Source organism: Methylophaga sp. OBS1 (genome assembly GCF_026319365.1).
In genome coordinates, this window is record NZ_JAPDMS010000004.1 from 57,672 (window position 1) to 115,342 (window position 57,671).

At 51.1% G+C, this 57,671-nt stretch carries 50 protein-coding genes (2 of these 50 cut by a window edge); 10 read left to right on the plus strand and 40 right to left on the minus strand.

The window, feature by feature from the left end:
• Both OMQ46_RS11680 and speA read right to left on the minus strand, forming a co-directional pair.
• Positions 1–1,025, minus strand: the 5' portion of a protein-coding gene (locus tag OMQ46_RS11680; RefSeq protein ID WP_266237131.1) for a saccharopine dehydrogenase family protein. 172 nt of this gene lie to the left of the window's left edge; only the first 1,025 of its 1,197 coding nucleotides appear in the window; its start codon is at positions 1,023–1,025; its stop codon lies off the left edge, out of view.
• 48 nt (positions 1,026–1,073) lie between these two features.
• Positions 1,074–3,020 carry a biosynthetic arginine decarboxylase gene (gene speA, locus OMQ46_RS11685; protein ID WP_266237133.1) on the minus strand — a complete coding sequence of 649 codons (1,947 nt, stop codon included), beginning with the start codon at positions 3,018–3,020 and terminating at the stop codon, positions 1,074–1,076.
• Between the two features lie 393 nt (positions 3,021–3,413).
• Between speA and OMQ46_RS11690 the strand changes: the two genes are divergently transcribed.
• Genes OMQ46_RS11690 through OMQ46_RS11705 form a run of 4 tightly spaced genes read left to right on the plus strand, consistent with a single transcriptional unit; the run spans position 3,414 to position 8,443 of the window.
• Entirely contained in the window at positions 3,414–4,061 is a 648-nt protein-coding gene (locus OMQ46_RS11690) for a LuxR C-terminal-related transcriptional regulator (RefSeq protein WP_266237134.1), read from the plus strand.
• A 10-nt stretch (positions 4,062–4,071) separates the two neighbouring features.
• Positions 4,072–6,141 carry a TonB-dependent receptor plug domain-containing protein gene (locus OMQ46_RS11695; RefSeq protein WP_266237135.1) on the plus strand — a complete coding sequence of 690 codons (2,070 nt, stop codon included), beginning with the start codon at positions 4,072–4,074 and terminating at the stop codon, positions 6,139–6,141.
• Positions 6,142–7,041 (plus strand): hypothetical protein, encoded by a 900-nt coding sequence (locus OMQ46_RS11700; RefSeq protein WP_266237136.1) that lies wholly within the window; start codon positions 6,142–6,144, stop codon positions 7,039–7,041. It abuts the gene before it with no gap.
• Positions 7,028–8,443 (plus strand): ATP-binding protein, encoded by a 1,416-nt coding sequence (locus tag OMQ46_RS11705; RefSeq protein ID WP_266237137.1) that lies wholly within the window; start codon positions 7,028–7,030, stop codon positions 8,441–8,443. Before OMQ46_RS11700 ends, OMQ46_RS11705 begins: the two co-directional genes overlap by 14 nt.
• Positions 8,444–8,595: 152 nt before the next feature.
• Here the strand turns inward: OMQ46_RS11705 and OMQ46_RS11710 are convergent, their stop codons facing one another.
• From OMQ46_RS11710 to OMQ46_RS11745, 8 genes are all read right to left on the minus strand, one after another.
• Entirely contained in the window at positions 8,596–9,648 is a 1,053-nt protein-coding gene (locus OMQ46_RS11710) for a succinylglutamate desuccinylase/aspartoacylase family protein (protein ID WP_266237140.1), read from the minus strand.
• Positions 9,649–9,650: 2 nt separating this feature from the next.
• Positions 9,651–10,556, minus strand: coding sequence for a 30S ribosomal protein S6--L-glutamate ligase (gene rimK, locus OMQ46_RS11715; protein WP_266237141.1), 906 nt, complete (start codon positions 10,554–10,556; stop codon positions 9,651–9,653).
• Positions 10,553–11,065 (minus strand): ATP-dependent zinc protease, encoded by a 513-nt coding sequence (locus OMQ46_RS11720; RefSeq protein WP_266237143.1) that lies wholly within the window; start codon positions 11,063–11,065, stop codon positions 10,553–10,555. The genes rimK and OMQ46_RS11720 overlap by 4 nt, the downstream gene beginning before the upstream one ends.
• Positions 11,066–11,163: 98 nt before the next feature.
• Complete coding sequence (locus tag OMQ46_RS11725) at positions 11,164–11,559, minus strand: hypothetical protein (protein WP_266237145.1); 396 nt, start codon at positions 11,557–11,559, stop codon at positions 11,164–11,166.
• Positions 11,560–11,635: 76 nt separating this feature from the next.
• On the minus strand, positions 11,636–12,364 hold the full coding sequence (locus OMQ46_RS11730) for a succinate dehydrogenase/fumarate reductase iron-sulfur subunit (RefSeq protein WP_266237146.1): 729 nt from the start codon (positions 12,362–12,364) through the stop codon (positions 11,636–11,638).
• On the minus strand, positions 12,361–14,301 hold the full coding sequence (locus OMQ46_RS11735; RefSeq protein WP_266237148.1) for a fumarate reductase/succinate dehydrogenase flavoprotein subunit: 1,941 nt from the start codon (positions 14,299–14,301) through the stop codon (positions 12,361–12,363). Before OMQ46_RS11735 ends, OMQ46_RS11730 begins: the two co-directional genes overlap by 4 nt.
• On the minus strand, positions 14,298–14,885 hold the full coding sequence (locus tag OMQ46_RS11740) for a succinate dehydrogenase (RefSeq protein WP_266237149.1): 588 nt from the start codon (positions 14,883–14,885) through the stop codon (positions 14,298–14,300). The genes OMQ46_RS11735 and OMQ46_RS11740 overlap by 4 nt, the downstream gene beginning before the upstream one ends.
• A gap of 4 nt (positions 14,886–14,889) precedes the next feature.
• On the minus strand, positions 14,890–15,393 hold the full coding sequence (locus OMQ46_RS11745; protein ID WP_266237151.1) for a hypothetical protein: 504 nt from the start codon (positions 15,391–15,393) through the stop codon (positions 14,890–14,892).
• Between the two features lie 475 nt (positions 15,394–15,868).
• Between OMQ46_RS11745 and metG the strand changes: the two genes are divergently transcribed.
• Entirely contained in the window at positions 15,869–17,902 is a 2,034-nt protein-coding gene (metG, locus tag OMQ46_RS11750; RefSeq protein ID WP_266237152.1) for a methionine--tRNA ligase, read from the plus strand.
• A gap of 310 nt (positions 17,903–18,212) precedes the next feature.
• On the opposite strand, the gene OMQ46_RS11755 is transcribed toward metG, so the two are convergent.
• The 3 genes from OMQ46_RS11755 to OMQ46_RS11770 all read right to left on the minus strand — a co-directional run bounded on the left by OMQ46_RS11755 (position 18,213) and on the right by OMQ46_RS11770 (position 22,439).
• The gene (locus tag OMQ46_RS11755) at positions 18,213–18,662 is read right to left on the minus strand and encodes a pilin (RefSeq protein ID WP_323135161.1); all 450 of its coding nucleotides are present in this window, start codon (positions 18,660–18,662) and stop codon (positions 18,213–18,215) included.
• A 166-nt stretch (positions 18,663–18,828) separates the two neighbouring features.
• Positions 18,829–20,544, minus strand: a complete 1,716-nt coding sequence (locus OMQ46_RS11765) for a Wzy polymerase domain-containing protein (protein WP_266237154.1) — start codon at positions 20,542–20,544, stop codon at positions 18,829–18,831.
• A gap of 302 nt (positions 20,545–20,846) precedes the next feature.
• A complete protein-coding gene (locus OMQ46_RS11770) occupies positions 20,847–22,439 on the minus strand; it encodes a tetratricopeptide repeat protein (protein WP_266237155.1) in 1,593 nt (530 codons plus the stop codon).
• 147 nt (positions 22,440–22,586) lie between these two features.
• Between OMQ46_RS11770 and OMQ46_RS11775 the strand changes: the two genes are divergently transcribed.
• Positions 22,587–23,609, plus strand: a complete 1,023-nt coding sequence (locus tag OMQ46_RS11775) for a metal-dependent hydrolase (RefSeq protein ID WP_266237156.1) — start codon at positions 22,587–22,589, stop codon at positions 23,607–23,609.
• Between the two features lie 218 nt (positions 23,610–23,827).
• Here the strand turns inward: OMQ46_RS11775 and ald are convergent, their stop codons facing one another.
• Complete coding sequence (ald, locus tag OMQ46_RS11780; protein ID WP_266237157.1) at positions 23,828–24,946, minus strand: alanine dehydrogenase; 1,119 nt, start codon at positions 24,944–24,946, stop codon at positions 23,828–23,830.
• 49 nt (positions 24,947–24,995) lie between these two features.
• On the opposite strand from ald, the gene OMQ46_RS11785 reads away from it, so the two are divergent.
• Positions 24,996–26,618, plus strand: a complete 1,623-nt coding sequence (locus tag OMQ46_RS11785) for a protein adenylyltransferase SelO (protein ID WP_266237159.1) — start codon at positions 24,996–24,998, stop codon at positions 26,616–26,618.
• A gap of 505 nt (positions 26,619–27,123) precedes the next feature.
• Positions 27,124–28,233, plus strand: a complete 1,110-nt coding sequence (locus OMQ46_RS11790; RefSeq protein WP_266237160.1) for a PQQ-dependent sugar dehydrogenase — start codon at positions 27,124–27,126, stop codon at positions 28,231–28,233.
• A 17-nt stretch (positions 28,234–28,250) separates the two neighbouring features.
• Here the strand turns inward: OMQ46_RS11790 and OMQ46_RS11795 are convergent, their stop codons facing one another.
• Both OMQ46_RS11795 and OMQ46_RS11800 read right to left on the minus strand, forming a co-directional pair.
• Positions 28,251–29,465: an ABC transporter permease gene (locus tag OMQ46_RS11795; protein WP_266237162.1), complete on the minus strand. Its 1,215-nt coding sequence runs from the start codon at positions 29,463–29,465 to the stop codon at positions 28,251–28,253.
• Complete coding sequence (locus OMQ46_RS11800; RefSeq protein WP_266237164.1) at positions 29,452–30,123, minus strand: ABC transporter ATP-binding protein; 672 nt, start codon at positions 30,121–30,123, stop codon at positions 29,452–29,454. The genes OMQ46_RS11795 and OMQ46_RS11800 overlap by 14 nt, the downstream gene beginning before the upstream one ends.
• A gap of 63 nt (positions 30,124–30,186) precedes the next feature.
• Between OMQ46_RS11800 and OMQ46_RS11805 the strand changes: the two genes are divergently transcribed.
• Positions 30,187–30,765: a DUF3299 domain-containing protein gene (locus OMQ46_RS11805; protein ID WP_266237165.1), complete on the plus strand. Its 579-nt coding sequence runs from the start codon at positions 30,187–30,189 to the stop codon at positions 30,763–30,765.
• Here OMQ46_RS11805 and OMQ46_RS11810 read toward each other — a convergent pair.
• The 4 genes from OMQ46_RS11810 to OMQ46_RS11825 form a co-directional block, all read right to left on the minus strand.
• Entirely contained in the window at positions 30,750–31,772 is a 1,023-nt protein-coding gene (locus OMQ46_RS11810; RefSeq protein WP_266237167.1) for a CobW family GTP-binding protein, read from the minus strand. The genes OMQ46_RS11805 and OMQ46_RS11810 overlap by 16 nt on opposite strands.
• Before the next feature lie 29 nt (positions 31,773–31,801).
• Positions 31,802–32,395: a ZrgA family zinc uptake protein gene (locus tag OMQ46_RS11815; RefSeq protein WP_266237642.1), complete on the minus strand. Its 594-nt coding sequence runs from the start codon at positions 32,393–32,395 to the stop codon at positions 31,802–31,804.
• Positions 32,396–32,433: 38 nt separating this feature from the next.
• Positions 32,434–32,811 carry a MerC domain-containing protein gene (locus OMQ46_RS11820; protein ID WP_266237168.1) on the minus strand — a complete coding sequence of 126 codons (378 nt, stop codon included), beginning with the start codon at positions 32,809–32,811 and terminating at the stop codon, positions 32,434–32,436.
• A gap of 64 nt (positions 32,812–32,875) precedes the next feature.
• Positions 32,876–34,537: a formylmethanofuran dehydrogenase subunit A gene (locus OMQ46_RS11825; RefSeq protein WP_266237169.1), complete on the minus strand. Its 1,662-nt coding sequence runs from the start codon at positions 34,535–34,537 to the stop codon at positions 32,876–32,878.
• A gap of 209 nt (positions 34,538–34,746) precedes the next feature.
• Here OMQ46_RS11825 and OMQ46_RS11830 point away from each other — a divergent pair, with 209 nt between their 5' ends.
• Positions 34,747–35,172: a DUF3617 domain-containing protein gene (locus OMQ46_RS11830; protein ID WP_266237170.1), complete on the plus strand. Its 426-nt coding sequence runs from the start codon at positions 34,747–34,749 to the stop codon at positions 35,170–35,172.
• Here OMQ46_RS11830 and OMQ46_RS11835 read toward each other — a convergent pair whose 3' ends face one another.
• The 20 genes from OMQ46_RS11835 to nusA form a co-directional block, all read right to left on the minus strand.
• Positions 35,173–36,540 carry a DUF3526 domain-containing protein gene (locus OMQ46_RS11835; protein WP_266237173.1) on the minus strand — a complete coding sequence of 456 codons (1,368 nt, stop codon included), beginning with the start codon at positions 36,538–36,540 and terminating at the stop codon, positions 35,173–35,175.
• Positions 36,537–37,946, minus strand: coding sequence for an ABC transporter permease (locus OMQ46_RS11840; protein WP_266237175.1), 1,410 nt, complete (start codon positions 37,944–37,946; stop codon positions 36,537–36,539). The genes OMQ46_RS11835 and OMQ46_RS11840 overlap by 4 nt, the downstream gene beginning before the upstream one ends.
• An 8-nt stretch (positions 37,947–37,954) precedes the next feature.
• The gene (locus OMQ46_RS11845; protein WP_266237177.1) at positions 37,955–39,937 is read right to left on the minus strand and encodes a TonB-dependent receptor; all 1,983 of its coding nucleotides are present in this window, start codon (positions 39,935–39,937) and stop codon (positions 37,955–37,957) included.
• Positions 39,938–39,955: 18 nt separating this feature from the next.
• Positions 39,956–40,657, minus strand: coding sequence for an ABC transporter ATP-binding protein (locus tag OMQ46_RS11850; RefSeq protein ID WP_266237179.1), 702 nt, complete (start codon positions 40,655–40,657; stop codon positions 39,956–39,958).
• A gap of 74 nt (positions 40,658–40,731) precedes the next feature.
• Positions 40,732–41,184, minus strand: coding sequence for a Fur family transcriptional regulator (locus tag OMQ46_RS11855; RefSeq protein WP_266237181.1), 453 nt, complete (start codon positions 41,182–41,184; stop codon positions 40,732–40,734).
• An 89-nt stretch (positions 41,185–41,273) separates the two neighbouring features.
• A complete protein-coding gene (locus tag OMQ46_RS11860; RefSeq protein WP_266237183.1) occupies positions 41,274–41,906 on the minus strand; it encodes a DUF1826 domain-containing protein in 633 nt (210 codons plus the stop codon).
• Entirely contained in the window at positions 41,906–43,117 is a 1,212-nt protein-coding gene (gene zigA, locus OMQ46_RS11865) for a zinc metallochaperone GTPase ZigA (protein ID WP_266237185.1), read from the minus strand. Before zigA ends, OMQ46_RS11860 begins: the two co-directional genes overlap by 1 nt.
• Positions 43,107–43,505: a TraR/DksA family transcriptional regulator gene (locus OMQ46_RS11870; RefSeq protein WP_266237187.1), complete on the minus strand. Its 399-nt coding sequence runs from the start codon at positions 43,503–43,505 to the stop codon at positions 43,107–43,109. Before OMQ46_RS11870 ends, zigA begins: the two co-directional genes overlap by 11 nt.
• A gap of 148 nt (positions 43,506–43,653) precedes the next feature.
• Positions 43,654–44,130: a transcription elongation factor GreB gene (gene greB / locus OMQ46_RS11875; RefSeq protein ID WP_266237189.1), complete on the minus strand. Its 477-nt coding sequence runs from the start codon at positions 44,128–44,130 to the stop codon at positions 43,654–43,656.
• Between the two features lie 17 nt (positions 44,131–44,147).
• Complete coding sequence (locus OMQ46_RS11880) at positions 44,148–45,014, minus strand: chemotaxis protein CheW (RefSeq protein WP_266237191.1); 867 nt, start codon at positions 45,012–45,014, stop codon at positions 44,148–44,150.
• 75 nt (positions 45,015–45,089) lie between these two features.
• Positions 45,090–46,421 (minus strand): FAD-dependent oxidoreductase, encoded by a 1,332-nt coding sequence (locus tag OMQ46_RS11885; RefSeq protein ID WP_266237193.1) that lies wholly within the window; start codon positions 46,419–46,421, stop codon positions 45,090–45,092.
• Positions 46,422–46,501: 80 nt separating this feature from the next.
• Entirely contained in the window at positions 46,502–48,388 is a 1,887-nt protein-coding gene (locus OMQ46_RS11890) for a hypothetical protein (protein WP_266237195.1), read from the minus strand.
• Positions 48,388–48,687, minus strand: coding sequence for a hypothetical protein (locus OMQ46_RS11895; RefSeq protein ID WP_266237197.1), 300 nt, complete (start codon positions 48,685–48,687; stop codon positions 48,388–48,390). The genes OMQ46_RS11890 and OMQ46_RS11895 overlap by 1 nt, the downstream gene beginning before the upstream one ends.
• Positions 48,688–48,874: 187 nt before the next feature.
• Positions 48,875–50,407 carry a collagen-like triple helix repeat-containing protein gene (locus OMQ46_RS11900; RefSeq protein WP_266237199.1) on the minus strand — a complete coding sequence of 511 codons (1,533 nt, stop codon included), beginning with the start codon at positions 50,405–50,407 and terminating at the stop codon, positions 48,875–48,877.
• Between the two features lie 248 nt (positions 50,408–50,655).
• Complete coding sequence (gene pnp, locus OMQ46_RS11905; RefSeq protein ID WP_266237201.1) at positions 50,656–52,749, minus strand: polyribonucleotide nucleotidyltransferase; 2,094 nt, start codon at positions 52,747–52,749, stop codon at positions 50,656–50,658.
• A gap of 192 nt (positions 52,750–52,941) precedes the next feature.
• Positions 52,942–53,211 carry a 30S ribosomal protein S15 gene (rpsO, locus tag OMQ46_RS11910; RefSeq protein ID WP_266237202.1) on the minus strand — a complete coding sequence of 90 codons (270 nt, stop codon included), beginning with the start codon at positions 53,209–53,211 and terminating at the stop codon, positions 52,942–52,944.
• Between the two features lie 138 nt (positions 53,212–53,349).
• The gene (gene truB, locus OMQ46_RS11915; protein ID WP_266237204.1) at positions 53,350–54,273 is read right to left on the minus strand and encodes a tRNA pseudouridine(55) synthase TruB; all 924 of its coding nucleotides are present in this window, start codon (positions 54,271–54,273) and stop codon (positions 53,350–53,352) included.
• Positions 54,274–54,286: 13 nt separating this feature from the next.
• The gene (rbfA, locus tag OMQ46_RS11920) at positions 54,287–54,664 is read right to left on the minus strand and encodes a 30S ribosome-binding factor RbfA (RefSeq protein WP_266237206.1); all 378 of its coding nucleotides are present in this window, start codon (positions 54,662–54,664) and stop codon (positions 54,287–54,289) included.
• Positions 54,664–57,450, minus strand: a complete 2,787-nt coding sequence (gene infB / locus OMQ46_RS11925; protein WP_266237208.1) for a translation initiation factor IF-2 — start codon at positions 57,448–57,450, stop codon at positions 54,664–54,666. Before infB ends, rbfA begins: the two co-directional genes overlap by 1 nt.
• 3 nt (positions 57,451–57,453) lie before the next feature.
• Positions 57,454–57,671, minus strand: partial view of a transcription termination factor NusA gene (nusA, locus tag OMQ46_RS11930; RefSeq protein ID WP_266237209.1) — the 3' portion only. 1,294 nt of this gene lie beyond the right edge of the window; 218 of the gene's 1,512 nt are visible here — the last part of the coding sequence; the start codon falls outside the window, past its right edge — the gene reads right to left on this strand; the stop codon is at positions 57,454–57,456.

Consider the following 57,671-nt stretch of genomic DNA (forward strand, 5'->3'; position numbering starts at 1 on the left):
TAGGAAATCGCCTGGGATTGCACCTCCTGATAGCAGTCCTGATGGTCCTTGATGTTGTAGACGTAGACAATTTTTCCCTTGCCGTCTTTCACCCCTTTGACGACGCAACCGATACAGGTTTTACCCTTGGTACGCGGTCCCAGCGTGGATGGATCCGGCAGCAGGGCTTTAAGGAACTGAATCGGGACAATCTGCTGGCCCTGGAATTCAACTGGCTCGATACCCGTCATGCCGACATTGCCCAGCACTTCCAGGTGCTTGAGGTAGTTATCACCGAAGCTCATCCAGAACTGGGCCCGTTTCAAGGTCGGGAAATGCTTGACCAGCGACTCCAGTTCTTCATGGTACATCCGGTAGATATTGTAGGTGCCGACTTCATCCGGGCAGGTGAAACTGGCTTTTTTCGACATCGCCGGGGTTTCAACGAACTCACCGTTTTCCCAGTGACGACATTCAGCCGTCACTTCCCGAATATTGATTTCCGGATTGAAGTTGGTCGCAAACGGATAGCCGTGATCACCGCCATTAACGTCGATGATGTCGAGTTCATGAATTTCATCGAAGTAGTGCTTGGCAATCCAGGTGGTGAACACATTGGTCGCCCCCGGATCAAAGCCACTGCCCAGCAGCGCAGTGAGGCCCGCATTCTTGAACTTGTCCTGATAAGCCCACTGCCACTTGTATTCGAACTTGGCGGTATCCAGTGGCTCGTAGTTGGCGGTGTCGAGATAATCGATACCGGCTGCCAGACAGGCATCCATAATGCTCAGATCCTGATAAGGCAGGGCCACATTGATCACCAGATCCGGTTTTTCCTGCTCAAGGAAAGCGGTCAGTTCAGCGACGTTGTCGGCATCGATTTTGGCGGTTTTAATCGGGCGTTCCAGTTGCGCAGCAATTGCTTTGCATTTTTCTTCGGTGCGGCTGGCCAGCACGATGTCAGAAAACACTTCCGGCAGTTGTGCGCATTTGTGTGTTACCACACCGCCGACGCCACCGGCGCCGATAATCACGACTTTAGACATAACAAGAACCTTTCCTTAATTAATTAACTATTCGGAAAAACAAGATTATTAACGTTCGAAGAATGTGTAACCGTGCATGCTTTCACGGAAGGCGCGCAGCATCTGCTGACGCATCGGCACCGAGATCCGGCCGTCACGCACCGCCTGTTCGGCGATACGTCGGAACTGTTCCTGAATCAGTTTCGGATCATATTCCACATAGCTCAGGACATCGGCAATGCTGTCACCATGGAATTCACGGCGGAAATCAAAGCTGCCGTCTTCATTGATATGCACACTGACCACATTGGTGTCACCAAACAGGTTATGCAGATCACCCAGGGTTTCCTGATAGGCACCGACCAGGAACACACTGACGTAATACTCCTCGCCTTCTTTCAACGGATGCAGTGGCAGTGTTTTACGCACCCCTTCCGGTGAAATGAAGTTATCGATTTTGCCATCGCAGTCACAGGTCATATCTGCCAGCACGCCATCGCGCACCGGTGCTTCATTGAGCCGGTGGATGGGCATAATCGGGAACAGCTGATCAATTGCCCAGATATCAGGCAGCGACTGGAACAGGCTGAAGTTGCCGTAATAAATATCGGACATCAGTTCCGGCAACGCCTCCAGTTCCTGTGAGACACGCCTTGCCTGTGGCAGCAGGTTGGAAATCTTGTCCAGAATGGCCAAAGTCACATTTTCCGCCAGCGCCCGATCCCGGAGTGTCGCCTGTCCATGGTGGAACAACTCCCGCACTTCGTCACGGTAGTACAGGGCATCGTTATAGCATTCCTGCAGATGCTCAACCTTGACATAATCCATCACGCCGTACAGATTGACGATAAGATCATGACTGTCTTCGGGTGGCTCGGGCGGGATGATTCCCGGTTTGTGCTCACGGACCTCCAGAATGTTGAACAGCAGCATTGAGGAATAGGCCACCAGCGCCCGGCCTGACTCGGAAATAATCACCGGATGTTTGATGTCCTGCGGATCCAGGCATTCCTGCAGGGTCTCGACGATGTTATAGCAGTATTCATCCAAACCGTAGTTCATACTGTGAGTGCTGTTACTGCGAGCACCTTCATAGTCCACTGCCAGACCGCCACCGAGATCGATGTAGCCCATCGGCGCGCCTTCTTCAATTAAACCGGCATAGAAACGACAAGCTTCCATCACCCCGCTGCGAATATTGCGGATATTGGGGATCTGCGAGCCCAGATGACTGTGCAGCAGTTGCAGACAATGCAGCATATCGGCCTGCTTGAGCTTTTCCACCACATTGAGCAAAGCATTCGTGGACAGGCCAAAGATGGAGCGATCACCACTGTCTTCGTTCCAGTGCCCTTCCACCATCGAAGCCAGACGGATTCGTACGCCGATCAGAGGGTCGATACCCAGCGCCCGGCTGCGCTCAAGGATGATATCGAGCTCCATCGCTGTTTCCAGCACAAAAAAGCACTTGATTCCCATCTGACGGGCATAAAGGCCCAGTTCGATGAACTCTTCGTCTTTGTAACCATTACAGATGATCAGGCTGTCATGGTCTCGCAACTGTGACAGGGCAATAATCAGTTCAGCCTTGCTGCCGGCTTCAAGGCCGTGATGATAGCGGCTGCCGTAGTCAGCGATTTCCTCGATAACATGGCACTGCTGATTAACCTTGATGGGAAACACGCCGCGGTAATCATTCTGATAATTGGCATCTTTAATGGCTTTGCCAAAAGCTTCGTTGATCTGGGTGATGCGCTGATCCAGCAGGTTCTCAATGCGCAGCACGGCAGGCATATCCAGACCGCGTTCGCGCATGCCCTTGACGATATCAATGATGGGCACCTGTATGGTTTTATCACCGAACTGCAGCGAGACAACAGCATTGCCATCATCTGACACATCGAAATAGTCACTGCCCCAGTCACGAACACCGTATAAACGGGCACTATGTTCAGCACTCCACTCAGCGCTCAAGTCCAGGTCATTGTCCAGCATTGAGGAGAGGTGGTTTTGCATCGGCAGCGATTCCTAATGATGTGGATTAAAGTGCGCGATTTTCACTACTTTGGTGTGAAAATGCAAAGAATAATTACAACAAATAAGTCCTAAACTTTACAGTAGCATGACTGCAGATGCCCAGAGACTGTTCCCGCCTCTTTCCCAGGCTCTCAAACTGTGCAGCATAGCCTCATCATCAGGATAGGCCTCCCCTCAACTTAGGGGATAATGATATCCTTCTCGACTGATAACCTAGGGCTTGTGAATCCGTCATTTCCGCCACCCTGGCGACGATGGAGACACAGTCTCAGAATGACCTGAAATGTGATGTATGAGCATCATGGTAATTGTTGTGGAACCACTTGTCAGCCGCGTGGATTATCCCCAACTCACAGCGGTACTGCCGGATAAATGAAAAGCATACTTATAGTTGAAGATTCTGAAGCTACCCGTCATCGCCTTGAAGATGCGATAACAAATGGTGGCCAGTTTGAACTCAGTGGCGCTGTCAGCACCTACACCGAGGCGCTGGACTTTATCCGTCAAACCCCGCCCGACATTCTGCTCACCGATCTGGATTTGCCGGATGGTAATGGTGTCGACCTGATTAAGCTCATCAATCTACCTGCGGTGAAAACCCAGCTTGCTATTGTGATCACAGTATTCGGTGATGGTTATCATGTCATCGAGGCGCTGAAAGCCGGCGCGTCGGGTTATCTTCTTAAAGATGATGATTTTATGGATATCAACGAGGCCATCTCCCAGATGGTTGAGGGTGGTGCGCCTATCAGTCCGAGCATTGCCCGTTATCTACTCAACGAACTGTCCATCACTGAATCCTCCAGCGAAGATCAAAAACCGGCCGCCAGCATTCTCAGTCCTCGTGAAAAAGAGGTATTGCTGCTCGTCAGCAAGGGATACACCTCTAAAGAGATAGCCAAAATGCTGGATCTCTCTTATTACACTGTAAGGGAATACGTCTCTAACGTTTATAAAAAACTTTCAGTGAAAAATAAGATGCAAGCTGTGAGTGAAGCGACGCTCCTGGGCATCATCTAAAGGTAGAACAATGAGAACAAAATCTGCGCCCTTAATCATGACATTGATGCTGGGGCTGACGCCCCAGTACGCCCTGTCGGACGAGTTTGAGGATGAATTTTTTAGTGAATTGCCTGTGATAACAAGTGCCAGCCGTCTGAACCAATCAGTGCTCTCCTCGCCCTCAGCGGTGACGGTCATTGACAGTGCGATGATTGAAGCCAGCGGTTTTATTGAAATCGCCGATATTTTCCGACTGGTACCCGGGTTCCAGGTAGCACATGCCGATGGCAATACCCATGCAGTGGTGAATCATGGCGATGGCTGGGAATATCCAAGCCGCATGCAACTGCTGATTGATGGCCGCTCTACCTATACATCGGCTCTGTCAGCAATCGATTGGAACACACTCGGCATACAGATTGAGGATATTGAGCGGATTGAAGTAGTCCGTGGCCCGGCCGCTTCAGCCTATGGTGCCAACTCCTTTTCAGGCGCCATCAATATCATAACCAAAGCGCCGGAATTGGATAATGAGTGGGAAGTCGGTGCCCGTTTTGGCAACATCGGAGAACGTCGCCTGTTGCTCCGGCACAGCGGTGAAATGAAAGATTTCAACTATCGAATCAGTGCCGCAGGCCGTGATAATGGGGGCTTTGATGATTATCAGGATACACGTGACCTTCACGACCTGTCCCTGACTGGTCGCTACAATTTCAGTCCACGTAACGCAATTTTTGCTCATTTCAGTGCCACCACCGGTGATGCTGAAATGCCCCCGATTGATCCTTCAAACCCCACCAGTTTTTATGACCGAAAACGAGATACTGACGCAGTGTCAGCGCACCTGCGCTGGGATCACCTGATCAACGACACCCAGGAACTTAAGGTTAACTTTTATCACAACTACCGTGATGAAGATGACATGACACGTTCATATCCACTCTGGCAACTGCTTGAGGCTCCGGCACCGGGATTTGTCCCGGCAGAACTCGGGGATCCACAACAGACCATTGTCGCCGGTGAACGCACCTATCGTAGTCACCGTAGTGACCTGGAACTCCAGTACAGTGAAATTCTCAATAGCGGCATACAATACGTCGTCGGTGTTGGTGGTCGCTACGACACGATGGAAAGTAAGGCCTTCTTCGCAGATAAAGGCACGGTCTCCAATACCAGTTTCCGTGCTTTTGGCAATGTTCAATGGCCACTGGGCAAAAAATTTACGGCCAATGCAGGTGGTTTTATCGAAGACAACCGTACCGATAAACCGCGCTTCTCCCCACGTGCCAGTCTGACATGGCATATCAAGGAGACACAGTCTCTTCGTCTGGGTTACTCCAAGGCATATCGTATTCCCTCACTGCTGGAAGAGAACTTTGAGGTGAATTTGCGGACTGCGAATGGCGCCACACTCGACCAGGTATTTCTGTCAAACGACGACATAGAAGCTGAAGAGGTCAGAGCTCTCGATATCGGATATGTCGGTCGTATGCAAAATGTTCCATTGAGTTGGGAAGTGCGTGCCTACCGTGAGGAATACGACAAGGTCATCGATTTCTACATCGATAATGATCCCGGTACCGGTGACCCCGACGATGAATTAAAACGCATCGGCAATGTCTACGAATCGACGATGTATGGTTTTGAGGGCTCAGTCTTGTTCCGTCCCGAACAAAATAGCTTTATTCGACTGCATTTCAACCGTGGACATGAAACCGGCTCTGCCATAAAAGAAATCAATCAGAGCCCCCCAAGACCCGCTACTGAAATCACCTCGCTTGACAGTCGTGCACCACGGAAAAGTTATGGCATTCTGGCAGCTAAAAGCCTGGATGATTGGCAATTCAATGTCGGGCTCTACCATGTGGGCACCATGGAGTGGTATGGCCGGGGTGACAAGGTCGATTCTTACACGAGGCTTGATGCTTCAGTTATTAAACGAATACCTCTGTCAGGACGTCAGGAACTGGTATTGAAGCTAGGAGGGCAAAATATTGGTAATGAAAAATACAGCGAGTTCATGCAGGATGACGACGATGACTTTCTGCTGGAATATGAACCGCGTTACTACTTCAGCGTCACCTACCTGAATTTCTGAGTGAGACGCTTACTGGCAGTCACCTTTCTGCTGCTGTGTGCGTTGGGGCCGGCACATGCCGGCTCCGTGCATCTCTTGTTGTCTGACAATACTGACGCCTACCTCAGGGCCGCTGAACGTATTCAGCACCAGCTTAGTACACAGTCCCATCCAGACAAAATGACCGTCAGTTCAATCGCTTCCGCTGCCAGCAGCGCCATTAGCAAGCAGGACTTAATCGTCAGTATTGGCGAAGCAGCGGTTCGATACAGTCAGCAGCATTACACTGAAAACCCTCAGCTATACAGTTACGTCGACAACAGCGTTTTGCCGCTCAACAGTCAAGCCCCATGGGCTGCAGTACTCCTCGAGCAGCCGCTGCAACGCCGGCTCGATACAGCGGTGAGCATTGCCAGCAAGCGTTATAACAACAAAATTGTCATTGCTGTTTCAGATAATAACCAGGCAATAAAACAAGCGATAGACCAACTCATCATCCCGGAGACGGTAACGTTGGATGTTGTCAGTGTGGAAGCGAACATTGAACCCGCCAGACAAGTCGATAAAGCACTCTTCAATGCCGGCGTTTTGATTGCTGTTCGTGATCCGCACATCTGGTCGGGTGAAAATGCCAAATGGATGCTCTATCAGAGTTATAAATATAAAGTGCCGGTCATCGGTTATTCTAGGAGTTTTCTGAAAGCGGGAGCACTGTTATCGGTTTACGCGGCACTGGAAGATGTCGCTACTACAACGGCAGATATCATCAACGATTGGCATGACAGTAATGGAAAACTCAGTCGGGAAGGACCCCATTATCCGCCGATGACCATTTCGGTTAATAAAAACATTGCCCGGGCGCTAAACCTGAGCCTTCCCGAAAATCTGATCCAAGGTGAGCAAGCCAATGTTCGTCACTAAACTGAAAACTCAGTTACTGCTGATCACCATTGTCCCGTTATTAATCACGATTGTTTTCATTGCTCTGTTGATCCTGTTTGACGTGCTGGAAAGTATTGAAACCGAAGTCACAAACCGCGGTGAAAGTATTGCAGCACAGGCATCAGTGATGTCAGAGTTCGCGCTTTACACCGGTGACATTGATACCCTCGAGCAAGTCGCTGATTTAATGATCAAAACACACGAACTTGCACATATTCGCTTTATTGACAGTACCGGTGAGCAGTTGCTGCATGAAACCGGCCCTACCGGGAACGACAGTATCAGAGAATTCAGTTTGCCAATCTACGCCCGAGGCCCCGAACTGGAGGATTTTGGTGGTCGTGTCCAGGAAGCTGAAAATCGCATACCACTGGGCACGATTGATATCGGGCTAACCCGAAACAGCGCAGAAGCCCAACGCTTCCATGCCTATATGAAAGTACTGGGCATCTCTTTGCTCGCACTGGGTCTGGGTTTGCTCCTGGTGTATATTTTCAGCCGCAGAATCAGTCATGCCATCAATGCACTGATAGCCACGGCAGCCAAACTCGAACAACGAGATTTTACGGCAAGAGTCAATGAAAACGGCACCGGAGAACTGCTCAATTTTCAACGTACTTTCAACAGCATGATCGCATCACTGGAGCGAAATGAGGCTGAGTTGCAGGATAAAGTCAGTGCTGCCACCGCCTCATTGAGTTACACCGTCAATCAATTATCGGAAAAGAACGAGGCACTGGCACAGCAGCGCCAGGAAACGATCGATCTCGAGCGCAGTAAAGCCATTCTGGAAGAACGGGAGCGCATCATGCGCGATATGCATGACGGTATTGGCGGACAACTTGTGGCTTCCCTGGCTATTCTGGAGCGTGAAAAGGACACAGAGATGAAACGTAACATTCAGACTGTACTGACTGAGTGTCTGAATGATTTACGTTTGATCATTCACTCTCTCAGCATGCAGAACAGTGTGATGGGATCGTTGCTCGCCGATTTTAAATACCGCACCAGCCGCAAGCTGGAGCAACTGGACATTGATCTCGACTGGCAAGTGGCCAGCGAAGCAGAGACCCTGCCGATCAAGCCGCAAACAGGCCTTCACCTGTTGCGTATTCTGCAGGAAGCTTTTACAAATATTCTAAAGCATTCCGGTGCCGCCAACATCCATTTCAGCGCAGCTCAGACTGGAGAAAACTTTCAGATTATCATTGAGGATGACGGCTATTTTGCGCCACAGCCTGATGAACTCAATCAAGGCCACGGCATCAGCAATATGAAGTCCCGAGCCGCCAGGCTGGGTGGTCAATTACAGATTGGACAAAAAACCCCGGGGGGCTGCCAGCTTATCTTAACGTTTCCATTGAGTTCCCCTCCCCCCTAATAGAGGGGGTAACTGTGACCGGCCCTCAGCCGTATCCTTGCACAGGCATGAAATTCTTTAGGACGTTGCGCTGCAACAGGGTAGAAATTTTATGTTTTCCCTTTACATCCTCATGGGCTTTGCCCATGAGGTTTTTTTAATCAACACGGTCTCTAAATAATTGGCAATTCTTCGGGCATGCCATTATCTGTTGCCGGGTTGAGCCCGGAATGAAAAGCTTCCACGCCCTCAGCCACTTCATCCGGCTTATTAAAGCGGGCTATGTGAAACAAAGCCTCGCCTTCATTGACCAGTGGGATATTCGTTCTGCCGATAATCACACCGGCACTGGTGGCAAATACTTCCGTCTCCGAATTATCTTTACCGTAGGGTGCGGCGACCATGCCCAGTAGATCCCCTTTATTGACACTGGCCCCCATCGGTACCAGCATCCGGAAAATACCGCTTTGCGGGGCTCTCACCCAGACACTGGAGCGAGCCACAAAGGGGTCCCGTTTTTTAGTTTTTTTACTGGAAGGAGCCAGCATGCCGATTTTACGCATGACCTCCAGCACGCCTTTCACACCCGCACGGATCGCCAACTCATTAAAACGCAGCGCTTCACCGGCCTCATAAACAATGACTGGTACATCGGACTGCTGAGCCGCATAACGCAATGAGCCCTCAATAAGACCTGAGTTCAGTATCACCGGGGCATCAAAGGCTCTTGCCATGGCTTCTACTTCCGGGTTGGACAGATCAGCCCGCATTTGCGGCAGGTTGTCACGATGAATGGCGGCCGTATGCAAATCAATGCCATGACTACAGTGCTGAACGACTTCAGTCATAAAACAATGCGCCAGGCGGGCGGCCAGTGAGCCTTCATCTGAGCCCGGAAAGCAACGATTAAGATCACGCCGGTCCGGTAAATAGCGGGATTGATTGAGGAAACCGTAGACATTAACAACCGGAATCGCTATCAAAGTACCGCGAAGCCCTTTCAGGCTCTTGCTTTTCACCAATCTGCGAATAATCTCAACGCCGTTAATCTCATCCCCGTGCACCGCCGCCGAGACAAACATCACCGGTCCTGAGCGACGACCACTGATAACCTGAACCGGCATGCTCAATGCTGTGTGCATGTAAAGGTCAGGTAGCGGGACTTCGATAATACGATTCTGGCCCGGCTTGATCTGTTCGCCGGCAATCATCAGCGGGTCAGCCACAATCAGCCTCTCCCACGTGTCTGGGTCTTGCCCAGCTTGGCATTTTTCTCGATGAACTCAATAATTTGATTGGCGATGTCTTTACCGGTTGCCTTCTCAATGCCTTCCAGGCCCGGCGAGGAATTGACCTCCATGACTACCGGACCATGGTTGGAACGCAGCAGGTCAACACCGCACACATTCAGGCCCATGGTTTTTGCAGCCCGAACGGCAGTGGCACGTTCTGACGGCGAGATACGAATCAGATTGGCGCTACCACCTCGATGCAGGTTGGAGCGAAATTCCCCCTCCTTACCCTGACGTTTCATTGCGGCGACCACTTTGTCCCCCACGACAAAACAACGAATGTCTGATCCACCGGCTTCCTTGATAAATTCCTGAACCAGGATGTTGGCATTCATACCCAGAAAAGCCTCAATAACACTCTCGGCCGCTTTCTCGGTTTCAGCAAGGACCACACCGATGCCCTGAGTCCCTTCCAGCAATTTAATCACCAGCGGCGCACCACCGACCATTTTGATCAAATCATCCACATCGTCAGGCCGATGGGCGAAACCGGTGACCGGCAAGCCAATCCCTTTTCGTGACAGCAATTGCAAGGCACGGAGTTTGTCACGCGAACGGCTGATAGCGACAGATTCATTCAGCGGATAAACGCTCATCATCTCAAACTGCCTCAGTACTGCTGTGCCATAAAAAGTGACTGAAGCCCCGATTCTTGGGATCACGGCATCGTAGCCTGTCAGAATTTCGCCTTTGTAATGAACTTCCGGCTTCAGTGAAGTGATGTTCATATAACAGCGCAATACGTCCAGCACATGGACTTCATGCCCCCGGGCCTCGGCTGCCTCAACCAGTCTGCGAGTGGAGTAAAGTCTCGGGTTACGCGACAGGATGGCAATCTTCATTCACTTTCTCCGTCAAGGATCTCTTTGCGTGGTTCGGCATTTGCTTCATTGTTACTCTGCCCTGCCAGAAAAGACAAAGCAGGGTTAACCACAATATTGCCCGCTGTCATCGCTGTGCGACCTAACAGCATCCGAAACAGCATATTATCGCGGTTTGTCAGTGTGACTTCTATAGGCCATGTTTTGTTACCCAGCCTGACTTCTGTGAGGATAACGTAACGTTTTTCAGTGTGGCCTCCTGAATCTGTGACATTGCGCTCGTCTATGACCTCGGCATCACACCAGACGACTGTGTCCGTGTCCCCCTGGTTCGGATGCAGACCAAAGCGCACTCTCGTTTTACCGTCTTTTTGGTATGGATTGACCTCAAAGGCATGAATTGCAGATGTTCGGGCACCGGTATCAACCTTGGCCTTGATTCTTTCAATACCCAGTTGGGGCAGCGAGAGCCATTCACGCCAGCCGACAGTCAAAGCGACACCGATATTGTTCTCAGTGTTTCCAGTCATCTTGTTTCCATAGCATCATGATTATCAAGTGTTGCACAGAGCAGGCTGATTTCAAGACTTTATTCCCAGTCTTCCATCCCGCTTTGCTCAAACAGGACTCAGTCTGTTTTTCGTCTTCCACGCCAGACCGTGTCACGCCGCTCACGCTCCGTCGGATAGCCTTCTATGTGCAGTTCCTGAGTTTGTATGTTGGATGAACGTCGACGTTCATGGCGTCGGTCTTTGTAATGGACGTAACTGCAACGGCAGTCATTGGGTTTACCACAGTCTCTCAGCGGTAAAGTGGGTGCTTCTCTGGCAAGAAATATTCGGCAGGAAGCTTCGTAAGCAGCTTCGCAAGCCTCATGTTTGATAGGTTTTATTTTTACCGCAGCATAGGGGTTGACAGGCTTGGGAGCAGGAGCAGCGGCGTTTTGTTTACGCCGGCTCAGGAGCCAGACAACAACAACGAGCAACAGCACGATCAGCGCTGATATCATCCAGGCAAGCTGCACTCTCGTTCTCCCTGCTCAATACACTGCCATAAAGTTGAAACTATAGCTTTGTCTGCAGTGTAGAGCAATGCATCATTTATCCGCGACGGTAGAGCAGGCGATTCATTTTGGTGATGGTGCTGACCTTGATTTCTTTGGGGCAGACGCGCTCACATTCGCGGTAGTTGCTACAGCTGCCAAAGCCTTCCTCTTCCATCGCTTCCAGTAATTTTGCCGGCCTCGCTTGATCCAGTTGCCCCTGAGGCAGGGTCGACAGATGTGCTACTTTTGCTGCCACAAACAAGGTGGCAGAAGCGTTAGGACAGACGGCAACACAGGCTCCGCAACCAATACAGGTAGCGGCATCGAAAGCCTGGTCGGCGACTTCTTTTTCGACCGGTAAGGTATTGGCTTCACAGGCCGAACCGGTTCGGATAGGTATATAACCACCTGACTGAATAATGCGATCAAACGCGCTGCGGTCGACGATCAGATCTTTAATAACCGGAAACGCAGTGGCACGCCAGGGTTCAATCCACAGCTCTTTATCCTGCTTGTAGTCACGCATGTACTGCTGGCAGGTCGTGGTGGCCCTGTGTTTACCATGCGGCGTGCCGTTAATGACCAGATTGCACGAACCACAAATGCCTTCCCGACAGTCAAAATCGAAAGCCACCGGCTCTTTATCAGCCAGAATCAGGTTTTCATTCAGCGCATCCAGCATTTCCAGAAATGAAGAGTCTTCACTGGCATCGACTTCATGCGCCTCAAAGAAGCCCTCGGCTTGTGGGCCGTTTTGTCGCCATATGTTTAATTTAAAGATCATTGGTAATTTCTTATGCTGGGTCGGACAAAATCGAAATGCAGATACTCACGGAATAACTTCGGTTTGCTGGTATCACCACTGTACTGCCAGGCTGCCACGTAGGAATAGTCCATATCGTTGCGCTTGGCTTCGCCATCATCAGTCAGATGTTCTTCCCGGGCATGACAGCCGCAGGACTCTTCCCTGTCAAGCGCATCAAGACACATCAGCTCGGCCAGTTCGAAGAAATCGGCAACACGACCCGCACGCTCCAGGGTTTGATTAAGCTGTTCAGCATCGCCGGTGATTTTGACTTTTTGCCAGAACTCCCCGCGCAACGCCCTGATTTTCTCGATTGCCGTCAGCAGCGTATGCTTCTCCCTCGCCATGCCGCAGGCATGCCAGAGGATCTGGCCCAGCCGACGGTGAAAATCATCGGCTGTCACTGACGCTTCTGGCGCATTCATCAGTTTATCAATCCGTGTGCGGGCTTCCTCAATCGCCGCATCTGCCTGAGACTGGTACTGCGCGGCCTGGATTGGCTTGTGGCGGGCAAGATAGTCAGAGACGGTGGTAGGCAGTATAAAATAGCCATCCGCCAGCCCCTGCATCAGAGCACTGGCACCCAGTCGGTTCGCGCCATGGTCAGAAAAGTTGGCTTCACCACCGGCAAACAGGCCATCGATCGTCGTCATCAGGTTATAGTCCACCCAGAGACCGCCCATGGTGTAATGCACAGCAGGATAGATACGCATGGGAGTCTCATAGGGATTTTCAGCTGTAATCCGCTGATACATTTCAAACAGGTTGCCGTATTTTTCGCGGACGGCGTCCAGTCCCTGCTGTCTGATCACATCAGCGAAATCGAGATACACCCCCAGTTTGCGACCATCAATTTCCGGTCCAACGCCTCGGCCCTCATCACACACCTGTTTAACCACACGTGACGCAATATCACGGGGTACCAGGTTGCCGAAGGAAGGATACAATCGTTCCAGGAAGTAATCTCTGTCCGCTTCTGGAATGTCTTCAGGCCTTTTATCTGCATCCGCCTGGTTTTTTGGCGCCCAGACTCTGCCGTCATTTCTCAGCGACTCACTCATCAGGGTCAGTTTGGATTGCAACTCACCCTGCTGGGGAATACAGGTCGGGTGTATCTGGGTAAAACAGGGATTGGCGAATAAAGCGCCTTTCCTGTGGGCCCGCCAGATAGCGGACGTATTACAGCCCTTGGCATTGGTCGACAGATAAAAGGCGTTACCGTAACCGCCTGTGCAGAGCACCACGCAGTCGGCCAGGTGACTCTCCAACTCACCGGTCATCAGATCCCGGGTCACAATGCCGATGGCCCGATCGCCATCCATGATGAGATCCTGCATCTCACAGCGTGAACGGTGGGTCACGCTACCTGCAGCAATCTGTCGACTCATGGCCTGATAGGCGCCCAGTAATAACTGTTGACCGGTCTGACCTCGGGCATAAAAAGTCCGTGACACCTGCGCGCCACCAAAGGAGCGATTCGCCAGATAACCGGAGTATTCACGGGCAAAAGGCACGCCCTGAGCGACAGCCTGATCGATAATCGAGGTGCTGAGTTCGGCCAGACGGAACACATTGGATTCACGTGCCCGGAAGTCGCCCCCTTTGATAGTGTCGTAGAACAGGCGCCAGACGCTGTCACCGTCATTCTGATAATTCTTGGCGGCATTAATCCCACCCTGGGCGGCGATGCTGTGGGCACGGCGCGGGCTGTCCTGAAAACAGAAGGTTTTCACCTTATAGCCCATCTCGCCCAGTGAAGCAGCGGCTGAAGCGCCGGCAAGCCCGGTGCCGACCACAATCACCGTGTATTTTTTACGATTGGCCGGGCTCACCACACGGGAGTTGAATTTGTGCTGTTTCCAGCGGTCCTGCAAAGGCCCTTTGGGCGCGTGACTATCCAGTTCAAACTCACTCATGCTGTGATCCAGATATAAAGTGGAACGGCGGCAAATCCAGCTGTCAGTAGTACGACGCCAGCGCTGATTGTCAGCTTATGCATATTCGAGCTGATGCCGAGAGTCTGTAAAACATTGACCAGCGAATGCAGCAAATGCATCGCCAGTATCAAAAGCCCTGCCAGGTAAAACAACAGCATCCAGGTAGAGCTGAACCACTGCAGCATAACCTGTCTCACCTGGCTGGTATCCATCAACAGGGTCTGGCCGATATGCACCAGAATAAAAATAAGCAGGAGAATGATGCTAAGGGTGACCAGTGGTGCAGGAATATGCAGCTTATCGTGCTTTTTATAACCAACCTTGCGTGCTTGACTGTTCTTGACTCGAATCGCGGCTGCCGCTCTGACATGAATCAACAGAGCAACCAGCACCAGGGCCAGAACCGGCCAGCGAATCCAGCCTTGATTATAAACGGCATAGAATTGCTCGAAAGCAGGGGCAGAAAAAAAGCTGAGGTTAGTCAGCATATGAAAAATCAGATAGACGGTCATGATAATTCCCGCCAGGGTCATGCTGCGTTTTTTGAGTTGTAATAGCGTCATGACTTTAGCTTTCCATATCCAGTCTGGCGTCCTTGTTATCGGGCCGCGGTTTCAGCTTTTCTTTTTCGATAGTACGGATACAGCTGTTCCAGCGAAGTATCGACTCGTCATTGTGCTCTGGACGGATTTTTTCCGCTTTCTGGTAGAACTGTAGTGCTTCGATAAAATAGTCATAGGCAAATACGCGCGCCATGCTCTGGGTCAACATAAAACGGGCTCGTCGCTCATGTAACAGGCCAGTGTAGTAATACTGCTGATAACGACTTTGCAGCTTCTGAATGGCCTGCTCAATCGACTGCACCTGGGTTTTCTTACCGGCATGATGCAGTTGATCACTAAGCGCCAGGATATAAAGCACTAACGCTTTTTGATTTTCCGGCTCGATGTGGAGAATATCCAAACAGATACTTTCGGCAATTTCAGGCTCATGCAGTGAGCGATATTGACGGGCCTTATCAAGCGCAAGCTCAATAGAGTCGGGGTGTATGTCGTGTAAGTCGAGCTCCATCAAATCCCTCACAAATTGCAAGTCTTATATAAGAGTTGAGAGTTCAATCTAGACTAAACCAAGGCAACTTTCAATAGCTCTGAATGATAAATTCATCACAAAGGCACAGAGTCCACAGCGATCAACCCTTTTAACAGTTACCTCTTTTATCTGTAATCGTAGAAAGTTTTCGATGAATTTTTGGTCAAAGCGCTAAGTTGGTTATAGGTTCGTGCTTTATCCATCTCACCCCCGCAGGTCATTGCGAAGCTGGTGAAGCAATCCAGGCCATATGTTGAGAAGCCATGCTGAGCAAGCAGGGCGATTGACACCAGGCTCATCAAAGCTGGCATCCTATGATGCAAAAAATTATTTCTCAGTGATCTCTGTGCCTCTATGGTTTATCCGCCATAATCGCGCTATTGCTTACATGGTGCCAGAGCGCGATTTCTGATATCTTTTGTCGTTTTTCCCATCACCAAAACACGGTCCCACCATGCAAAGAAAAATTCTGGTTACCAGTGCCCTCCCCTATGCCAACGGCTCGATTCATCTGGGCCATATGGTCGAATACATTCAGACCGATATCTGGGTACGGTTTCAGAAAATGCGTGGCCACGAAGTGCATTATGTCTGTGCCGATGATGCTCACGGCACGCCCATCATGTTGCGGGCTCAAAATCAGGGTATCAGTGCCGAGCAACTGATTAGCGAGGTCAGTAAAGAGCACCAGGCCGATTTCGCCGATTTTGCGATTGGTTTTGACAACTACCATAGCACGCACAGTGATGAGAACCGTGAACTCGCCAGCCGGATTTATCTGGCTAATCGTGATGCCGGCCATATCGAAGCACGCACGATCAGTCAGGCCTATGACCCGGAAAAAGAAATGTTCCTGCCGGATCGTTTTATCCGCGGTGAATGCCCAAAATGTGGTGCCGCTGATCAATATGGCGATAACTGTGAAGTCTGTGGTGCCACCTATGAGCCGACCGAGCTCAAAAACCCGGTCTCGGCTGTGTCCGGTGCGACACCAATAACCAAAGAGTCAGAGCACTATTTCTTCAAGCTGGGCGACTTCGAGAAAACCCTGCGCGAATGGACCCACAGCGATCACCTGCAACCGGAAGTCACCCGCAAACTGGGCGAATGGTTCGACAGCGGCCTGCAGGACTGGGATATTTCCCGTGATGCCCCCTACTTCGGCTTTGAAATCCCGGATACCGAAAACAAGTTTTTCTATGTCTGGATGGATGCGCCGATTGGTTACCTTGCCAGCTTCAAAAATTACTGTGAGCGTGAAGGCGTCGATTTCGACCGCTTTATGCAGCCCGGTAGTGATACCGAAATGGTGCACTTTATCGGCAAGGACATCATCTACTTCCATGCCCTGTTCTGGCCGGCGATGCTGGAAGGTGCCGGGTTCCGTCAGCCGGATAATATTTATGCCCACGGCTTTTTGACGGTCGATGGCAAGAAGATGTCCAAATCCCGTGGCACCTTTATCAAGGCCCGGACTTATCTGGACCATTTGAATCCAGAATATCTGCGTTACTACTTTGCTGCCAAACTCGGCAGTGGTATCGATGATATCGATCTGAGCCTGGAAGACTTCCAGACCCGCATCAATGCCGATCTGGTGGGTAAAGTGGTCAACATTGCCAGCCGCTGTGCCGGTTTTCTGACCAAGCGTTTCGATGGCCAATTGGCTGACAAACTCAGTGAACCGGGTCTTTTCCGTGACTTTGCCAACCAGGCGGAAGCCATTGCCAAGCGTTATGAAGCCCGTGAATTCGGCCAGACCATGCGTGAAATTATGGCGCTGGCGGATCGGGCTAATGTCTACATCGATGAAATGAAACCCTGGGTACTGGCCAAGGAAGAAGGCAAAGAAGATGAGGTGCAGGCTATCTGCAGTATGGGCATTAACCTGTTCCGCGTGCTGGTTGCCTATCTCAAACCCGTTCTACCGCGCACGGCTGAGCAGGCAGAAACATTCTTAAATATTGATCCGCTGCAGTGGTCGGATGTGGCTACACCGCTTGTCGGCCACACGATAAATAAATTTAAACCGCTGATGACCCGTATCGAGCAGGATAAACTCGATGCCATACTGGCAGCGTCCAGGGAATCGATGGCATCAGAACAAAAAGCTGATGCTAAAGAAACCGGCAAAAAGTCCAGCGAGATCGAGCCGATTGCCGGTGAAATTCAGTTTGATGACTTTGCCAAGATTGATCTGCGTGTGGCAAAAATCGTTAATGCCGAGCATGTTGAGGGTGCGGATAAATTATTGAAACTGACCCTGGATATCGGTCTGGCTGAAAAACAGGTGTTTGCCGGCATCAAATCCGCTTATGCGCCGGAAGATCTAATCGGCAAACTCACCGTCATGGTGGCGAATCTGGCACCGCGCAAGATGCGGTTTGGCTTATCAGAAGGGATGGTCTTGGCCGCTGGGCCAGGTGGCAAAGATTTGTTTATTCTAAATCCGGATGCAGGTGCGCAGCCGGGCATGCGGGTCAAGTGACTCCAACCCCAGCACCCCAGATAGGATAAAACCATATTTCAGATGGGCAAACATAACTGAAAGTCATTAAGTTATTTGATTGATATTTAGAAGGTATGCTCTGATACAAAGAATGGGAAGCTAAACCATTAAATTTCCTGTACCTGCCGAAAAGGTTACTTTTCACCCCATCCTGCAAGCTTTCAATTTACATTAGACCTGCTGAGAAAAATAACTTATAACTTCGCCTATAAACAAAAAAGCCCCATGTTATGGGGCTTTTCCGAGTATCTGAAGCTAATTACCTCGATACATTTTAGAAAGTGATCGATTAGTTACTTTCGTTTGGCAAATACTTAGCTGGGAATGAGTTTAACTCAGCTATCGACCAGTCAGTACCTGTTGTTCTGCATGTAGCTGTGTACTGCACACTACCATCGTTTAATTGTGGAGGTGAGTTCGGTCCATCAAAGTCGATAGTCACCGTTGCTTGCGAGGCACTCGTCCCGGCAACAGTGATATCACTAATCAGATCGCTTGTAGCACTGTAATCAGTGGGAACATTGATAGAAGCATTATCCATACTACTGAAATCTGTACCTTCACTGCATGAGATACCGATTGATGTTCTAGCAGGAGATGACAAACTGACACCTTCCTGCACCTTAGCCCTTACTGTGTAATCCTGATAAGCGGGCAACGCAATCGCTGCCAAAATACCGATAATCGCGACGACGATCATCAGTTCGATCAATGTAAAACCTTGTTGTACCTGTTTCATTAATGACTCTCCTTATGAATAAAACAGCAAACGAGAATTTGCTAATCACGACACAAGCGACATCCATGCCAAATTAAAATTATCAATTTTTACAATTACTTACACATTACTTCTAAATCATTTTTATTATTTTGTAGCCACAAAGGTCAGGATGTGACGCTGAACGTCAGTTGTGGCAAAACGTCACTGCTCGACCTAATCTTTCAGACTGTGGATAAATTTGGCTACCCTGCATTGCCGTTTTGCAGTAGCGTTCTTTGTCTCCGAGATACTCAAAAGCATCTGTCAGTTTGATGTATAAATCAACATCCGGCCTTTGCTCCAGCAACCTTTGTCCCCATTCAGTGAAATACTGCACATTATCTCTGAGACCATACTGCATGCTGGAGTACATCATCGCACTCATGTCTATCCATTGTGCCTGCTCCGAGAGATACGGATTTTGTTTAGCGATGACTAAGGGGTTATGCGACTGTTTGCCCTGATAGAAATCAACAAAGTCCCAGTTTGCTCGCACCGTGTGCAACAAAAACAATATGAGTATCGAACTGACAAGCAGAATACTAATCGCAGAGAGTTTGTGGGCATAAACCGTCATTGAGTTGGCTTGTCGTCTTAGGCGGAAAGCAAAACTCAGGGCAATAAGCGTACTGAGTAATAGCCAGTGTAATGACGACATGTAAAGCGGTAGCTCGACTTGATTATGCAAAATAATTGGCATCATTAACATGAGGTATGCCGTACCTCTGGAGACTCCCACTCCGTAGAGTGCTAAAGTCACGCCCACCGCAGCCAGTCCTATACCAAGAACGGCAGTAACACCACCCTCAACCAACCATTGCAAAGCTTCATTGTGTGGATGGCTAACCATTTCCTTGGGCAGCTTCGCCTCAGGGTGCTCAGCATAAAAACCCGGCCTGGCATGCTGGAACACGCTTGGAAAACTACCGATACCATGACCAAAGAGTGGTTCCTCCTTCAGTAGGCCCAGGGAGATATCATAAATACCCAGTCTGGCAGAGCCTGAATAGCCTGATTGCATGGCTGCGGTTTTCTCGATAGCTTTACCGCCGCTTGGCATTAGCCCACTGGCAAAACCCACCAACAAGGCTGCCAGGAGAATCACGGAGAGAGTTTTATTGCTGCTGAGCTGTTTTCTTCTGACATACAGCAACATCGGCAACGCCACAGCCAGGCTCAGAAAGCCGATTCTTGAACCTGAAAACCCCACAATAAAGCTGGCGGCCAGCACGGTCACAACTATAAGCGATTGAAGCAGACGCCGGCGTTTAAACAGTATCGGTCTGGAGGCAAGATAAAAGGCCAGCGCAATACAGGTAACCAGATAAGTTGCCTGATTATTTATCTGTTGGAATAAGCCGGATGGCAGGCCCTCTGGTGACTTGGGCAAAAGATAAGGCATATCCGCCTGCAGCCATATTTGTAACAGTCCAATGCCCGCATGGATCAGACCTGATAAAGCAATGATTAACAGCAACCTGTCCCAGCGGCCTTGTCTGAAATTGTGCTGGAAAAGACTGAAGAAAAAAGCGAAACCACCCAGAATAAACAATACCCGGAACAACCATTGTAGAGGTTGCTCTACCCCTGCCAGAAACCCGCTCAAAATCACCAAGAAAGGAAAAGCGGCGATATAAATAAAATACCTGGGTAGCTGAAATAAAGCCGACTTGATGACTTTATTCAATGAGTAAGCTATGAAAATTACCGCTACAATCCAGATAGTGGCGTTATTTGGAATTCTGAGCCCCTCACCACCGAGGTTAGGGTGATAATAAAGCGGTGCAACCAGAAACAATATGGCCAGCATGACCTCTGCAGGCGTCCATCTGGACATAAATGACTGGGACGTTTGAGACATGCGGTTTCCTTATTTTGATCCAATACTTGAGCTGCGCTCTGGACAGCAGAACTCGATTGTAGCAGGCATTTTGGTCAATATTGGCTACGAAAGACAGTGTTGTGCGCATTGTTTTGCGCCCCATTTTGACGCCCTCCATCCTGACCTTCCCCCGCATAGGGAGGAAGGAACGTTGCATGGCTGCTTCTGTCTGTCCGTGCGCTTAGCCTTTCACCACGAGGGGGAGTCGAGCAGGGATAGAAGCAACAACATCGGACGCATTTCTGTTGTCTGCATCAGCAAGTTGCCGCTGCTAAGGCGTATCAGGCTGGTTTCAGATCGAATGCGATACAGATCCGCTCATTATCAGAACTGAACGGGATGGTCCTGTGAAACACCGATGACGGGAACATGACCAGATCACCGACTTCCGGAGCGATGGTTTTGGTGGGAAAGTTATCGTGCTTCTTGGGATACTCATCACCATGCGTGCTGAGTTCAATACTGCCCTCATGCTCATGCTGTTTGTTTTTGGGTACGGATAAATAGAGAGACCCGCTGACCCAGCCTTCCTCGTGGATGTGTGAATTGAGGTGCCCGCCGGTTTTCATTCGGACATACCAGGAGCTGGCAAATTCGGTGTTTCTGGGGAAAGCTTTGACGAACTGGCAGTTTTCACCGGCAAAAGTCTGTCGATAACGCTCGACCGCCTGCGTCACGCATTCAGCCAGTTTTCTGAACGAAGCTTCCGGCCGCTTGAAAAGATTGCCTGACGATTGCACCCCGTTATAGAGTCGGCCCTGTGATTTTTCTTCCGCATCGCAGGTTTCGATGTCATGCAGCAGTTGCTTGAGCAGTTCACTGTCGCCCTTAAGTTCCGGGATTTCGGTATGGAAGACAAAGTCCAGCGGATTTTTACAGAAGTTGTAGTCATTCTCGACGCCAAAGTTTTCAGCATAATGCCCGGATAAGGTCGCCAGAAACGGTGAATTGTCCTTACTGCGTTTCAATTCATCCAGGCCTTGTTTGAACGCTTCAAACTGACCTGTCTTATACAGGCAGTAAAGCGAACGTTCCTGCCAGTCGGCGTATTGTGATTGCTGGAAGTGTTCTAATGCACCTGCCAGATCGCCGCTATCGTATAAATAGACCGCTAAGCTATAGTTGGCGAGCGGTAATTCAGGATCGAGTTTTAATGCATGCTGATAAGCCTTGACGGACTCGTCGTAACGCCCCTGCTCGCGGAGAACTTCGCCTATATTACTGTGTACCTCGGCGTAATCCGGGTTGATATCCAGTGCCTGGTTGTAGGCTTCAATGGCCTCGCCCAATTTGCCTTGATTTTTTAAGGCGGTACCAAGGTTGAACCAGGTCTGGGCATCGGAATGAATTGCCAGCGCACGCCGGTAGGCATCCACGGCTTCAGTCAGTAAGCCCTGCTCCTGCAACACGACACCCAGATTGGCCATGGCTTCGTAAAAGCCGGGTTCCAGTTCAACCGCTTGCTGATAACTTCTGGATGCCAGTCCAAACTCGCGTAAGTTCTGATAAGCCACTGCCAGATTGTAATGCGCATCCACCAGTGTGGGTTTGAGTTTGACCGTTTTTTTATAGCTTTGAATTGCCTCTTCAGTACGGTTCAGATTGGTCAACAATATGCCCATATTGAAGTGCAGCTCGGCGATATTAGGGTCGATTTTCAGCGCTTTACGAAAAGCATCGACGGCTTCTTTAAACTTGTTCTGTCCAGCCAATGCGTTGCCGTAGAGGTTGTGCAGGACAAACGCATTGGGAAACTGCTTGAGCATTTTCTTGGCAGTGGCTTCAGCAGCCCCCAGTTGCCCGGCGTTAAGGGCATTCAAAATCGGTTGAATTTCTGCTTGCGTCGGTTGTCTCAGTTGCGCATTCTTTTTCATATTGGGCTTAGCTTTGCAGGTTGGCGGAACAGGTCTTGTGCCTGTTTTCATCAAGAGACGAATGTATAACAGGGAATTTTTTCCCGCAAGCGGCTGTGCCTACCTCCTTATTTTTGACTGGATTTAAACAAGAGAACGCATCAGCTAATGGACACATTGACTCAGGCATTGTTGGGCGGCGCTGTTGGTTATGCGGTAGCCGGGAAACAGTCGCGCAGAAAAGCCCTACTCTGGGGGGCAGGCATTGCGGTGTTGCCGGATCTGGATATCTTTATTCCCTACGACAACGACCTGGACTCAATGACCTTTCATCGTAGCTGGACGCATTCCTGGCTGGTCCATACACTCGCCGCGCCCATTATGGCGATGTTGCTGCAGCGATTGGATAAAACATTCTCCTTGTCCACGTGGTGGCTGCTAATCTGGTTGGTTTTGGTAACACATGCCGGACTGGATGCCCTAACGGTCTACGGCACCCAGTTATTCTGGCCTTTTACGCCGCCACCGGTTTCCGGGGGCAGCGTATTTATCATTGACCCCATCTACTCAGCGGCGTTGTTGGCCGGGTTTATCGCTGTGCTGCTCTGGCCTGAGCGCAGGCGCAGCGACAAAATCATGCGTTATGGTTTTGCTTTCAGCTGTGTCTATCTGCTATGGGGCTTCGGTGCACAGCATTGGATAACAGCGCAAACCGAACGGGCGCTTGCTAAGCAAAATATTCAGTATGAGAACATGCAGGTGTCGGCAACCGCTTTCAACACGCTGCTGTGGCGAATGATTGTGGTTGGCGATGACTACTATTATGAGGGTTTCCGTTCCCTGTTTGATGACGGTCAGAAAATGACTTTCCGCCGCTATGATCGTGGTGGCAAATTGATTGAGCAAACCAGAGCGCTACCCGCCTTTCAACGTATCGACTGGTTTACTAATGGCCTGTTCAAGCTCGATAAACAGGGCAAGCAAATTGTTGCGACTGATCTGAGAATGGGGATGGAACCGGCTTACTTTTTCCGTTTCAGTCTCGCTGACGATAATGGGCGTGATCTGAGACCGGCTATCCCCAACCAGGTCAGAATAGAATCCAACCGGGAACAGGGGGTTAGGTGGGTGTGGCAGCGGATCTGGAATCCGGCGGTGGAGTTTGATTTCGGGCCGGCGTTACATCAATAACGAGCAACCACACAGACACAGAGAAAATAAAAAGCTATCCACAGATTTCGCTGATTTTCACAGATTAAATGTGGCCCATACAAACTCATTGCGTATCATCATGACGTTTCAGTTGTGTCCCGATTCTGTCTTTCCTAACTGGTAATATGCGTTCATCTGCGTAATCTGCGGATGATTCTAAAAGCGCTGTAGCACCTCGCTGTGTCTCTGTGTTTCCATCAGTCTCTCAGCACCGTTTCAGGGCTGACATAATCATATCCATGCGCTTCAGCCACAGCCTGATAGGTCATCTGCCTGCGATAAACATTCAGCCCGGCAAGCAGGTGAGGATCTTCTTTGAGCGCATTGTTTACCCCTTTATTCGCCAGCGCCAACACAAAAGGTAGCGTGGCGTTGGTGAGAGCAAAAGTAGAGGTTCTGGCAACTGCCCCGGGCATATTGGCAACACAATAATGAATCACGCCCTCGTCTATATAAATCGGCTCATCGTGAGTCGTGGGTCGTGAGTTCTCAAAACACCCGCCCTGGTCGATCGACACATCTACCAGCACCGAACCATTTTTCATCTGTTTCAACATCTCTCTGGAAATCAGCTTGGGTGCCTTAGCACCCGGTAACAACACCGCGCCAATGACAATATCCGCCGATAGTGCTGCCTGCTCTATTGATTCCGAGGTGGTATAGAGGGTTTTAAGCTGAGGACCGAACTGCTCATCCAATGCTTTTAATCGGGGAATGGATTTGTCCAGAATCGTCACATTGGCGCCCAGCCCCATTGCCATCCTGGCCGCATTGATACCAACCACGCCACCGCCGATGACAGCGACATTAGCCGGCGACACACCGGGCACACCACCTATCAGAACCCCCATGCCACCCTGTGTTTTTTCAAGGGCATGGGCTGCCGCCTGAATTGCCATCCGGCCTGCCACTTCACTCATTGGTGCCAGCAAAGGCAGACCACCAGCGGTATCGGTCACGGTTTCATAGGCAATGCAGGTCGCACCGGAACCAACAAGCTCCCTGGTTTGTTCTGCGTCTGGTGCCAGATGCAGATAGGTAAACAGAGTCTGATCACTACGCAGCAGCGCACGCTCCTGTGTCAGCGGTTCCTTGACCTTGATTATCAGCTCAGCTCGTTTGAACAGGTCCGTGACCTCATCTACCAACTCAGCCCCAGCCTGGCGATAATCCTCGTTGCTAAGGCCAATTTCTGTGCCGGCATCTGTCTCAATCAGAACCTGATGACCGCCTTTGCTCAACTCTCGGACACCTGCCGGTGTCAAACCAACGCGGTACTCGTGATTTTTTATTTCCCTGGGTACACCGATTAACATCACTTTTCTCCGGTTTTTTGTTGCCCGCAATTCTGATGTAATGAGCCTTATGACTGAACATATAGCACAAACAGCCACTGAAACAAGCAGTGAACTCGACTTCCATTTCGACAACAAGTTTGTCCGTGAATTACCGGCCGATCCGGAAACAGACAATCATCGACGCCAGGTGCTGGGTGCCTGCTATTCCTTTGTGAAACCGCAGCTGGTCAAGGCGCCAGAACTGGTTGCCTATTCAAAAGAGATGGCGGCTGAACTGGGTTTAACTGAAGCCGAATGTCACAGCGAACAATTCACCCGCGTTTTTGTTGGTAATGAACTGTTGCCGGGTATGGAGCCGCATGCTCAATGCTACGGTGGGCACCAGTTCGGCAACTGGGCGGGACAGCTCGGTGACGGTCGTGCCATTAACCTGGGCGAAGTTATTAACGATGAAGGCAAACGTTTCTGTCTGCAGTTGAAAGGCGCCGGAGAAACGCCTTATTCCAGAATGGCAGATGGCCTGGCGGTGATGCGCTCCTCCATTCGCGAATTTCTCTGCAGCGAAGCCATGTACCACCTTGGCATTCCTACCACGCGGGCGCTCAGCATCATTGCCACTGGTGAGAATGTGACCCGTGACATGTTCTATGATGGCCGTCCCAAAGCGGAACCAGGGGCAGTAGTCTGCAGGGTCTCCCCTTCTTTTCTGCGTCTGGGCAGTTATGAAATTTTCACCTCACGCGGTGATATCGACACGCTGAAGCAACTGGTGGATTACACTTTGGAAACCGACTTTCCTCATCTGGGTGAGCCGGGTAAAGAAACCTATCTACAGTGGTTCAGAGAAATCTGTGAGCGCACCGCGGATATGGTGGTCGACTGGATGCGGGTCGGTTTTGTTCATGGCGTGTTCAACACGGATAACACCTCGGTGTTGGGCCTGACTATCGATTACGGTCCTTATGGCTGGATTGACGATTACGATCCCAACTGGACGCCCAACACCACTGATGCCGTCGGTCGCCGTTACCGCTTCGGGGCTCAGCCGCAGATTGCTCAGTGGAACCTGTTGCAGGTGGCCAATGCCATCTATCCGCTGATTGATGATGCTGAAGCACTGAGAAACATGCTTAACGACTATGTCACGGTTTATACAGATAAATGGCAGCAGATGCGGGCCGAGAAGCTGGGGTTGAGTGCGTTCATTGAAGGTGATGAAGAACTGAATCAAGAACTCAACCGGGTCATGCAGTTCACTGAGACCGATATGACCCTGTTCTATCGTCATCTGGCAGATGTCAGTGTGGATGACATAGATGCCGACGAGGACAAACTGCTGGCACCACTGATGATTGCCTTTTATGCACCGGATAGCCTGAACAGAACGGATAAAAATGATTTTGTCGCCTGGATACGCCGCTATCTGAAACGGGTTCAGGAAGACGGCATTGATGATGAGAACCGTAAAGCCAAAATGAATAAAGTGAATCCCAAGTATGTGCTACGGAATTACCTGGCTCAGATGGCTATCGATAAGGCGGAACAAGGTGACTATTCGCTGGTTGAGGAATTACTGGATGTGATGCGCCATCCATACGACGAGCAGCCTCAGTATCAGCAATACGCCGCCAAACGTCCGGATTGGGCGCGTAATCGTCCCGGTTGTTCAATGTTGTCCTGTAGTTCTTAGGGGTTGAGGAGTAGGCGTCTTAGTCAGAGACTGGACGCAGAATCGTTCCGCTCGCTCAATGCTCTCCTCTCGTTGTCGATGGCCGGCTCGCCTGTGTCAGTCCGGGACTGGATTGCTTCACTGCGTTCGCAATGACACTGGAAATGTGAACTGCATTGCTGACCTTGTCTCCAATCAAAGAAACGCCTCGCCAGCAGACTCTCATAAAGCCGTCAATCTCTGATAAAACCGTCATTGCGAGCGCAGCGAAGCAATCTTTTGCAGCCCGCACAAATTGAGCGGATAAAGCCTCTCCTGAGCTTATTGTTTATCACATTTTTCACCAGCAAATAGGGAGCCCCCAAAACGTATCAGGAGACAGAAAAGCCACACCACTGTTGTCATCGCGAACGTTAGTGAAGGAATCGGGGTCCGACATAGTGGCGCTTACAGCACTGCACAGGCAAGCGCCACTTTAAGAATACTCTGTCAACGCTTCATGCTTATTTGAAACAAGGAATTGATTATGAAATGGCTACAAACGCTGATTCTGGGACTCACCTGTGCTTTAACTTTCTCCGCCCATGCTGAGATTGCCCGCGACAAAGATCTAAATATCGAAAAAGTCGCCAGCGGACTCAATATCCCCTGGGGCATGGCTGTCATGCCGGATAATCACCTGCTGGTGACTCAGCGTGACCAAACATTGAGCCGGGTTGATATGAACACCGGTGAGATCACCGAAATAACCGGTTTACCTGAGAGTATCCGGGTCGGCGGTCAGGGTGGTCTGTTTGATATCCGCCTGGCACCCGACTATCAGGACAGCGGCTGGATTTATCTCAGCTACAACAAAAATATCGATGGTCAGGGGGCGACCACCCTGTCGAGAGCCCGTATTAACGGCAATCAGCTTGTCGACTGGCAGGATCTTATCGTGACCCGGAGCCGTACCGGTAACGACGTGCACTTCGGCGGTCGTATCGCCTTTGATGGCAAAGGCCACGTATTCCTGTCACTGGGTGACCGGGGCGAGCGTGAAAACAGCCAGAACCTGGCTAACCATGCCGGCAGCATTCTGCGCCTCAATCTCGATGGCAGTGTGCCGGAGGATAATCCGTTTGTGGGTCAGGACAATGCCCTGCCCGAAATCTGGAGCTACGGTCACCGTAATGTCCAGGGCCTGTTTTACAACACCGAAAACAACACGCTATGGGCCCAGGAACATGGTCCCCGTGGCGGTGATGAAATCAACCTAGTCAAGCCCGGCAATAATTACGGCTGGCCCGAAATCTCCTATGGCAAGGAATACTGGGCTCCCCTCGCGGTAGGTGAAGAACAAAAAGCCGGTATGGAACAACCGGTAAAAATGTACGACCCGTCGATTGCGCCCAGCGGCCTGATTCAGTACCAGGGCGAGCTGTTCCCTGCCTGGCAGGGCAAGTTGTTATCAGGCGCGATGAAGCTGCAACACCTGAATATCGTCACGCTCAATGAGAATAATGAAGCGGTGGACGAAAAGCGCTTGCTAAGAAGTCTCAACAGCCGCATCCGCAACGTCATAGAGGCGCCGGATGGCGCCATATTGGTTAGCACTGATGCCGGTGCAATTTATCGTCTCACACCCGCGAACTAAGCGCCTACTAAGCAGCGCTAACGCAACTGCACATTCAGCCCCTGCCGGTAGGCATTGACTGCCGGCAGCAGGGCTGAAATCACTGCGGCCGCCACAATCCCAGCCAACAAGCGCCACATATCAGGCTGTAACAGACTCTCAGACAGAAACAGGCCGAATTGCGATAACAACCAGTCTCGCAACCAGATATCGCCTATCCACAGTCCTATCAAGGCCACGATAATCGCCGACAGGGTTATCAGTAATGCTTCCAGCTGCAGTAATGCAAACAGGAAACCGGGCCGGTAGCCCAGTGCCCGTAATACGGCGAGTTCGTGTTGCCGCTCCCGCATCGACAGTAACAATACATTGACCATCCCGATCAAAGCTCCTAAAAGCACCAGTAGCGAGATAACCCATAAGGTCTGTTCGACCCCGCCCAGCATCGACCACAGGCTGCTCAACGCAACCCCCGGCAGAATCGCCTGCAGCGGCTCAGCAGCATAGGTATTGATTTCTCTCTGTAGCGTAAAGGTTTTGATTTTGGACTTGAGCCCGACCAGCACCGCGGTGATTGACTGCGGGATGAGGTCCGGCGAGGTGTTAGCACCGGGAAAGTCGGCATGCATGGCTTCCAGACCGGTCAGACTGATGAAGACGGATCGATCCACAGGGGTGCCGGTGGGTTCGAGGATACCGCTGATTTGAAACGGGTGATTCTCATGACGACTGAAACTGGTATCGGCAATGCCGTGGGCCAGCACAATCTCATCGCCGGTCTGATAGCCCAGACTCGCTGCGACCTCTGCCCCGACGACTGCATCGTAGGTGTCATTGAAAGCCTGGCCAGAAGCCAATTCAAGTGACCGATCAGAGCGGTAACGAAAATGATCGAACAAAGTCTGCTCGGTCCCCACCACGCGATAGCCTTTGTGTGAGTCTCCCAAAGATAAAGGAATCGTCCAGTCAACATCGCGGTGCTGTTGCAGCATTTTATAACTATCCCAGCCCAGATTATGGGTCGGCACGCCGATATGAAAAATTGAATACAGCAGCAGGTTGATTTGCCCGGTCCGCGGCCCAACGATCAAATCCACATCGGACACGCTTTGCTGAAAACTCTCTTTAGCCTGGTGACGGATATTTTCCACACTGAGTAACACAAATACGCTCACGCTCATCATCAGTACGGTCAAACAGACTGTGCCCAAACGTGAGCCAAGACTGTGCCAGGCAAGTTTAAGCAGCATCATGCTGTAGCGCTCCTATCTCAACATGACGACTGAAATGTGACTGCAGGCTGGTATCGTGACTGACAAAGATCAGACTGGTTTTGGCTGGCGCCAGTTGCTGCATTAATACATCGATAAATTTATCCCGATGCGCAGTATCCAAAGCGGAAGTTGGCTCATCCACCAGTAACAGTTCAGGTTCATTAATCAGCGCCCGGGCAATCGCCACCCGTTGCTGCTGACCGACACTGAGCTGCCCGGCCTTGCGTCTGACTTCTGTTTGAGTGAGTCCCAGTTTGTCCAAGAGCTGCAGCGCGCGCGTGTCGGCTTCAGTTGCAGACGATGCTGAAAAATGACTGGCAAGGCGAATATTGTCAGCCACAGACAGGTAGGGAATAAGATTGAATTGCTGAAACACCATGCCGATATGGCGCGCCCGAAAGGCATCACGGCGGCGTGCAGATAATTGATTGATGGCTGTATCCAGGATACGGATTGTGCCCTGTTGCGGCGTGAGAATACCGGCTAGTAAATTAATCAAAGTCGATTTGCCGCTACCGGAAGGGGCGGACAAAAAGATCGTCTCACCCGCCGCTACCTGCCAGTGCGGGATGTCGAGCAAATCATTGTCCTGTTCCGGATAGCGATATTTGAGATTTTCAATAAGGAGCATAATCATGTGGTCGTATCATGTACAATCAGGGTCGATGATACAACATATCAAGCCAAAAACGAGTCACGTATGCCTATCATAATGTCTGCTGTTCTTCGTCCTGCGTTTTTTCTAGTCCTGCTTGGTCTATCCGGGCTGGTCATGGCCAAAGATTACCAGCGCATCAACTGGGTGGATTTGTTGCCGGAGAAGGATCTCAAAGCACTGGAAAACCCGCCCGACTATATCAGTGACATCGAAGACGGCAGCCCCGAGGATGCGCTCAGTAACAAGATGTTAAGTGCGCTGGAACAGTCCACGATGCCGGATGACGCTTATCAGCGGGCACTGGTGTCGACTGATGTAGTCGAGACATTCAATGGCAAGGCCATTCGCCTGCCCGGCTTTATTGTGCCAATCGAGATGAACGACAAACAGGAAGTGACCGAATTTTTCCTGGTGCCCTACTTCGGTGCCTGTATTCATCTGCCACCGCCGCCGCCCAACCAGATAGTCTATGTCACCTCAGAACAAGGCATTCTGGTCGAGGATATCTACAATGCCTACTGGCTTGAGGGTACTATCGCAACCAGCTTCACCGAAAATGAAATCGCGCAGTCGGCCTACAGCATGACGGCTGAGACGGTCGAACTTTACACCGAGGAATAATCGCATCGACAACCCAGCAAGGCACGCTCCAGCGTTGTCGTTGCTGGTTTACTGCGGAAAAGCATCTCCAACCGGCTTTCACCATCCCCAGTTTGCTTGCGCTGATAATTGAGGTGGTCTTCAACCCGGTTAATGATCAGACTGCCCTGAGGGGTGTTGATGACCGCTTTGATCCTCTCAGCCTGTTGAGACTGGCACCAGTCTAACAGCCGTGTTTCATCAAATTGCCAGTCTTGGGCAAACCGCCAGCCACAGCTGTACCAGCCGTCCAGTTGCTGATCTTCTCTTAAAAAGCCGCTTTCAGGGAGTGGTGATTCGACTGATTCAACATTCAGCACGCGGGGCGGATTAGCCCATTTTGCCTGATCAAATTTGGCGGGCGCTGTCAGCCAATCCAGATCCAGTTGTGCATGCTCGCAATACCGAACCGTTAATTCATCCAGATGCAAAGCCATCAAGGTTTTTTCCATCTGTTGAATATCACTGAGCTCCGACAAATCGCTTTTATTCACCACCAGGCTATCGGCAATATGCAGTTGCTGCTGGAACACCGGGTGTTGTGTGTAACGCGGATCCCTGAAGTGTCTGGCATCGACCAGGGTCAGCGTAGCGCGTATGTCCAATAGCCCGCGATAATTCGGGCCAGCCAGGGAGGCAATAACCTCTTCCGGGTGACCGAGGCCGCTGGGCTCAATCAGCAGGCGATCCAGCTTGCGGCTTCTGAGCAGTTGATTGAGGGCAACCTGCATCGGCAAGCCTGCCGAGCAACACATGCATCCCCCCGCGACTTCACGAATTTCAACGCTAGCCTGTTCCGTTGAACTGCCCAGAATCTGGCGATCAATTCCCACCTTACCAAACTCATTAATCAACACCGCCCAATTCTCACTGGCCGGTTTCTGTTTGAGCAGATGTTGAATCGCCGAGGTTTTACCGACACCCAGAAATCCTGTGATGACATTGGTCGGTAAGGCCTGCTGAATGACACTGAGATTGATGGATTGCATGACAGTAAGGGACTAACTGCGGTGACAGGCTATTTAAGCGGTATCGTGTCGTTGTTACTGGTAACAATCTGCTGAGATTGGCCGTGCGTGCTAATCAACTGTACTGTGAGCTTTTCAATACCGGGATAGGCAGTAAAAAGCTGAGGTTTGATGTGAGCAGCCTCAGCAATGTCACGGCATTCTAGATAATACTCACCATGCCACTCAGCATGTGCATGCCCCGCCTCGGTAAACGGCGACTCACTCTGTTGTCCAGTCTGGGTACAGCGTGCATCGGAAACGCCGAATACAGCTTGAGAATCGGCAAGATCTTGCAGTAGATCCTGATATGCCTGTTTTTGTTCCGCCGTTTCAGGCTCATGCTCAAAACCTAGCAGGTTTTCCAAGGGCGAGATAAATTCAGCCAGAATCAATTCACCATCAATAATGATATTCAACGCTGCCTCACCGTGTACATGAGCCGCATGAGATTGATGCTGATTGTCATGATTGTGATTATGTTCGTGATGCCCGTCCTCGGCAGCCTGCAATCCTGTCGCTGCCAGCGCAATCAAGCTTGCCTGCACCGCGTTCAAAATGAACCGCCTATGACTTTGTCCTTTTAAACGTGTTTTAAATTTCATCAATAACTCCAGTTATGCAGCTTGATTACGGAATGTGGTCAGGCTTGCGGCGCAGCCATTTTAAGCCGCTGACGCTGCAACAGTATACTATTCCAGCTATGTGCCATAATCAGTAAACTCGCGGCTGGTATGGTGATCCATAACTCCATGGTTTCAGGCAGAAAAAAAGCGCTGCACAGGGCGGCAATGCCCAGCACTGCCAGCACCATCGGCCAGTGGGTGCGATGACTGCGATAGGCTGATGGCAGACTGAACACCGCCAGCGCCACGACCGGAAATAACATCACAATATGAACCCATTCAGACTCCAGCATGTCGCCGACAAAGCCCATGACGCCGACCCCTATAATCAGCGGTGTCAACACACAGTGCACCAGACACAGCCCGGAAAAGAACACAGCCATTTTATCTTTCATCAATGCCTCCTAAGTTTATGATGTATCGTATCAATGTGGACAAATTAAACAAGTTTCAAAAGTATTAACCAGAAAAGGCGCCACTGACTTTATGCGTCTGAAAAGCCCTGCCGGGACGCGCATCACTCTCTGTAACGCCATAGTTGTTAAGACGCAGACTGTAGAACCTGTCAAAGTAAGATTGAATATGACTTTCAATATTACGATCATAGCCCACCTCAAGCGCCAGGGTGCTGCCAACTGACGTGTTCTGAATAACACCCTGATCCAACACCAGCTGACCATTTTTGAACACTTTCTCGGCGCGCCGGAACATCGCGGCCTTATCCGCTTGCTCGCGGTAAACCGCAATATCTGCCCTGGCCCCGGGTTTCAAATGGCCCCGGTCACTTTGCCCCAGCAATCTGGCAGACGCAGCACGGGTCATCACCGCTACCTCATACAGGGTGTATTCACGTTTTATATCCGCAAGCAGCGTCATTTCAGTGATATCCGGATGCAAATGAGACAGACATTCCATGCGGTAGTCGTAATCCATCAACAGCCTGAGCAGATCGGGATAACGGGTAAAGGGCGCGCCGTTGGGATGATCGGTCGTAAAAAACAAACGCCAGGGGTCATCACACAACAGGAATATTTCCAGACCAATAGCCCATTGCAGACCATTCACAAATCCGGTCGATTTATACTGATATGGCACGATACCGCCGCTGCCCTCGTTTTCAGCATGCCAGACGTGCCACTTCTGTGGTGAGGCGTCATGTCGGCGATCAAACTGCGCTATCACGTCACCCGACAAAGTCACCGTCTGACCAAACAGGACCTGACCAACGTCCATCGTGATATTCGGATGCCGGTTAAAAGTCTCCATCAGTCTGGCCGCAGAGGAAGAAAAGCCGTATTTCCCTTCATCGCCGTAACCATAGAACTGCACATGCGCCAGATGCATGGGCAAGCCCTGTGCAGCTTCCATGGTATCGACGATAGTTTGAATATTTCCTGGTGTACCGAGGTTGTTACAGTGCACATGCACCGGATGCGGCAGACCGGTCTGAACCACGGCGGTTTGCAGGTGCTGTAATAACTGACGCGACGAGATACCGTATTCCGGCACCACATCATCGAGACCAAAGGTGGAAGCGCCTTTTTTAAAGGCCTGTGAGCCGCCGGCATTGATGACTTTCAAACCCAGCGCTTTGGTCTTGTTCATGGTCCAGCTGACATAGTCATTAATTTGCGCCTGACTGGCTTTGGCCCTGAGCAGACGCACCAGAAAGTCATCACTCCCCAGCACAGCCAGCGCCGCCTTATCGATAATGGGAATATCAGCGAGCTCAGCATGAACCTGTGGGGCATTAACCGGTAACATTGCAGGTTCCAGCACCATGCTGTATCCCATTTCAGTATAGCGGTAGCCGGTCTCAAAGGAGGACCACTTGGCATTGGAAAACGGGGTTTTCATATTCCGCTCAAGATGACTGCGATGCTGTTCCGGCAGCATCAGCCTGGCCGTATTCACGTTACCGCCGGCGATATGACTGTGAATATCCAGCGCCCCTGCCATCGTCACCGCCCCGTCAAGGTCATAAACTGTGGCTTTCTGCTGTAACTCAGGGGCAGGTTCGTTGATTATGCGATCATCTGCTATCCAGAGCGTGGAGAGTTTCCCATCAGCCTGCTGAAGTGGATCAAATAGTCGGGCGTTTTTCAAACAGATAATATTCATCAGATAACTCATTTACTTTGCCAGAGCCCAGCCACAACTATGCGCCTGGCCTTGCTCGCGGGAATAGACAGGTAACCATTCAGAACAATAAAACTACATGATACATCATATCATTTACAGCATAAATCATTTGTTTAACAAACGCACGGTGACGTAAAGTAGCGGCTATAATTGAGAACATCACATGCTGCACTGACAGGAGCCTCACTATGCGTCTTCCGTTTTTTCTTTACGCCCTCAGCACCGTTCTGCTGGCGCCTGTTGCCAGTGCTGAAACACCGGACTTGAAACCGGGCCTGTGGGTCTACACCCATAACACGGAAATCGAAGGCCCCATGTCGATTGCCCCGCAGACCAGCGAAAATAAGCAATGCGTCACCCAGGCCGACCTGGATAAAGGACTGGACGTGCTGGAGATCCCTAAAAACTGCAAACTCACACGGGTTGATATTCAGCCAGCGCGTGCTGATTATGCCGCCATCTGCGATATGCAGGGTATGCAAACCCGCTTCAGCGGTTACGCCACTTTCCATGGTGAACGTATGCAGGGACAGATGAACAGTGAAATGGATACCCCACTGGGCAAAATGATCATGAAAATGGATTATGAGGCCCACCGTCAGGGCGACTGCTAGTCACCCCAGATTCGAACGTTTCAACCCCCAGACACTGAGACCGAAAAACAGCAGACTCAAGCACAGCAACTTGAGCAGTGTCTGTGTGAACAGGCTGTCACCGCTGGCCTCATAGTCAAAGCTCGGCATACGTTCGAAGTCGGCTTTGTCAAAAGCTTGGTCGAAAAACAGCACAGACCAGATGAAGTCCTGCATGCGGCTGTGGTAATCCATGACTTGTCGGCTGAAATCAAGATGGGCGACAGTATCGGCATCAGCCAGACGGTTCAGGCCGTACTGCATGGCCATCACCGGTGAGAACCAGGAAACAGCCCGGCCCTGCTCGTAACTTGTCTGCTTAGCGGTCATACGCTGGTTGACATGATCGGCCACGACCACGTCACTCATATGCTGCATGGCGTAATACCAGCGCCAATCAAAGGCGTCACCTAATGGCGCCGTATCACGCCACGCCGGGAAGCGCTCCAGATAGTCGGCAAAATCGGCTTGCTTATCGCGATCCCAGCTATCATTCATCATTTGCCGTTGCTCGAAGACGATGGCAGCATCCGCACCGGGACTTTGCTGTTGAATCTGATACAGATAGGACAAACCGGGCACCACAAAACTGAACAACAGCCAGAGACTGATGAAGCTCAGGTAGTTAAAACTGGCGTTGCGATTCAACATGACGATCCAGCCACAGATGAGCCACCAGCAGAGCTGATACAGAAGCAGCAACAATGCCAGACCGGCGACAGCCCAGCTCAGTGACAAGCCGGTGATAAGCACCGCTGAAAGCAGAATCAGGAGATTGGTCAACGCCAGGACCACTGCTGGAACAAGCAGCTTTTTGAACACAATCGAGACAGCTCGTGGCAACTGTGATTGCAGTATCGGCCAGCGTCCGCTGCTGCGCTCGTCGGCAAGCACATTGACGCCCATCGCCGCCACCAGCAAAGGCAGCAGGTAAAGCCAGATAAAGCCCAAATCGAACTGACCGCTGATCTGCTGATCCGGGTTCGCCGGATCACTCACATTCATCTGTGTCTGCAGTCCCAGCAAACGCACTCTCAGGTGATCCGCATTTTCATCACGCTCGCCACGAAACAGGCTGGTCCAGAGAGAAGGGGTCTGCACCACCGGATGGAACAGATAATAGCCCATATAACCCGGTTGCAATTCGCCCTCAGCATGCAGCTCACGATAGTGATCCAGCTTTTCCTGGTAATCGGTTTCAGCCACAGCATAGCGTTCAAGTTCACGCTCATAAGTCTGGTGGCCCATGACAACGGCCGCCAGTGCGGTCAGAAAATACGCGACCAGCAACCAGCGGTTGAAGCGGTTAGCCCAGAATAGTTTCAGTTCTAATTGATAGAGTTTCATCATGCCACCCGGGTACGCACAAACAGCAAAGCAGTAAAAATGGCCAGGCACCACCCCATCAACAACAGGATGGAAGACCACATCGCGTCAAGGTCCTGACTCAGGGTCGGCGGCTGATAATCAAAATCCGCTAATTGCGGCCAGTATTCGCGGGAAACGGTCTGCGCCCGATCATCCTCCAGTTCAATCTCTTCGGTATGCAGTTCGTTCAGCGATTGAATCAAACGATAACGATACTCTTCAGCGGCGCGTTCATAGTCGCTGACCTGCTCTGCCGAAGTCATCGACAAGGTATTGGATAATTCACGGCCGGGAAGATAAGGGGTCAACAAGGCTCCCCACAGGGCCCACTGATTCTGTTGTTCGATACGACGCATCACATCGGCATAGACCGCTTCAAAAGCCTCACTGGTAATACGCTCCCCTTCCTGCATCACCAGACCGCGCCAGTTGACCGGTAAGTCCTCGACCCGGTCGACACCATACTTTTCCAGCGTCTGTTGTCTGAAGGTATCGAAATGCGGATCATCCGGGTTATGGGAATCGCCGATTTTGGCAATGGCTTCTGCGGTTTTGATATCAAACACCGCTTTGTCGGGCAGAGGATATAGCCACTCAGCGCTACTGTACATCAGCTTGGGCACAATCACGGTAAACAGCAACCACAGCAGCAACAGGGCAGACAGGCTCTGATTATTGGTACTGGCAAGCGATGACACCAGGATAATCATCCCCACCCAGATAGCACTGTAGAGGCTGTAAAGCACAAATAACCAGGCAAAGCGCTGGATGATATCGGCGCTGACTGTGACCTGACTCAGAAAGAAGGCTGCAATAGCAAACACAAACAACAGAAAAACCAGCGACACCAAAAGATAGGCCAGCGCTTTTCCCATTAGCAAGTGACGGAATGACAGCCCCAGCGACAGGATCTGTCTCAATGTCCCCTGCTGTCTTTCACCGCTCACCGTCCGGTAGGCCAGTGCAATCATGACCAGTGGCCAGACCAGCAGAATCAGCGTCGCCGCCGATAAGGCGCCGAGCTGCATATAATTGTGACTGCTCAGATATTGTTTGAACTGACTGCTGTTCTGACGGTGTGCTTCCAGAAACAGCACATTGCCGACATAAGGGTTGACACCGGCATCAATAAAACTTAGTGGTGAAATCACCCGGAATACCATCGAGCCATAATGCGCCACACGGTGTGGATGCCGGTCCGGCTGGGCTTCCCATTTCTCATTATTGAGCTGCTGCCATTGCTGCTGCACCTCGATAAAGTCCTGCTGTTGCTGCCAGTGGTTGAAGGCTACCAGCAACGTCAGCAGGGTCATCATCGGTAACAGAATTTTGAGCGTGCGGTGTCGCCACAGCTCAGCCAGTTCATGACGGGCGACAGTAAGGATCATCTTGCTTCCTAGAAATGATAAGCCACAGAAACACTGGCATTGATGCCATTACCCGGCGAATGAATGGTATCCAATGTGCCGGGCGAACCCTGGTCATAAACATATTCATAGTATTCATTGAACAGATTATTGACCTGCACATTGATATTGCCCCAGCTGGTCGCATAGTCGAGGCTGGTATTGACGAGGTTGTAGTGACCGTATTTGCCGCCGATATTTTCCTCGTTGGCATAAGATCCACTCTGAGAATCGAGATGCACCCGCCAGGTCAGATCAGGCACCACCTGATAACTCAGTCCCAATGACGCCGTGTAATCCGGAATACTGCGCAGTTCATTGCCTTTATTTGTGCCATCTGTCTGAATTTCCGTCTCGACGCCGGCAATATTACCCCACAGAATCAGCTTATCGTTGATATCCCAGTCAAAGCCGAAATCGACGCCTGTCCGCTCGGTCTCACCAACGTTTCGTGGCAGCCCGTCCACCAATACAAATTCGTCACTGGCCTTTTGCTCCCAGTACGAAGCCCGCAGTTGAAGTGCTGAGAACAGGCGCCATTTGACACCGGCCTCCCAGCCATCATTAATCGAGACATCCCGGGCTGCGGTGTTGCCAGTGGTATAAGCGGAAGCGCTGAAAGGATGCTGGAAACTGCGGCCATAATTGACGAACAGCGTGACATCATCGCTGGGGTATAAGAACAGATTGGCTTTGGGCTGAACAATGGTGCCAAAGTCATAGATATTGCGGTCTTCCTGCTGACCACTATTATCTGTAGCGGTAAACTCGCCGCGAATTCTGTCGCCCCGGAGTGCGACATTCCAGGCCAGCCAATCCACCGGCATATGGCTCAGTTGCAGATAACTGCCGTAAGTGACGAAGCTGAAATCGTAGTCTCTTATCACATCGTTGTTATCACGCTGGCGCTGGAAGCCGACCGTGCCGAAGCGCTGTTCCAGCACTTCCTGCTTTTCAGCATCCACACCCCAGCGGACTTCCCAGTCCGGATGAAGTTGCCAGCTCAGGGTAGAAATTACGCCATAATGATCCTGATCATCAAAACGGTTCTGCAAATCAGCCCCTTCACTAAAGCGGACCCAGCGTTCGCGTTCATAATGATTGAAATAGCTTTTCAATGACCAGTCGAGTTGTTCAGTGAAAGCATGATCCAGGTGCAGGCTGAATGACTGGGTCTGTTTATCTCCGCCATCCAGGCGGGCATAATCAGCAGACCGGGTCGGATGTTTGCGCGCCTCTTCACGCGGCAGATAACCGGCTGCATCCGCATCGTAGTCGGCAACACGGGCGATGAAGCCCAGTGTGGTCGCCTCTGTAAAATCGTAGAACCAGCGACCGGACACACTATACTTTTTGATGTGTTCGTTATCGCGGTAACCATCCGCCTCGCGATAGCCGGCAAAATAACTATGCGTTAACCGACCGCTCTGCTCGCCGGCATAAGCCTGAATCTCACGCGCATTGAAACTGCCGTAGGTCGCTTCCACTTCCCGCCCCAGATCAGAACGGGTTTCGATATTGTAATTACCGGCGACGTTGAACAGGCCATAACGCGGGTCACTCGAGCCTTTGTAAACCTGGACCGACTCGATATTGGCCGGAAACAGCTGGTCCATCTCGCTGTAGCCATTATGCAGATTGGCTGGAATCCCGTCGATCAACAGTTTGGCATGAGGTGTGCTGCCCTCGGCAGCAAAACCGCGTATGCCGATATCGGTATTAATAATGCCCTGGTTATAGCGGGCAAAGTAAACACCGGGGACCTTGCTAAACAGTTCCATGGTGTCATCGACGTGACTGATAGCCAGTTCATCGCGACTAATGCTGTCGACGGAACCGGCCAGATTGTTGGTTTCATAACTGGGCGTTGCGCCCACCACAATTAGCGGCGACATCCGGTTGGCTTCCGTTTCCGCCTGCGCGGGGGCAATTGTCAGGCTTGCCAGCAGGCTGGCAATCAGGGTTTTCTGCATGATTTTTATTCCTTTAATTCAGGCGGCGAACTGCTTGAAATAGCGTTCATTCAGTTCTGAGATAGACAGGTCGTTGCGGTCCATCAGCTGCTTGAGCTGCCCCTGGTGCATGATGCCGATATGATCAGCGAGCTCATGCGCACAAAGCAGATCATGAGTCACAATCAGCACCGCGGTACCGCGCGCCTTAATCGTATTGATAACATCGATAAATTCGCGTGTGGCGACCGGATCGAGGCCTGAAGTGGGCTCATCCATTAAAACCAGTTTGGCGTGTTTCAGCAGGGCAAAAGCGATAGCGACTTTCTGACGCATCCCTTTGGAAAAACTGCCCAGTGGTTTTTGATGATGCACCGTGTCGATACCGGTTCTTTCCAGTGCCTCGACCATACCCTGGCGGCTGACTTTCAAGCCTGCCAGTTCAGCGAGATAGGCCATATTTTCCAGCGCGCTGAAACTGGGATAGAGGTGTACATTTTCCGGGATATACATCATATGCTGGCGACACAATGCGGTCTGATGATGCATATTAACGCCATCCAGCGTGGCTTCCCCCGAGTCCGGCTGGGTAAACCCCAACAGCATATTGAGGGTCGTGGTTTTGCCGGCGCCGTTGGCGCCGAGCAGACACAGTACCTCGCCAGACTGTAGCGAAAAGCTGAGATTCTGCACCGCCCGGTTAGCACCGAAGGATTTATTCAGATTATTGACGTCGAGCATAAGAACACCTTAACGTAAGACGATATATCGTATCATTAAATACTAAAAAGAAAACCGGCTGGATGTCCGGTTATTCAGTGTGTCTGGCAGTTTTCACACAGACCATGCAGTTCCAGTTGCGGGCTCTTGAGCTGGAAGTGATTGTCCTGGATGCTTTTTTCCAGCGCATTGATCAGGCGATTATCGATACCGACTTCGCGTACTGACTGGCAGTTATCACAAATCAGAAACTGTGGCGTCTGATGTCCGTGATCACAGGCGATGTGAGAACAGGCGATAAACTTATTGGCAGACGCCAGTTTATGCACCAGCCCCTGGGAAATCAAAAACTCCAGCATACGGTATACCGACATTGCAGGGATCTTTTCATTGACTAATTGCTGGTAATGTTCGGCAATTTCGTACGCTGACAGAGGCTGGGGATTTTCCAGTAATATTTCCAGCACATGGCGTCGTTTAGGCGTCAGGCGTCCGCCCTGCTCAAGACAGGTCTTTTCAGCTTGCTGAAGAATTTTATCCGTTTTCATATTATCTCTGCCCGCAGTACATCACTTTCAAAGCTGGGTTGCATTGAGATTCTAACAGTAAAGCAGCCCGACGACATGGGGTTTCCCGCTCAGACCAGATCCAGGGTCAACAGCAGGCGCCTGTTTTCAGCGCTCGCCTGTCCCGATCGGTGCACAATGCCCTGCACGTCTTCCTGAGGCCACGCCTCACCTTTGAACAGTAGCACCTCACCGGCCTCAGCCTGCTTTAGTCTGGCCGGATCACACACCACCTGCTCATGCTGGCGGGCTTTGAGCGCCTGACGGTTAATATTATCTTCCGTCAGCCATTCGGTGGCCGGCCCGTGATAAGTCGTCACCATGCGTGCCATGACCTTATCCATATGAAACAGCGGGCACAAGGTTTTGTCGACCAGTTCCAGCCGCATGCCGACATGGGTCTGATCAAACAAATCCGCGAACATCGTGACCAGTTTCTGTACATCAGCCTGGAATGCGCTGAAATGGCTTGACGGCCATTGGGCCTTGAGCCACTCCGAGACCTCATCTGGGCGGAGAAGAACCCGAAAGCTAAAGGTTTTCTGCTGCTGCAACAGGTTGGCAATGTCCTGTTTTAGTTCAGCACTGAACTGGCGCTGCCAGATAGCAAAATCGACACCAGGCTGATAAATTTCGCTCAGCACCAGTGGCGCCTTCGATGTGACGACCGGTTCCTGGGTCAGTCTGTTGGCGACGGCTGACATTATGCCTGCTCCCAGCGTGGAAACGGATCCGGCATGGTTTGCCATAAGGCTTTACCGGCCAGCAGTTCCTCATCACTGATAAGGCAGTCATCCAGCATACCTTTGACTTCGTCCTCATCCATATTCTGGCCGATAAACACCAGTTCCTGCCGCATATCGCCGAAGGGCTCTACCCAGTTTTCCATAATCAGTTTTCTGGATTCTTCATCCTCCGGCCAGCGGTTTTCAGGAACCGCCCGCCAGAACATGCCGGCAAAACCATGCCGTGCAATACCGCCTGCCTGACTCCAGGTACCGGCAAACTGCGGTCGACTCGCCAGCCAGAAGTAGCCCTTGGATCGAATCAATTTGCCACAGGGCCATTCCTGGTGCAGAAAGGCATAAAACTTTTCCGGATTAAACGGCCTGCGCGCGACATAGGTAAAACTGCTGATGCCATAGTCCTCTGTCTCTGGAATATGCTCGCCACGGACTTCCCTCAGCCACCCCGGTGACTGTTCCGCTTTTTCAAAATCAAATTTACCCGTTGCCAGCACCTGCTTCAGGTCGACCCGACCCCGCTCAATGGGGATAATCTCGGCTTCCGGGTTCAAACTTTTAATGACCCCAGTCACGGCTTTGAGTTGTTCCGGACTGCACAGGTCGGTTTTGCTAATCAGAATGACATCACAGAACTCAATCTGATCCACCAGCAAATCGGCTACACTACGGTTATCCTCTTCCCCCAGTGACTCACCGGTTTCCTGCAACATATCAGCCTGTTGGAAATCATTCAGAAAATTGGCCGCATCAACCACCGTCACCATGGTATCGAGACGCGCCACTTCGGAAAGACTCTCGCCAGACTCGTCAGCAAAAGTAAAGGTTTCTGCCACTGGCAAAGGCTCAGAAATACCAGTCGATTCGATAACCAGGTAATCAAAACGACCTTCGTCAGCCAGGCGCCGTACCTCCAGCAGCAGATCCTCACGTAAAGTGCAGCAGATACAGCCATTGCTCATCTCGACCAGCTTTTCTTCTGCCCGGTTGAAGTCGACTTCATTATTGATTTGCTGAGCATCAATATTGATTTCGCTCATATCGTTGACGATAACCGCCACCTTGCGGCCTTCACGGTTATTCAGTATGTGATTCAGTACCGTGGTTTTACCGGCACCCAGAAATCCCGATAGTACGGTCACCGGAAGACGCGGATCCTGCTCAGTGTTCATAGTGGCTTTCCTTTCTTTCGTTTATTGTTTTAACGTCGGCACAATATTCGGCTGTGGGTCTGATCAGTAGACGAGCGATGCCGATAGGCTCACCGGTCTGCAGGCAATAACCGTAATCCCCCTGCCTGATTCTTTGACGGGCGGCATCAATTTTGGGAATCAACTGACGTTTTCTGTCGGCGATACGGATAGCAATAATGGCTTCTTCCTCCAGTGTCGCCCTGTCACTCATATCGCTGACCCTCGCCTGGGTAATTTCTTCCCTCAAGCTTTCAATTTCGGCCAGGGTTTCCTTTCTCAGGTCCTGTAGCCGCTGATCAAAAAATGCCAATTGCTCATCATTCATATAATCCTCTTCGGCGGCATTCAGCAGTGTCGTTTCGTCCATTTTTTCTCCGGGCGACCTGGTTAATTTCAGCGTCTCGAATGTTGAGCTGAAATATTATGATGTCCTTGACGCCATAATTTATGATATATCGTATCATATTATTATTTACTGACACTGGCAACTGTTTTCAGAACCGAGAGTGAGAGATTCAGGGAGTCAGGTAAATAAAATGCAGTACGAAGAAAGTTCTGGTCTCTTCCTGCACACGGATCGTGATTTCATCATCGACCTGTTTGCCCAGCAGTGCACGCGCCATCGGTGAATCAACGCTGATATTACCTTTTTCAAAGTCAATTTCATCTGGCCCCACAATCCGGTAGGTCACTTCATCACCGGTTTCGGTTTCAAGGGTCACCCGGGCGCCGAAAAATATTTTGTCCTGATTATCAGGCGTATCGTGAACCACTTTCAGGTCGGGCAAGCGTTTCTGAAGATAACGAATGCGACGATCAAGCTCACGCAATTCTTTTTTACGATAAATATATTCGGCATTTTCACTGCGGTCGCCTTCGGCTGCCGCTGCGGCAAGGGCTTGCACGACCTCGCGTCGACGTTGCCAGCGCTCGCTGAGCTCCTGGTTGAGACGGAACATGCCTTCAGCAGTGATATAGGGGGAAGACTTCATCTTGTTGCAGAAATGATTCAGGCTTGAGCAGTTTGCAATGCTGCGTTATCGGCCAGTTTATTTAAATCAAAATACAAACAGTCCGGCTGGCTGTCATGGGTGTATACCCCGGTCAGCACATCGCCGATTTTACGAAACTGCGCCAGCGCGCCACTGGCACTGGACTGGAAATTCGACGCATCATAACTGATGACATCGTTAATTTCATCTATCAATAAGGCATAGCGAGGGGTTACGCCATCTTCAGTGACAAATAAAAGCACCTGGCGCATATCGCTTTGCAATTGTTCGCAGGCGCGCGCAATCAGGTTTTTGAATTTTTGCAGTGGCTGACTGGCCTGCTGGCGGAACAGCGTGGCCATATGATTCGGATCCTGTCCCTGCGCCTGCCTGAGGGCAGTTACGCCAGCGTTATGAAGTTGCTCATGCGGCTCCACCAGGGCACTGACCAATTCATTGAGTGTGTCATCGCGTGTTTCGAAGTGACGCAACCAGAGACTGCTAGCGCACTCTGCAGCTTCCAAATCAAGCTGAAACGCTTCCTTGTCACGAATGGCTGCCGCCAGTGAGTCAAACCACTGCTGATGCCATTGCAGTTGTGACTTGAACTCGGCGATCAGCGCTTTTTTACTGTCCAGCCCGGACTGCATATTCAACCTGTGAGCGAAATCCAGCACCGGCACCACCAGGCCCTGAAACTTGATAACACCTGAAAAGCCCTGCTCTTCCACCGGCAATGGCTGAATCCTGTCAATGTGTTGATCCAGCATCAGCACCTGCCCCACATCCAGTCCGAATAGCATGTCCTGTACAAAAAAAGTAAACAGCTGTTTCTGTTCAGAGCGCTTGATATTACTACTCAGTCTGGACGACGGTTTATGCATTGTATCTCCCTGAGTGAGACATTCGTTCCTGGCGTTATATGATCTCGTACCGCCAACAATTAACTGTTGTCTATGCTACTTGTGCAGGATCGTCTTGAGTCGCGTTTCATCGATTTCCGCCCCCAGTCTGCCAGCAACGAATCGCATATCCAGCTCGGCATTTTCCAGGCAACTGGTGGCGCCGGGTGAGGGTGTCATATTAAAGACAATGCCACTGCCAGGATTGATTTTGGCCTCACCCAGCATCAGTTTGGACGACTTTTTATCTATCAGCTGCGGGCGAACACCACCAAAGCCCTTGGCAAAACTGACATCTTCCAGCTTCAGTGATGGCACAATTTTGCGGGCGTCCCGCATAAACAACCAGCGGCGCAGGCCGGGCACTTCAAATAGAAAATTCTTGAAGATGTAGTTGCGGATATCACTGACTTTAAACAGATCCCAGAACACTTTGAACACGCGGCGGTCCAGTTTCAGCACCCGCAGAAACTCCACGAAGGTCTTGCTGTTATATCGCTCCAGCATCGGCAATAACAGCGCGGTCGGGCCGAAACGGGTTTTACCTTCCACCAGCACATCCGGGTCACCATGGACTGCAGCAAAAGGCAGTTTGTCGTTCTGAACAGTGTAGACCTTGCCGTTCAGCAGTGGCGGTGTGAAATAGAAACTGCCGGCGACCGGCAGACAGGAATACTCCAGTCCATAACCCATTTGCTGGGCCAGCAGCAGACTGTGTCCACCGGCTGAAACCACTACGCTTCTGGCTTTAATCACCTGGTTCTGAGTGATGATAGAAAATACGCCGTCTTTTTCCACGATGTTTTCAACATGGCTGTTGAGACATAGTGAAATCGCTTTATCGGTATTTTTGTTGGCTTCCTGCACAAAGCGCTGAGCCAGTTGATGGTAATCGACCGCAGAGTATTCATCGAGCACGGCCAGCGCGACACAGGGCTCTTCGCGCATTTTGCCATCAACCATGATGACATTGGGTTCGATCTCGGCGATCTGTTCCTTTTCAAGCAGCTGCATGGTGGTGAACACGGTTTTGAATGTGTCAAATCGCTCACGCAGTTGTTGACACTCTTTTTCACCGACGCCCAGGACCATTTTCGGGTATTTGAAAATCACTTTGTCGTGATCGTCCAGGGTTTCAGCAAAGTTGACCACCATCTCGGCCGCGGCTTTCACCTTGGCAGCTTTTTCCAGCGTGTAGTTAGTCTCAATATCACCGCAGTGCAGGGTCTGGCTGTTATTGCGACCATGAGAATTCACCTTGGCCACATCATCATATTTTTCCACCAGCGCGATATGCTGGATATCCGTGTATTCACTTAAAAGATACAGCAGCGCTGTACCACACACCCCGCCACCGATGATGGCGACATCATGGACTTGTTCTGTCATGGTTTTTCCCGATAAAAACTGCGCCAGATTTTAGCAGAATAGACGTGCTGGCGCAGTGGGAAATCGCGGTTGATCCGTGCTTATTGGTCGGACTTTTTATTCATTTGTGAAAACGACGGAATCGAGGACAAAATCGATTTCAGTTCATCTTTCTCTACGGTTTTGCCTGGCCGCAGACTGTCACCCGCCGACAGAGATTCATCCTGATCCAGTTGCCGAATTTCCTCAAACATCGATTCCAGATCTTCTTCAGAAGGCAATGGTTCCTCAGTCAAATCACCCCACATTTCAGATAAAGCGGCTTTAGAATCAGTCAGTTTCACCGGTGGACCGGTGTCGATATCTTCATCTTCTGCTTCGCTGCTCTCTGATTCAGGTTGCTCTGGCTGCTGAGGTTCCGGCTCAAGTTGCTCCTGAGTCTTCTCTGAAGATGATTCATCCTCGACAACATTTCCCTGTTCCCAGGCAGCAGCCAGTGCCGCCTCCCTCTCTGCCTCAGCCTGTTCCTGATCGGCAATTTCGTTCGCCTGGGTTTCAGAAAAGGCGACAAAGCCATCATCCTGGACCTCATCCTGTTGAGCTTCTGCGACTGGCTGTTCAGCCTCGTCAAGCAGTTCTTGTTCCCACTGAGCCAGCATCGCAGTCTCATTGGGCTCTTCTGTTATCTCCTGCTCACTTGAGGCCGGTTGTTCGCCCTGGTCAACTGTTTCAGGTTCTGCCTGTTGCGGCTCCTCAACATTAACTTCCGGATCCTGCTCAAGCTGTTGCTCCCATTCTGCGGCGATCCTGGCTTCACTATCAAGCTCATCAAGGGCTGATATCTCTTGTCCTTCGGCCTCTTCCTGCGCCGCATTGGGCTCTTCTGTTATCTCCTGCTCACTTGAGGCCGGTTGTTCACCCTGGTCAACTGTTTCAGGTTCTGCCTGTTGCGGCTCCCCAACATTAACTTCCGGATCCTGCTCAAGCTGTTGCTCCCATTCAGCGGCGATCCTGGCTTCACTATCAAGCTCATTCAGGGCTGATATCTCTTGTCCATCGGCCTCTTCCTGCGCCGCGTTGTCTTCCTGTACTTCCGGGGTGGTGACAGACGCTGATTCATCGACCCGTTGCTGCTCCCACTGTGCCAGCATCGCCGCTTCATCTTCGGTCTCGGGCGTGTCTTCCTGACTATCAGGCGCTGATTGATCCTCAGTTATCTCGACGTTACTGTCATCTTCCGTGACAGTGGATTCTGAGAGCTCTTGCTCCCATTCTGCGGCCAGTTCAGCTTCTTCATCCAGTGGCGCATTATCCGACTGAACATTCTCAACTTCGTCCTCGGTCATCTCTGGCTCAGGATCTGCACCCGCCACAACTGATGCTGTATCTGAGTGTTCAGACACCTGAGGCTCAAGTTCGGTCTTCTTAGCCTGTTCATCGGCCGGATTTTCGCCGCTTTCAGTAACAGAAACGGTTTCAGCAGCTAAGTCGGGCTCGAGCTGTTCTGATACCTGCTCGGTCTCCACCGACGGCGTCTGATCCAGAAGCTCCTGTTCCCACTGGGCAGCCAGAACTGCTTCATTTTCGGGCGTGGATGCGTTCGACTCACTGCTTTCTGGCGTCAGCGCATCAATCGCTGTTTGTTCTGCTTCTGATGGGGTGAACTCATCATCCTGCACTGACGGCTCAATGGCTTCATCCACTTCTGGAGCCGGTTCACTCTCCGCCACCTGCGCTTTGTGTTCCGATGACGTATCAGGCGACTGTTCATCTGAGTTGTCTGTCGCCTGCGTGGATTGAAGTTCTTGCTCAGCTTTTTGTTGCTGCCTTGCTTCAGCCTCCGCTTTCAGCTGTGCTGTTCGGGCGCGTAATTTGGCTCGCAGGTCTTCGAGTTCGGAGCGGACTGCCGCCTGCTCTGTGGCTGGCTCCACTTCTGGGGCATCAGTTATTGCTTCGGCTTCGGTATGCGTTTCTGCGCTTTCAGACATCAAGCGCTGCAAACGCGCTGCTTCAGACTCAAAGTCAGTGTCAGCGATAAGTGGCTCTGGCTCTGGCTCTGGCTCTGGCTCTGGCTCTGGCTCTGGAACTGCACTTTTTCGACACGGACTGTTGCCACCTGTTTTGCTGTACTTAATGACTCGCCCGCAGGTAAATCAACCGCTGACTTTTCTTTGTCAATAAATTCCAGCTCTTGCTCTTCAACGATAAAAGGAGGCTCTACTGCCCAGGCCGTCACTGGCAACAACAAACTGAAAAAAAGCATCTGTAAAAGCGTTGTTTTTCTCATTAACTCGATCTTCCGTGAAACGTGCAACTATAAGGTAAAAAAAAGGTGTAGCAACAGAGTCAGTCGCCACACCTTGGATGGATATGGAGCTTGGCAATCAATTTATATTTATCTTGCATTGTCTTAGCGTGAATGACACCAGGCCAGCCGTTGAATGCCAATTCCAACCATAAGTTTTGATAAATACTTACAAAAGCCCGCCCAGAATCGGATCCAGTAGGGCATCATCGACCTGGTCGATCAGGCCGTCATCATTACCTCCACCACCGCCGCTGTTGAGCAGTCCACCAGTCAGGCCACCGACGGTATCAGTAACCCCGCCAATCAGGTCACCGCCACCTGTGAGGTCACCCACACCAGTAACGCCACCTAGTAAGTCATTACCGCCGGTAAGTCCTTCCACCGTCTCAGTCACACCACCGAGCAGTTCATTGCCACCAGTCAGCCCCTCTACAGTATCCGTAACACCACCGAGCAGTTGATTGCCGCCAGTGAGGCCTTCAACTGTGTCAGTGATCGTACCAACGACACCATCAGTCTCCCCCAGGAGACCACCTTCGCCACCGGTCAGACCATCAACAGTGTCAGTCATAGTACCGACGATACCCTCCGTTCCGCCTAGCAGACCGCCTTCTCCGCCTGTCAGGCCATTGACCGTATCGGTCACCGTACCGACCACACCCCCGGTGCCGCCTAGCAAACCGCCCTCGCCACCAGTCAGACCTTCGACGGTTTCACCGACTGTGCCCAGTACGCCATCGGTACCACCCAGCACTCCCCCCTCTTGTGAGCCAAGTACGGGTAAGTTACTGGTATCAAGTAAACCTGCCAGATCAAAGGCCTGCCCTTCGTCATCATCACTGACCGCAAGAATACCGCCAGTGTGAATAACCAATTGCCCCACACCTGAGACTGTACCTCCCGCTCCGGCAAGTACTGCATTGTTGTCAGCTTTAAGCTGCTCACCCAGCACAACGACAGCGGTACCAGCCTGAGTAAGAATATTGTTCGCCAATGGTCCGACGATAAGCGCCTGGCCCACAACTTTTGTAGTGCCGTCAATGTTACTGACCAGGGGTCTGACCACGGCGGTCAGTTCTGTTGTCAGCCCGGATAGCTGTCCATCTTCACCTACGAATGCCACTGTGAGTGTATTACCGGTATCAGTAACAACCGCACCCAATGAGTCAACAGTGCCGCCCAGTTGTGTCAGGAGTCCAGTGGAATCATTGAGTTGAGCAAAGACAGGCAGGGTATTCAGGCTTTCGACTGTGTTTCCAACTGATGACACCGCCTCTCCGACTTCACCGACAGCACCGGTTGCACCTGCGAGCGTTGTGCCGACTGCATTGTCATTCTCGCTGATTGATCCAAGACCACTACTCAAACCATGACCAATGCTGCTGACCGCCTCTCCAGTGTTGGCGATAATGTCACCTGTACCACTGGTGACAGCACCAGACCCCAGTAAGTCAATCTGGCTGACTGTATCACCCAAGGCACTCACCGTCTGACCAGCGCTGTCTACAATACCGCCACCATCATCAACCAGCGTCTGAACACCAGTAGCGCCACCACCGCCGTTGCCACCGCCGCCGCCATCAACCATTTCACCGCCACCGGAACTCCTGACAGATTTACTGCTGCTCCCACTACAACCGGCTGACAGTGATAGCACCAATCCCAGAGCCACAACCTGTGCCAATTTTGTTTTTTCCATTTCCCTACCCTCTAGAATGTTGAACCGTTCCATCAAAACGAATAATTGATATATTCGATACCTTTATCGGGGATAATAGCTAATATTTTAGATAATTTCTAGATAGTTTTCTGTTTTTTGATAAAGGCTACACTATTTTTCGGAATACTCGGAAACAAAATCAACCTGAACAGGTGGTTTGGACAAAAAAAAGCCCCGGCTGATAAATCAGCCAGGGCTTTGTCAGGATTCGCCTTTTAGGGCATTAATCAGTCTTCAGCGCTTTCATTTACCGCTTTCATGCTCAAACGAATGCGGCCCTGACGGTCCACTTCCAGCACTTTGACTTTGATCATATCGCCTTCGGAGAGCTTGTCACCGACATTCTCAACACGCTCATCAGAGATTTGTGAGATATGCACAAGCCCGTCTTTGCCAGGCAAAATGGTGACGAAAGCACCAAAGTCCATCAGTTTAGCGACACGACCTTCATAGATTTTACCAACTTCAACTTCGGCAGTGATGTCTTCCACCCGACGCAGAGCGGCCTGGCCGGCATCATAATCAGCAGAGAAGATCATCACGGTACCATCGTCCTGAATGTCGATAGTAGCGCCGGTTTCTTCAGTAATCGCACGAATCGTCGCACCACCTTTACCAATTACATCACGGATTTTATCGGCGTTGATTTTCACCGTGATGATACGCGGTGCGAATTTCGACATCTCGGTACGGTGAGTGGAGATCACAGCGTTCATCTTATCGAGGATATGCAGACGACCATCACGGGCCTGGGCCAGTGCAGTGCGCATGATTTCTTCATTGATACCTTCAATCTTGATATCCATCTGCAGTGCCGTGACACCTTTTTCGGTACCGGCGACTTTAAAGTCCATATCACCCAGGTGATCTTCATCACCGAGGATATCGGTCAAAACGGCATAACCATCAGTCTCTTTAATCAGACCCATGGCAATACCGGCAACCGGCGCTTTAATCGGCACACCGGCATCCATCAGTGCCAGACTGGTACCACAGACAGAAGCCATCGAGCTTGAGCCGTTTGATTCGGTGATTTCAGAGACCACACGAACCACGTAAGGGAATTCTTCTGCCGATGGCATGACTGCAGCGATACCACGCTTGGCCAGTTTACCGTGGCCGATTTCACGACGTTTGGGAGAACCGACAAAACCGGTTTCACCGACACAGTATGGCGGGAAGTTATAGTGCAGCATGAAACGGTCACGATACTCACCTTCGACCGCATCAATCATCTGGGCATCTCGCTCAGCGCCCAGTGTAGCAACGACCATAGCCTGGGTTTCACCACGGGTGAACAGGGCTGAGCCATGAACACGTGGCAGCAAAGTGGTTTCGACAAAGATAGGACGGACACTCTTGGTGTCACGACCATCGATACGTGGGTCACCGGCAATGATCTTGCCGCGAACCAATTCTTTTTCCAGTTTGGAAAAGACATTCTTTACCTGATCTTCTGTCAGATCAGATTCTTCAGTGACCAGCGCTTCAACCGCAGCTTGGCGTACATTGCTCAGTTGATCCAGACGCGCCAGTTTGTCACTGATGGCGTAAGCTTCTTTAATGCCTTCGTATGCCTGAGACTTAACCGTGTTGTACAGCGTTTCGTCTTTCTCAGGTGCAGTCCAGTCCCAGGCGGGTTTACCGGCCTCGGCCTGCAGCTCTTTGACCAGATTAATCGCAGTCTGCATTTGCTGATGACCGAACATCACCGAGCCCAGCATCACTTCTTCCGGCAGTTCAGAGGCTTCAGATTCCACCATCAGAACGGCACTTTCGGTACCCGCAACAACCAGATCCAGCGCACTGTTATCCAGTTGGGCTTTGCCCGGGTTCAGTACATACTGACCATCAACATAACCGACACGGGCCGCACCCAGCGGTCCATTGAAAGGAATACCGGATATAGCCAGTGCTGCAGAAGCACCAATCATCGCAGGAATATCAGGATCGATTTCCGGGTCCAGCGCAACGACGGTCGCAATCACCTGAACTTCGTTGAGGAAGCCTTTAGGGAAAAGCGGACGCAGTGGACGGTCAATCAGACGTGAGGTCAGCGTTTCTTTTTCACTGGGGCGACCTTCACGTTTGAAAAAGCCACCCGGGATTTTACCGGCAGCGTAGGTCCGTTCCTGATAGTTAACAGTTAAAGGAAAAAAATCCTGGCCGGGGGAGACGTCTTTTTTACCGACCACAGTTACCAGTACGGAGGTTTCACCAAGGCTGGCAATAACGGCACCGCCAGCCTGACGGGCAATTTTTCCGGTTTCCAGACTAAGCTGGTGCTCACCGAATTGAACTGTCTTCTTTACTGAGTTCACTCTTTTTTCCTTATCTTCTTCATTCTCAATGCCGGACCTGTTCCAGCACTGATTAAAACTGACAAACTTAAACTTAATAAACGAATATGCCCCTGAAACTGCAACAGCTTCAGGGGCATATCTTATATCATCGATCCCAGTCTATTGATGACAGTCTGGGGTCGCTGCATATAATCGGTCACCAGATTCAACTTAGCGACGCAGGCCTAATTCAGCAATCAGGGCACGGTAACGTTCGATATCAGTTTTTCTCAGGTAGTCGAGCATCTTACGACGGCTACTGACCATTTTCAGCAGGCCCTGACGCGAATGGTGATCGTGCGTATTGGTTTTGAAGTGATCCGACAGGTTGTTGATGCGCGCAGTCAACAGGGCAACCTGGACTTCCGCTGAACCTGTATCACCTTCAGAACGTGCGTGTTTGCTGATAATTTCTTTCTTTTGCTGTGCAGAAATAGACATTGAATACTCCAACTTTTTGCAGCCCTATGGCTTGCAGTTAAATTCTGAACTGTTCCAGCCGATCTCAACCAGAACAGCCAACCCTTCAAGAGCTGAGAATTTTACCGACTTTCTCTTTGCTAAACAAGGAGAACGTCATCAAACCGCAGCGACAAACAAACGTTTTGGCTTGACTACTCCATCTGGCGACATTTCACCCAAGCCCATAAATTTTTCATTCTGATCAAATAAGCGGACGTTTGCGCGCTCATAGTCCTGTTCGACCTGAATCGACTGCCCATAACTCAGCGTCCTGCTGGCTGATTCATCAAGATTGATAACCGGCCAGTCCGGCAAGGCATTCTCCGCCGCTTCCAACTGCTCATCGAGCGCGTCAAGTTGGCCGGTTTCGCGGCTTTCCGCCAATTGTTCCAGGCTCACGGCATCACTCAGCGCATAACCGGCTACCCGGGTCCGGCGCAACATGGTGACATGACCACCAGTGCCCAGCTTATGGCTGATATCCTCGACCAGCGTCCGGATATAGGTGCCTTTGCTGCAGCGTACCGACAAGGTAAAACTGTCCTGACTACAATCCAGTAATTCAATCCCGTAAATTGTGATGCGACGGGCCTTACGCTCGACTTCCTTGCCCTGACGAGCCAGTTTGTAAAGCGGTTGACCTTGATATTTCAGGGCTGAAAACATCGGCGGTACCTGATCCTGCTCCCCAATAAAGCCAGTCAGAATCTGTTGTAGCTGTGTTTCATCAAATTCAGGCACCGACTGCTCATCAATGATCTCACCATCAGCATCGCCGCTGTCAGTGGTGATACCCAGCCTGCAGGTGACGGCATATTCCTTGTCCGCATCAAGCAGGTAACCGGATATTTTGGTCGCCTCTCCCAGGCAAATAGGTAAGACGCCACTGGCGAGTGGATCGAGACTACCGGTATGACCGGCTTTTCTGGCGTCAAACAGTCGTTTGACCTGTTGCAGAACATGATTGGAGCTGTGACCGCTGGGTTTGTCTACCACCACAATTCCGGTGATATCGCGGCCTTTTTTGTTTCGTCTTGCCATACACTTGAATGGTTCAGTCGTCTTCCTGACGGTTGGATGCATTGGCACGGGCAATCAACTCATCCATTTTGAAACCGTTTTCCAGGCTTTGGTCATAAACAAACTGCAGTTCGGGAATGTTGCGCAGCTTGACCCGCCCCGCAAGTCCGCGGCGCAGGTAGCCGGCGGCACTGTTGAGCCCTTTCAGACATTCAGCCGCATCCTGTTCCGATTCAAAGCCGTTGAGGCGAGTGACATAAACCTTGGCGTATTTGAGATCGGCGGTGACATCAACATGAGACACTGTCGCCATACCCACCCGGGGATCCGAGACCTCACGCTGAATCATCAGCGCGAGTTCACGCATTATCACTTCGCCAAAACGATTTGTTCGACTGTATTCTCTGGCCATTATAGTGTCGGCTTAACCTCAACCCGTTCGTAGACTTCGATCTGGTCGCCGGGTTTGACGTCTTTGTAGTTCTTCACACCAATACCGCATTCAACGCCGGCATTCACTTCATTAACATCGTCCTTGAAGCGACGCAGTGACTCGAGTTCACCTTCGTAAATCACCACGTTGTCACGCAGTACGCGAATCGGATTATTACGCTTGACGGTGCCTTCCAATACCAGACAACCAGCAATGTCACCGAATTTCGGTGAACGGAACACATCATCAACTCGGGCAAGACCGATGATTTCATCACGGAATACCGGTTCCAGCATGCCGGTCATAGCCTTGGTTACCACATCCAGCAAGTCATAAATGATGCTGAAGTACTGTACATCTAGGCCTTTTTCAGCAATCACCTTGCGTGCGGCGTTATCAGCACGAACATTAAAGCCAATCAAAATCGCATCAGAGGCCGCTGCCAGTTGCGCATCAGTTTCATTGATACCACCGACACCAGAGCCAACTACGCGGACTTTCACCTGATCCGTAGACAGTTTCTGCAGCCCCTGGCTGACGGCTTCAACCGAACCGTGAACATCCCCTTTGATGACCACGTTGAGAGTTTTGACATCGCCCTCTTCCATCTTGTTGAACATGTCATCCAGCTTCGCAGCCTGTTGCTGTGCCATTTTCTGTTCACGCGCTTTGGTATGACGGAAATCGGCAATCTCACGGGCGGTTTTGTCATCCGGTGCTGCCTGCAGTTCATCACCGGCAGCCGGCGTACCTGACAGACCCAGCAACTCTACCGGTGTGGATGGACCCGCCGTGTCGACCTGTTCGCCTTTTTCGTTAAACATGGCGCGTACACGGCCATACTCCTGACCGACTACCACGATATCGCCCTTGTTCAGGGTACCCTGTTGAACCAGTACAGTGACCACTGTTCCGCGGCCTTTATCCAGGCGCGCTTCAATGACAGTACCATGCGCCGGACCTTTTTCAGGTGCTTTCAGCTCCATGATTTCAGCTTGCAGTGAAATGGCTTCCAGCAGATCTTCCACGCCTTCACCCGTCAGTGCCGATACCGGTACAAACTGCACGTCACCACCCCAGTCTTCGGGGATGACTTCGTGGTTAGCCAGTTCCTGCTTGACGCGGTCCGGATTCGCTTCCGGCTTGTCCATTTTGTTAACGGCAACGATAACAATAGACTCTGCTGCTTTGGCGTGTTGAACGGCTTCAATGGTCTGCGGCATGACACCATCGTCTGCTGCGACAACCAGCACAACGATATCCGTGACTTTAGCACCGCGTGAACGCATCTCGGTAAAGGCTGCGTGACCCGGGGTATCCAGGAATGCGATCTCACCGCGACTGGTTTCAACCCGGTAAGCACCGATGTGCTGTGTGATACCACCGGCTTCACCTGAAGTCACCTTGGTGCGGCGGATATAATCGAGCAGTGAAGTTTTACCATGATCGACGTGACCCATGACCGTGACTACCGGTGCCCGGGTAACCGCTTCGCCAAGGTCTTCGTCCGAGACCTGCAGCGCTTCTTCCACTTCATTTTCACGAATCGGTTTGGCGACATGGCCCATTTCTTCGACCACGATGACAGCGGTGTCCTGATCCAGTACCTGATTGATCGTGGCCATGGTACCCAGCCCCATCAGGGCTTTGATAACCTCACCCGCCTTGACTGACATACGCTGTGCCAGATCAGACACGTTGATGGTTTCCGGAACATTAACCTCACGTACCACCGGCGCAGTCGGTTTGGAGAAGCCGTGTTCCTGATCTCTGACTGCAACACGACCTGCTGCCGCCCCTTTTTTCTTCTTGCGGCGACCACCTTTACCTTCGCTAACGTGTAACTCTTTACGCTCAAAGTCATCGTCATCTTCACGGCGACCACCACGGCGGGCAGACTTACCACGCTCATGCTTGGCTTCTGCGTCCTTGGTTTTACGCGCTGCGGCTTTTTGTTCTTTTGCCTGCGCTTCGGCAGCCGCCGCTTTAGCTTCTTCGCGGGCCTTCTCCAGCGCCTCTTCTTCCTCACGGGCTTTACGCTTGGCTTCAAGGGCTTTTTCCGCCTCAATACGGGCCAGATTGGCAGCACGACGCTTGGCGTCAGCCTCTTCCAGCTTTTTATGGGCCAGTTGCGAGGCTGTCAGTTGTTCTTCTTCTTTCTGTTTGCCTTTGGCGGCAGGCTTTTTGGCCTTGGCTTCGGCTTCAATCGCTTTTTGCTCTTCTTCAGCAGCGCGCTGCGCTTCTTCGTTTGCCTTGTTTTCAGCCTCAATGGCAGCAGCGACTTCGGCCGCTTCCTGTTCATCCAGTTGCTGCTTCAGGCGAGCCGCTTCTTCCTGCTTGCGTTTGGTTTCCAGCAGGCGCTGTTCTTCCTGACGCGCTACCTCAGCCGCATGCTCCTCGGCTGCTTTTTGCTTGAGCAAATCTTCAGCGGCAGCATTAGGCTGTTCGGCTTCGCCACGCTTAACGTAAGTACGCTTTTTTCTGACTTCAACACTGACGCTTTTGCCGCCACGTGCCGAGCCACCCAGTTTGATTTCACTGACCGACTTCCGCTTCAGTGTGATCTTTCTTGGCGATGAGGCATCACTGTCATCAGATTTGCCATGGCGCTGCTGCAGAAACTTGAGCAATGTCTGCTTTTGCTCTTCGGTAATCAGATCATCAGGCTTTGAGACGTTAATCCCCGCTTCATTCAGCTGTTCGACCAATCGTTCAGCTGTGATTCCGACTGTGCCAGCCAGGTCTTTAACCCTCATGTCACTCATTGGTTACTCCCCTGCATCTGTTTTTTCGTCTGCAAACCATGACTCTCTGGCTTTCATGATCATTGCTGCAGCTTGCTCTTCGTTCATACCACCGATTTCGACCAGTTCATCTACGGCCAGCTCTGCTAAATCGTCCAGTGTGGTCACTTTGTTACTGGCCAGTGTCAGGGCCAGGTCGCGCGTCATGCCGTCCATATCCAGCAGTTCCTGTGACGGTGCTG

What these genes read in the sequence shown, in the direction of transcription:
- speA (WP_266237133.1), bottom strand. Translation starts at nt 3,020, where the DNA reads ATGCAAAACCACCTCTCCTCAATGCTGGACAATGACCTGGACTTGAGC.
- OMQ46_RS11690 (WP_266237134.1), top strand. Translation starts at nt 3,414, where the DNA reads ATGAAAAGCATACTTATAGTTGAAGATTCTGAAGCTACCCGTCATCGC.
- OMQ46_RS11695 (WP_266237135.1), top strand. Translation starts at nt 4,072, where the DNA reads ATGAGAACAAAATCTGCGCCCTTAATCATGACATTGATGCTGGGGCTG.
- OMQ46_RS11705 (WP_266237137.1), top strand. Translation starts at nt 7,028, where the DNA reads ATGTTCGTCACTAAACTGAAAACTCAGTTACTGCTGATCACCATTGTC.
- rimK (WP_266237141.1), bottom strand. Translation starts at nt 10,556, where the DNA reads ATGAAGATTGCCATCCTGTCGCGTAACCCGAGACTTTACTCCACTCGC.
- OMQ46_RS11720 (WP_266237143.1), bottom strand. Translation starts at nt 11,065, where the DNA reads ATGACTGGAAACACTGAGAACAATATCGGTGTCGCTTTGACTGTCGGC.
- OMQ46_RS11730 (WP_266237146.1), bottom strand. Translation starts at nt 12,364, where the DNA reads ATGATCTTTAAATTAAACATATGGCGACAAAACGGCCCACAAGCCGAG.
- OMQ46_RS11735 (WP_266237148.1), bottom strand. Translation starts at nt 14,301, where the DNA reads ATGAGTGAGTTTGAACTGGATAGTCACGCGCCCAAAGGGCCTTTGCAG.
- OMQ46_RS11740 (WP_266237149.1), bottom strand. Translation starts at nt 14,885, where the DNA reads ATGACGCTATTACAACTCAAAAAACGCAGCATGACCCTGGCGGGAATT.
- OMQ46_RS11745 (WP_266237151.1), bottom strand. Translation starts at nt 15,393, where the DNA reads ATGGAGCTCGACTTACACGACATACACCCCGACTCTATTGAGCTTGCG.
- metG (WP_266237152.1), top strand. Translation starts at nt 15,869, where the DNA reads ATGCAAAGAAAAATTCTGGTTACCAGTGCCCTCCCCTATGCCAACGGC.
- OMQ46_RS11755 (WP_323135161.1), bottom strand. Translation starts at nt 18,662, where the DNA reads ATGAAACAGGTACAACAAGGTTTTACATTGATCGAACTGATGATCGTC.
- OMQ46_RS11765 (WP_266237154.1), bottom strand. Translation starts at nt 20,544, where the DNA reads ATGTCTCAAACGTCCCAGTCATTTATGTCCAGATGGACGCCTGCAGAG.
- OMQ46_RS11770 (WP_266237155.1), bottom strand. Translation starts at nt 22,439, where the DNA reads ATGAAAAAGAATGCGCAACTGAGACAACCGACGCAAGCAGAAATTCAA.
- OMQ46_RS11775 (WP_266237156.1), top strand. Translation starts at nt 22,587, where the DNA reads ATGGACACATTGACTCAGGCATTGTTGGGCGGCGCTGTTGGTTATGCG.
- ald (WP_266237157.1), bottom strand. Translation starts at nt 24,946, where the DNA reads ATGTTAATCGGTGTACCCAGGGAAATAAAAAATCACGAGTACCGCGTT.
- OMQ46_RS11785 (WP_266237159.1), top strand. Translation starts at nt 24,996, where the DNA reads ATGACTGAACATATAGCACAAACAGCCACTGAAACAAGCAGTGAACTC.
- OMQ46_RS11790 (WP_266237160.1), top strand. Translation starts at nt 27,124, where the DNA reads ATGAAATGGCTACAAACGCTGATTCTGGGACTCACCTGTGCTTTAACT.
- OMQ46_RS11795 (WP_266237162.1), bottom strand. Translation starts at nt 29,465, where the DNA reads ATGATGCTGCTTAAACTTGCCTGGCACAGTCTTGGCTCACGTTTGGGC.
- OMQ46_RS11800 (WP_266237164.1), bottom strand. Translation starts at nt 30,123, where the DNA reads ATGATTATGCTCCTTATTGAAAATCTCAAATATCGCTATCCGGAACAG.
- OMQ46_RS11805 (WP_266237165.1), top strand. Translation starts at nt 30,187, where the DNA reads ATGCCTATCATAATGTCTGCTGTTCTTCGTCCTGCGTTTTTTCTAGTC.
- OMQ46_RS11810 (WP_266237167.1), bottom strand. Translation starts at nt 31,772, where the DNA reads ATGCAATCCATCAATCTCAGTGTCATTCAGCAGGCCTTACCGACCAAT.
- OMQ46_RS11815 (WP_266237642.1), bottom strand. Translation starts at nt 32,395, where the DNA reads ATGAAATTTAAAACACGTTTAAAAGGACAAAGTCATAGGCGGTTCATT.
- OMQ46_RS11820 (WP_266237168.1), bottom strand. Translation starts at nt 32,811, where the DNA reads ATGAAAGATAAAATGGCTGTGTTCTTTTCCGGGCTGTGTCTGGTGCAC.
- OMQ46_RS11825 (WP_266237169.1), bottom strand. Translation starts at nt 34,537, where the DNA reads ATGAATATTATCTGTTTGAAAAACGCCCGACTATTTGATCCACTTCAG.
- OMQ46_RS11830 (WP_266237170.1), top strand. Translation starts at nt 34,747, where the DNA reads ATGCGTCTTCCGTTTTTTCTTTACGCCCTCAGCACCGTTCTGCTGGCG.
- OMQ46_RS11835 (WP_266237173.1), bottom strand. Translation starts at nt 36,540, where the DNA reads ATGATGAAACTCTATCAATTAGAACTGAAACTATTCTGGGCTAACCGC.
- OMQ46_RS11840 (WP_266237175.1), bottom strand. Translation starts at nt 37,946, where the DNA reads ATGATCCTTACTGTCGCCCGTCATGAACTGGCTGAGCTGTGGCGACAC.
- OMQ46_RS11845 (WP_266237177.1), bottom strand. Translation starts at nt 39,937, where the DNA reads ATGCAGAAAACCCTGATTGCCAGCCTGCTGGCAAGCCTGACAATTGCC.
- OMQ46_RS11850 (WP_266237179.1), bottom strand. Translation starts at nt 40,657, where the DNA reads ATGCTCGACGTCAATAATCTGAATAAATCCTTCGGTGCTAACCGGGCG.
- OMQ46_RS11855 (WP_266237181.1), bottom strand. Translation starts at nt 41,184, where the DNA reads ATGAAAACGGATAAAATTCTTCAGCAAGCTGAAAAGACCTGTCTTGAG.
- OMQ46_RS11860 (WP_266237183.1), bottom strand. Translation starts at nt 41,906, where the DNA reads ATGTCAGCCGTCGCCAACAGACTGACCCAGGAACCGGTCGTCACATCG.
- zigA (WP_266237185.1), bottom strand. Translation starts at nt 43,117, where the DNA reads ATGAACACTGAGCAGGATCCGCGTCTTCCGGTGACCGTACTATCGGGA.
- OMQ46_RS11870 (WP_266237187.1), bottom strand. Translation starts at nt 43,505, where the DNA reads ATGGACGAAACGACACTGCTGAATGCCGCCGAAGAGGATTATATGAAT.
- greB (WP_266237189.1), bottom strand. Translation starts at nt 44,130, where the DNA reads ATGAAGTCTTCCCCCTATATCACTGCTGAAGGCATGTTCCGTCTCAAC.
- OMQ46_RS11880 (WP_266237191.1), bottom strand. Translation starts at nt 45,014, where the DNA reads ATGCATAAACCGTCGTCCAGACTGAGTAGTAATATCAAGCGCTCTGAA.
- OMQ46_RS11885 (WP_266237193.1), bottom strand. Translation starts at nt 46,421, where the DNA reads ATGACAGAACAAGTCCATGATGTCGCCATCATCGGTGGCGGGGTGTGT.
- OMQ46_RS11890 (WP_266237195.1), bottom strand. Translation starts at nt 48,388, where the DNA reads ATGTCTGAAAGCGCAGAAACGCATACCGAAGCCGAAGCAATAACTGAT.
- OMQ46_RS11895 (WP_266237197.1), bottom strand. Translation starts at nt 48,687, where the DNA reads ATGAGAAAAACAACGCTTTTACAGATGCTTTTTTTCAGTTTGTTGTTG.
- OMQ46_RS11900 (WP_266237199.1), bottom strand. Translation starts at nt 50,407, where the DNA reads ATGGAAAAAACAAAATTGGCACAGGTTGTGGCTCTGGGATTGGTGCTA.
- rpsO (WP_266237202.1), bottom strand. Translation starts at nt 53,211, where the DNA reads ATGTCTATTTCTGCACAGCAAAAGAAAGAAATTATCAGCAAACACGCA.
- truB (WP_266237204.1), bottom strand. Translation starts at nt 54,273, where the DNA reads ATGGCAAGACGAAACAAAAAAGGCCGCGATATCACCGGAATTGTGGTG.
- rbfA (WP_266237206.1), bottom strand. Translation starts at nt 54,664, where the DNA reads ATGGCCAGAGAATACAGTCGAACAAATCGTTTTGGCGAAGTGATAATG.
- infB (WP_266237208.1), bottom strand. Translation starts at nt 57,450, where the DNA reads ATGAGTGACATGAGGGTTAAAGACCTGGCTGGCACAGTCGGAATCACA.